Source organism: Photobacterium marinum, from assembly GCF_000331515.1.
In the GTDB taxonomy this organism is placed as follows: domain Bacteria; phylum Pseudomonadota; class Gammaproteobacteria; order Enterobacterales; family Vibrionaceae; genus Photobacterium; species Photobacterium marinum.
The window spans coordinates 115,343-173,013 of record NZ_AMZO01000021.1 but is presented as its reverse complement, the minus strand read 5'-3'; the positions used below and the strand labels follow the sequence as shown (position 1 = coordinate 173,013).

48 protein-coding genes (2 of these 48 running past the window's edge) are annotated in these 57,671 nt (G+C 47.0%); 24 read left to right on the top strand and 24 right to left on the bottom strand.

What is annotated here, in order from left to right:
* Nucleotides 1–363: the 3' end of a DNA helicase IV gene (gene helD, locus C942_RS15060; RefSeq protein ID WP_007467106.1), read on the top strand. It extends 1,734 nt beyond the left edge of the window; the window shows 363 of its 2,097 coding nt (coding positions 1,735–2,097); its start codon lies beyond the left edge, outside the window; the stop codon is at nt 361–363.
* 23 nt (nt 364–386) lie between these two features.
* Here the strand turns inward: helD and C942_RS15055 are convergent, their stop codons facing one another.
* The 3 genes from C942_RS15055 to torT form a co-directional block, all read right to left on the bottom strand.
* The gene (locus C942_RS15055; RefSeq protein ID WP_007467104.1) at nt 387–1,373 is read right to left on the bottom strand and encodes an alcohol dehydrogenase catalytic domain-containing protein; all 987 of its coding nucleotides are present in this window, start codon (nt 1,371–1,373) and stop codon (nt 387–389) included.
* A 162-nt stretch (nt 1,374–1,535) separates the two neighbouring features.
* Nucleotides 1,536–1,994, bottom strand: coding sequence for a methylglyoxal synthase (locus C942_RS15050; RefSeq protein ID WP_007467102.1), 459 nt, complete (start codon nt 1,992–1,994; stop codon nt 1,536–1,538).
* 180 nt (nt 1,995–2,174) lie between these two features.
* On the bottom strand, nt 2,175–3,248 hold the full coding sequence (gene torT / locus C942_RS15045; RefSeq protein ID WP_036800365.1) for a TMAO reductase system periplasmic protein TorT: 1,074 nt from the start codon (nt 3,246–3,248) through the stop codon (nt 2,175–2,177).
* Nucleotides 3,249–3,350: 102 nt separating this feature from the next.
* Between torT and torS the strand changes: the two genes are divergently transcribed.
* Nucleotides 3,351–6,296: a TMAO reductase system sensor histidine kinase/response regulator TorS gene (gene torS / locus C942_RS15040; protein ID WP_007467098.1), complete on the top strand. Its 2,946-nt coding sequence runs from the start codon at nt 3,351–3,353 to the stop codon at nt 6,294–6,296.
* An 88-nt stretch (nt 6,297–6,384) separates the two neighbouring features.
* On the opposite strand, the gene C942_RS15035 is transcribed toward torS, so the two are convergent.
* A complete protein-coding gene (locus C942_RS15035) occupies nt 6,385–6,774 on the bottom strand; it encodes a phasin-related domain-containing protein (protein ID WP_051035829.1) in 390 nt (129 codons plus the stop codon).
* 271 nt (nt 6,775–7,045) lie between these two features.
* Between C942_RS15035 and C942_RS15030 the strand changes: the two genes are divergently transcribed.
* The 3 genes from C942_RS15030 to C942_RS15020 all read left to right on the top strand — a co-directional run bounded on the left by C942_RS15030 (nt 7,046) and on the right by C942_RS15020 (nt 8,924).
* Nucleotides 7,046–7,801 carry a glutathione S-transferase N-terminal domain-containing protein gene (locus C942_RS15030; protein WP_007467096.1) on the top strand — a complete coding sequence of 252 codons (756 nt, stop codon included), beginning with the start codon at nt 7,046–7,048 and terminating at the stop codon, nt 7,799–7,801.
* A 131-nt stretch (nt 7,802–7,932) separates the two neighbouring features.
* On the top strand, nt 7,933–8,355 hold the full coding sequence (locus C942_RS15025; RefSeq protein ID WP_007467092.1) for a MarR family winged helix-turn-helix transcriptional regulator: 423 nt from the start codon (nt 7,933–7,935) through the stop codon (nt 8,353–8,355).
* A 20-nt stretch (nt 8,356–8,375) separates the two neighbouring features.
* Nucleotides 8,376–8,924 carry a hypothetical protein gene (locus C942_RS15020; RefSeq protein WP_157372634.1) on the top strand — a complete coding sequence of 183 codons (549 nt, stop codon included), beginning with the start codon at nt 8,376–8,378 and terminating at the stop codon, nt 8,922–8,924.
* Nucleotides 8,925–9,030: 106 nt separating this feature from the next.
* On the opposite strand, the gene C942_RS15015 is transcribed toward C942_RS15020, so the two are convergent.
* The 5 genes from C942_RS15015 to C942_RS15000 form a co-directional block, all read right to left on the bottom strand.
* On the bottom strand, nt 9,031–10,320 hold the full coding sequence (locus tag C942_RS15015) for a rhodanese-like domain-containing protein (RefSeq protein ID WP_007467088.1): 1,290 nt from the start codon (nt 10,318–10,320) through the stop codon (nt 9,031–9,033).
* 103 nt (nt 10,321–10,423) lie between these two features.
* Nucleotides 10,424–11,920: a DEAD/DEAH box helicase gene (locus tag C942_RS15010; RefSeq protein WP_007467085.1), complete on the bottom strand. Its 1,497-nt coding sequence runs from the start codon at nt 11,918–11,920 to the stop codon at nt 10,424–10,426.
* Between the two features lie 276 nt (nt 11,921–12,196).
* Nucleotides 12,197–13,039 carry a TPR end-of-group domain-containing protein gene (locus tag C942_RS15005; protein ID WP_007467083.1) on the bottom strand — a complete coding sequence of 281 codons (843 nt, stop codon included), beginning with the start codon at nt 13,037–13,039 and terminating at the stop codon, nt 12,197–12,199.
* A 193-nt stretch (nt 13,040–13,232) separates the two neighbouring features.
* Nucleotides 13,233–13,400 carry a hypothetical protein gene (locus C942_RS25120; RefSeq protein ID WP_007467081.1) on the bottom strand — a complete coding sequence of 56 codons (168 nt, stop codon included), beginning with the start codon at nt 13,398–13,400 and terminating at the stop codon, nt 13,233–13,235.
* Nucleotides 13,401–13,537: 137 nt separating this feature from the next.
* Nucleotides 13,538–14,029, bottom strand: coding sequence for an NUDIX hydrolase (locus tag C942_RS15000; protein ID WP_007467079.1), 492 nt, complete (start codon nt 14,027–14,029; stop codon nt 13,538–13,540).
* Between the two features lie 135 nt (nt 14,030–14,164).
* Between C942_RS15000 and C942_RS14995 the strand changes: the two genes are divergently transcribed.
* Entirely contained in the window at nt 14,165–14,620 is a 456-nt protein-coding gene (locus C942_RS14995; protein WP_007467077.1) for an RNA-binding S4 domain-containing protein, read from the top strand.
* A gap of 71 nt (nt 14,621–14,691) precedes the next feature.
* On the opposite strand, the gene C942_RS14990 is transcribed toward C942_RS14995, so the two are convergent.
* Complete coding sequence (locus tag C942_RS14990) at nt 14,692–16,440, bottom strand: sigma 54-interacting transcriptional regulator (protein WP_007467075.1); 1,749 nt, start codon at nt 16,438–16,440, stop codon at nt 14,692–14,694.
* Between the two features lie 406 nt (nt 16,441–16,846).
* Here C942_RS14990 and ygeW point away from each other — a divergent pair, with 406 nt between their 5' ends.
* The 7 genes from ygeW to nifJ all read left to right on the top strand — a co-directional run bounded on the left by ygeW (nt 16,847) and on the right by nifJ (nt 28,762).
* The gene (ygeW, locus tag C942_RS14985) at nt 16,847–18,034 is read left to right on the top strand and encodes a knotted carbamoyltransferase YgeW (RefSeq protein ID WP_007467073.1); all 1,188 of its coding nucleotides are present in this window, start codon (nt 16,847–16,849) and stop codon (nt 18,032–18,034) included.
* Between the two features lie 127 nt (nt 18,035–18,161).
* On the top strand, nt 18,162–19,364 hold the full coding sequence (gene dpaL / locus C942_RS14980) for a diaminopropionate ammonia-lyase (RefSeq protein ID WP_036800360.1): 1,203 nt from the start codon (nt 18,162–18,164) through the stop codon (nt 19,362–19,364).
* Between the two features lie 180 nt (nt 19,365–19,544).
* Entirely contained in the window at nt 19,545–20,762 is a 1,218-nt protein-coding gene (locus tag C942_RS14975; RefSeq protein WP_007467066.1) for a YgeY family selenium metabolism-linked hydrolase, read from the top strand.
* A gap of 200 nt (nt 20,763–20,962) precedes the next feature.
* Complete coding sequence (gene hydA, locus C942_RS14970; RefSeq protein WP_007467064.1) at nt 20,963–22,408, top strand: dihydropyrimidinase; 1,446 nt, start codon at nt 20,963–20,965, stop codon at nt 22,406–22,408.
* Nucleotides 22,409–22,452: 44 nt separating this feature from the next.
* A complete protein-coding gene (locus C942_RS14965) occupies nt 22,453–23,355 on the top strand; it encodes a carbamate kinase (RefSeq protein WP_007467061.1) in 903 nt (300 codons plus the stop codon).
* A gap of 166 nt (nt 23,356–23,521) precedes the next feature.
* A complete protein-coding gene (locus C942_RS14960) occupies nt 23,522–25,153 on the top strand; it encodes an NAD(P)-binding protein (RefSeq protein ID WP_007467057.1) in 1,632 nt (543 codons plus the stop codon).
* A 9-nt stretch (nt 25,154–25,162) separates the two neighbouring features.
* Nucleotides 25,163–28,762, top strand: a complete 3,600-nt coding sequence (gene nifJ, locus C942_RS14955) for a pyruvate:ferredoxin (flavodoxin) oxidoreductase (protein ID WP_007467055.1) — start codon at nt 25,163–25,165, stop codon at nt 28,760–28,762.
* A 204-nt stretch (nt 28,763–28,966) separates the two neighbouring features.
* Here the strand turns inward: nifJ and C942_RS14950 are convergent, their stop codons facing one another.
* Nucleotides 28,967–30,868 carry an FG-GAP repeat protein gene (locus C942_RS14950; protein ID WP_232428182.1) on the bottom strand — a complete coding sequence of 634 codons (1,902 nt, stop codon included), beginning with the start codon at nt 30,866–30,868 and terminating at the stop codon, nt 28,967–28,969.
* 535 nt (nt 30,869–31,403) lie between these two features.
* Here C942_RS14950 and C942_RS14945 point away from each other — a divergent pair.
* Nucleotides 31,404–32,069 carry a DUF3157 family protein gene (locus C942_RS14945; protein ID WP_007467052.1) on the top strand — a complete coding sequence of 222 codons (666 nt, stop codon included), beginning with the start codon at nt 31,404–31,406 and terminating at the stop codon, nt 32,067–32,069.
* Between the two features lie 52 nt (nt 32,070–32,121).
* Here C942_RS14945 and C942_RS14940 read toward each other — a convergent pair whose 3' ends face one another.
* The 4 genes from C942_RS14940 to C942_RS14930 all read right to left on the bottom strand — a co-directional run bounded on the left by C942_RS14940 (nt 32,122) and on the right by C942_RS14930 (nt 33,754).
* Entirely contained in the window at nt 32,122–32,334 is a 213-nt protein-coding gene (locus C942_RS14940; protein ID WP_007467050.1) for a hypothetical protein, read from the bottom strand.
* Nucleotides 32,335–32,551: 217 nt separating this feature from the next.
* On the bottom strand, nt 32,552–32,674 hold the full coding sequence (locus C942_RS25640; protein WP_007467048.1) for a hypothetical protein: 123 nt from the start codon (nt 32,672–32,674) through the stop codon (nt 32,552–32,554).
* 321 nt (nt 32,675–32,995) lie between these two features.
* The gene (locus C942_RS14935) at nt 32,996–33,211 is read right to left on the bottom strand and encodes a helix-turn-helix domain-containing protein (RefSeq protein ID WP_007467046.1); all 216 of its coding nucleotides are present in this window, start codon (nt 33,209–33,211) and stop codon (nt 32,996–32,998) included.
* A 9-nt stretch (nt 33,212–33,220) separates the two neighbouring features.
* Nucleotides 33,221–33,754, bottom strand: a complete 534-nt coding sequence (locus C942_RS14930; RefSeq protein WP_007467044.1) for a DUF2975 domain-containing protein — start codon at nt 33,752–33,754, stop codon at nt 33,221–33,223.
* A gap of 109 nt (nt 33,755–33,863) precedes the next feature.
* Here C942_RS14930 and C942_RS14925 point away from each other — a divergent pair, with 109 nt between their 5' ends.
* The gene (locus C942_RS14925) at nt 33,864–34,391 is read left to right on the top strand and encodes a DUF2799 domain-containing protein (protein ID WP_036800356.1); all 528 of its coding nucleotides are present in this window, start codon (nt 33,864–33,866) and stop codon (nt 34,389–34,391) included.
* A gap of 236 nt (nt 34,392–34,627) precedes the next feature.
* Entirely contained in the window at nt 34,628–35,179 is a 552-nt protein-coding gene (locus C942_RS14920; RefSeq protein WP_007467039.1) for an Ail/Lom family outer membrane beta-barrel protein, read from the top strand.
* A gap of 46 nt (nt 35,180–35,225) precedes the next feature.
* On the opposite strand, the gene C942_RS14915 is transcribed toward C942_RS14920, so the two are convergent.
* The 5 genes from C942_RS14915 to C942_RS14895 all read right to left on the bottom strand — a co-directional run bounded on the left by C942_RS14915 (nt 35,226) and on the right by C942_RS14895 (nt 43,166).
* A complete protein-coding gene (locus tag C942_RS14915; RefSeq protein ID WP_007467037.1) occupies nt 35,226–37,100 on the bottom strand; it encodes an Lnb N-terminal periplasmic domain-containing protein in 1,875 nt (624 codons plus the stop codon).
* A gap of 79 nt (nt 37,101–37,179) precedes the next feature.
* Nucleotides 37,180–37,665: a DUF3015 family protein gene (locus tag C942_RS14910; RefSeq protein ID WP_007467035.1), complete on the bottom strand. Its 486-nt coding sequence runs from the start codon at nt 37,663–37,665 to the stop codon at nt 37,180–37,182.
* Nucleotides 37,666–37,922: 257 nt separating this feature from the next.
* Nucleotides 37,923–39,326 carry a nucleobase:cation symporter-2 family protein gene (locus tag C942_RS14905; RefSeq protein ID WP_007467033.1) on the bottom strand — a complete coding sequence of 468 codons (1,404 nt, stop codon included), beginning with the start codon at nt 39,324–39,326 and terminating at the stop codon, nt 37,923–37,925.
* A gap of 118 nt (nt 39,327–39,444) precedes the next feature.
* Nucleotides 39,445–39,945 carry a (2Fe-2S)-binding protein gene (locus C942_RS14900; RefSeq protein WP_007467031.1) on the bottom strand — a complete coding sequence of 167 codons (501 nt, stop codon included), beginning with the start codon at nt 39,943–39,945 and terminating at the stop codon, nt 39,445–39,447.
* On the bottom strand, nt 39,942–43,166 hold the full coding sequence (locus C942_RS14895) for a molybdopterin cofactor-binding domain-containing protein (protein WP_007467029.1): 3,225 nt from the start codon (nt 43,164–43,166) through the stop codon (nt 39,942–39,944). Before C942_RS14895 ends, C942_RS14900 begins: the two co-directional genes overlap by 4 nt.
* Nucleotides 43,167–43,242: 76 nt before the next feature.
* Here C942_RS14895 and C942_RS25115 point away from each other — a divergent pair, with 76 nt between their 5' ends.
* From C942_RS25115 to C942_RS14885, 3 genes are all read left to right on the top strand, one after another.
* Nucleotides 43,243–43,443, top strand: coding sequence for a hypothetical protein (locus C942_RS25115; RefSeq protein WP_007467026.1), 201 nt, complete (start codon nt 43,243–43,245; stop codon nt 43,441–43,443).
* 252 nt (nt 43,444–43,695) lie between these two features.
* Nucleotides 43,696–44,514: a DUF4037 domain-containing protein gene (locus tag C942_RS14890; RefSeq protein ID WP_007467024.1), complete on the top strand. Its 819-nt coding sequence runs from the start codon at nt 43,696–43,698 to the stop codon at nt 44,512–44,514.
* Nucleotides 44,515–45,146: 632 nt separating this feature from the next.
* Nucleotides 45,147–45,596: a hypothetical protein gene (locus C942_RS14885; protein ID WP_007467022.1), complete on the top strand. Its 450-nt coding sequence runs from the start codon at nt 45,147–45,149 to the stop codon at nt 45,594–45,596.
* Between the two features lie 205 nt (nt 45,597–45,801).
* Here the strand turns inward: C942_RS14885 and C942_RS14880 are convergent, their stop codons facing one another.
* From C942_RS14880 to yqeC, 4 genes are all read right to left on the bottom strand, one after another.
* On the bottom strand, nt 45,802–46,365 hold the full coding sequence (locus tag C942_RS14880) for a rhodanese-like domain-containing protein (protein WP_007467021.1): 564 nt from the start codon (nt 46,363–46,365) through the stop codon (nt 45,802–45,804).
* A 66-nt stretch (nt 46,366–46,431) separates the two neighbouring features.
* Nucleotides 46,432–46,878, bottom strand: coding sequence for a MauE/DoxX family redox-associated membrane protein (locus tag C942_RS14875; protein WP_007467019.1), 447 nt, complete (start codon nt 46,876–46,878; stop codon nt 46,432–46,434).
* Nucleotides 46,879–47,018: 140 nt separating this feature from the next.
* Nucleotides 47,019–48,617: a selenium-dependent molybdenum cofactor biosynthesis protein YqeB gene (gene yqeB / locus C942_RS14870; protein WP_007467017.1), complete on the bottom strand. Its 1,599-nt coding sequence runs from the start codon at nt 48,615–48,617 to the stop codon at nt 47,019–47,021.
* 30 nt (nt 48,618–48,647) lie between these two features.
* Entirely contained in the window at nt 48,648–49,475 is an 828-nt protein-coding gene (yqeC, locus tag C942_RS14865; RefSeq protein ID WP_007467015.1) for a selenium cofactor biosynthesis protein YqeC, read from the bottom strand.
* Nucleotides 49,476–49,569: 94 nt separating this feature from the next.
* On the opposite strand from yqeC, the gene mocA reads away from it, so the two are divergent.
* From mocA to C942_RS14840, 5 genes are all read left to right on the top strand, one after another.
* A complete protein-coding gene (gene mocA, locus C942_RS14860) occupies nt 49,570–50,151 on the top strand; it encodes a molybdenum cofactor cytidylyltransferase (RefSeq protein ID WP_007467014.1) in 582 nt (193 codons plus the stop codon).
* Between the two features lie 526 nt (nt 50,152–50,677).
* A complete protein-coding gene (ygfK, locus tag C942_RS14855) occupies nt 50,678–53,797 on the top strand; it encodes a putative selenate reductase subunit YgfK (RefSeq protein WP_007467012.1) in 3,120 nt (1,039 codons plus the stop codon).
* 14 nt (nt 53,798–53,811) lie between these two features.
* Nucleotides 53,812–55,140, top strand: a complete 1,329-nt coding sequence (gene ssnA, locus C942_RS14850) for a putative aminohydrolase SsnA (RefSeq protein WP_007467010.1) — start codon at nt 53,812–53,814, stop codon at nt 55,138–55,140.
* Nucleotides 55,141–55,158: 18 nt separating this feature from the next.
* Nucleotides 55,159–57,360 carry a xanthine dehydrogenase family protein molybdopterin-binding subunit gene (locus C942_RS14845; RefSeq protein ID WP_007467008.1) on the top strand — a complete coding sequence of 734 codons (2,202 nt, stop codon included), beginning with the start codon at nt 55,159–55,161 and terminating at the stop codon, nt 57,358–57,360.
* Nucleotides 57,360–57,671, top strand: partial view of a (2Fe-2S)-binding protein gene (locus C942_RS14840; protein WP_007467006.1) — the 5' portion only. It continues 159 nt past the right edge of the window; 312 of the gene's 471 nt are visible here — the first part of the coding sequence; it begins with the start codon at nt 57,360–57,362; the stop codon falls past the right edge of the window. Before C942_RS14845 ends, C942_RS14840 begins: the two co-directional genes overlap by 1 nt.

The window sequence follows — 57,671 nt, the reverse complement described above, 5'->3', positions numbered from 1 at the left end:
AACAACCAGTCTCCGGAAAAGCTGAAAGCCTGGCAGAAGCAATGGCCTCAGTTTGATTTGAAATTTATGACCTGTCATGCCAGCAAAGGTCGTGAAGCAGATTACGTGTTCATTCTGGATGTTAATCGGGGAGTATTCCCGGCTCCGGATCGTGAGACCGGGCTGGCAGCATGTCTTCAGGCAAGAAATGAGGCTTTCGCCGATGCAGAAGAGCGCCGCCTTTTCTATGTCGCGCTGACACGAGCAAGAAAGCATGTGTGGGTGTGTGCTGAACCGGAAAAAACCTCACCTTTCGTCAATGAGTTGATTGATGAAAAATATTCGGTATTTAATAAAATCAAGCGGGTAAAAGCCGCGAAATAACGATATCAGAGATAGTTTCGAAACTATAACTGCCCTGTACTGACGACCAGTTTTCCGCTGTGTTTCTGGCGTTGCAATTTCTTTAGCCCTTCGGCCAGTTTGTCGAAGGGCAGTACCTCTTGAATCATAGGATCCAATTTTCCTTCTGCGACTAGGCTGGTTAGCGTATTGCCAATGTCTGCAAGGTGATGGACATCTTCGGGGGCACCATGGGCATAAGTTCCGTGCAAGGCCACTTCATGCATGCTGATAGCTTTAGTAGTTGCCAGTAGCGGCACTTGGTTGAACTGGTCGGCTATCATGACAATTTCGCCGTTATAACGAATCAGTGTGCTCATTATGCTGCCGGACTTTGCCGATACGCAGTCAATGACGGCATGCAGCAGGTGATCTTCGGTCAGATTGATAATCCGCATGGCGACATTATCTTGTGTCGGATCGATGACCGCCTCAGCGCCGTAGTTGAGTAATCGATGACGGTGACGCTGTTCGGCTATGGCATACACATGTGCTCCCGCCATTCTTGCCAGTTGAACGGCAAACCCTCCGACGCCACCTCCGGCTCCGGTTATAGCTATGTGCTGACCCGGTTGAATATCCAGCTTATCGTGAACTGCCAGCCAGGCACTGTATCCGGCACAGGGCAGGGCGGCTGCCTGCTCAAAGCTGACACTGTCCGGAATTCGGCTGAGGAGATTGGCTTTGACTGTTGCATAGTGTGCAAAGCCGCCGGCTTTACGGGGATCGGCAAAACAGAAAACCCGATCGCCGGGGTTGAGGTGAGAGACTTCTTTTCCGACGCTTGAAACCACTCCAGCGATATCCAGCCCGATAATATGCGGGTACTCCCAGGTTGCGTATCCCCAGGATGCCAGCTTGTAATCCATCGGGTTAAGCCCTGCTGCGGCAACATGAATACAGACCTCATCACTGGCAGGCTTTGGTTTTACAGCTCTGGCTAGCTTCAGCTTGTTGAGCCCTTCAGGTTTAGTCAGTTTCCATGCCTTCATAGATCACCGCGGGAATAAGAAATATGACAGTTTTATAAAGATAAACCTAAATTCATTATGTTGAGAGGCTGGTGATGAGAATGACGATGAGAAACGAGGCTGAGCTTAAAAATGAAAAAGCCCTCTGCGCAGAGGGCTTATGAGAATCAAAGGATTGAAATATTAATCAAGGCGCTCATCCAGATAGCCTTGGTAATCCGGGATTTCTATTTCAACTTCTTCACTTAGTTTTGGCGAAGAAATCATGAAGTTAGCACTGGCACGGTTAGTTGCTACAGGAACGTTCCATACTGCAGAAATACGTAGAAGGGCTTTTACATCCGGGTCGTGTGGTACTGCATTCAGAGGATCCCAGAAGAAGATCATCATATCGATTTTGCCTTCGGCGATGAGTGCACCAAGTTGCTGGTCACCACCCATAGGGCCGCTTAACATGCAGTTGACGGTAAGACCTGTCTCTTTAGCGATAATATGACCGGTTGTGCCGGTGGCATACAGCGTGTGGTTGGCCAGCTTGTCTTTATGCTCGCCTACCCAGCGCAGAAGGTCTGATTTGCAATTGTCATGTGCTACCAGCGCAATGTGCTTGCTGGCTTGCATGGTACGGGTTGTTACGTCCATCCAGGGCTCCAGTCAGTATATGACTAACGAAAAAAATGGCACACATTAATAGCAAAGCCGGTTTGATATGTACAACGCAAGGCTTTGAAATCAAAGGTGGCTAACATTAATGAGTAGTTAGTTATATTCTGATGGTGAATTACTTCACATTTATGTCAATAGACACAGATTAAGTAACTATCAGCGCTGCACTTCATGATTATAGACACTGAATGCCGGTCTGAATTCAGCCGGTGACAGTGAATCGGCAATGACAGATGCAGGTAAATGCTTTGGAGTCAGCCATTCAATCTTGGGTGAAATATCACGCTCCATCGGTTTTTTCTCCAGAAAACGTACCGCCTGATCAAGCGAGAGCATTGCCTGCTGAGCCATTTTATCAGTTGGAGCAAACAGGATACGTCCTCGGCGCAATCCTCGGTAAACGCCATGACTGAGGTAGGTTGAGACAACTTTGATCTCTTTCAGCTTGTGGTTGGCACGTAGTTCACTAATCGCTACTTCGGCCGCCACGGCACCACCGACGATGTAATTTAAGTGCTGTCTGTCGGCAAACAATTGCTGGATCAGGTTACGCTGAAGCTCTTTACTGTTGTCTGCCCAAAGTGTCGTGATGATATTAATATCGCTGTTTTTGGTTGCGTCAAGGAAGCCCTGGGTTACAGGCTTGGTTCCGCCGCGTTGTGACGGGCCAGGCAGCCATGCAATATCAACTTTGCCGCTGCCTTTTGGGTGGCGTTTCGCCAAAAATTCACCGGCAGCCCGACCCATGTCATACCAGTCAACGCCAACTCTGGCATAAACACTTTCACGGATATCTTTATCTTTCATATCGATATCATTAATGGTCGCGAATACCGGAATGTTGCCGGTCAGCTGGGAAAGAATCCCGTTGTAGGCGACACTGTCAACAGTACCGAGAATAATCGCATCAGCTCCCCATTGCTGACAGTCCTGGATTTGGGTCTGCTGTTTATCCAGATTTGGGTAACCACCGGCTTCCAGCACTTTCAGGTTGATACCCAGCTGCTTGGCGTGCTCGACCATTCCATAATTGATCGAAATCCAGTATGAATCTTTCAGGTGTGGGTAGACGGCACAGATTTTCCATGCTTTGGCAGCCTTTTTCAGCGGCTGGTATTTGATCACCTTAGATTGCCGCTCATTAGAAAATGGCGGTTTATGGGTGATAATTTCAGCTGCAAACGCTGGCTGAAAAGAGAAAAAGAGTAAGAAAAAGGAAAAAATCCGCATTTTATTCATGATTATTAGCATCTGGACCGTCTTCACTGGCAAAATAGTAATGTTTTATTTTGTGTGGTTAAACCTTAATTTTTCCTGTTGTGGTTCTCCTGTATGACATTCACTCCAATCGGGATTGGTAAAAAATTGCTGATCGCTTTCTCAATGATGGCTGCTTTGATGATTATTGCAGCGGTTATTGGTGTCGCTGGCTTTTCTTTGGTCGCCAAAACAGAGCGGACGGTGATTAATTCGGCAGTGCCGGCATTGGCTGAAGCACGTGAACTTTCTGACTTAAGTACCCGAATTATTTTCACCGCTCAGGTACTGGCGAAGTCAAATGACAAGCAGGAGAGGGAAAGGCAGGGAAAAGCTCTGACTATTCACATCGAAGGGCTGAAAGCGAGCCTGCGAGAGCTGGAGCAATATTCGTTTGATCCCAAGCTGATGACCAAGCTGGAGGATGACGTAAAAAGCATCGTCGATAACCTTGCAATGCTGGGATTGTTGGTTGGCCGTAAAATCGACCTGCAAAGTCAGGTGAATATGCTGACTGATGAGCTTTCTTATGCCACGTTGCAGATTGACTCCCTTTCCCAGTCACAGGTTTCTAATGCTAATACCATCGCGATTGCTAACGTATCCCGTATTTATGATTTGGTTGATGACGGAAACACTTCCGCGGTATTTAAGGCGCTCGACAGTCTTGTGGAAGTGGATATGGACCTGACTGAGCGTCTGTTCGAACTTCGCTTTCTGTCTCTTCAGGTGCTGAATATGCTGGATGATTCCAACCAGATCGACAGTATCAAGGCGCTTTCCAGATTAAGAACCCGTTATACCCATGCGGTATCGGTGATGCATCACCGAGTCAAATCAGTTGAGGATCCGAGTCGTTCAGAACAGTTGTTGGATCTGACAAAAACTCTTAAACGCGGTGGAGTATTGTTTGGCACTCAGGAACAACTGCTCTACGCCAAGAAAGATGTTGAGCGAATGGAGCAGCAGAACCTGGTGTTGTTTCAGCAACTTAACCAGACCGTGAGTGACATCATCACCGCGGCAAATGAAGGTACTCAACAGGCGGTAACTAAAGTTGATGAAACTCTGACTGTAGCCCGTAACAGTCTGATTGGCATTTCGGCTATGGGGATGCTGGTACTGGTTCTGATCATGTGGCGCTACGTTTATGCCCGCGTGATCAGCCGGATCAATGAATACAGTAAAGCACTGATGTCGCTGGCAAGGGGCGATTTGGAAATTCGCCTGACTATCAAAGGTGATGATGAACTGGCACAAATGGGACGGGCTATCATGGTTGCCCGTGATACTGCTTATGAACGTCATCGTCTGGCTCAGGTTGAGTCGAAGATCCGTTTTGAACTTCAACAGCATAAGACCAGCCTGGAGCGTCTGGTTGCTCAGCGAACCAGTGAACTGAAAAAAGCCAATGCCAAGCTGAATGAAGAAGTGAAAAACCACGCAGAAGCACGGGCTGAGGCAGAGAAAGCCAACCGCGCGAAATCAGCTTTCCTGGCAACTATGAGCCATGAAATTCGTACCCCGATGAATGGGGTGCTGGGTACAGCTTCACTGCTTGCTGATACCGGACTAAATAAGGTTCAGGCTCGGTACCTGGATGTAATTAACCGCAGCGGTGAGTCGTTGCTGGACATTCTTAATGACATTCTCGATTACTCGAAAATTGAAGCCGGACACCTTGATATCCGTCCGAGAGACTTCTCTTTGTCTGAGCTGGTAAAAGATGTTTATGACATGCTTGAAAATCGGGCATTGGCGAAACATATCAAGCTCGTTTGTGACATTGAACCTGGCTTGAATGACATCTGGGTAGGTGATGCAACACGGATCCGTCAGGTGCTGGTTAACCTGGTAAGTAATGCGATTAAATTTACTGAAGAAGGTGAAGTGACGATTATCGTTCGTCCGGATCCGATGGTTAAAGGTGATCTGCTGTTTGAAGTTGAAGATACCGGTTCTGGGATCGCACAAGATGAGCAGCAGACGATGTTTGATGCTTTCAAACAGTCGTTTGAAGGCCGTCAGGCAATTGGTGGAACCGGCCTTGGGCTTGCGATTAGTAAGCGCATTATTGAAGCGATGGACGGGGAAATCGGTGTCCACTCAACGCTTGATGTCGGCAGTTGTTTTTGGTTCACCCTGAGTCTGGCTCCTGGCAAGCTTTCTCATGTTGTGGAAAGTGCTGCGGAAAAAGTGGCACCGGCGCATATTCTGCTGGTGGAAGATAATCCGGTAAACAGTATGGTGGCGGAAGGTTTCCTGAAACGACTGGGCCATAGTGTGGTGATTGCTGAAGATGGTGAACAGGCAGAACAGGCTTACAGTAAACAGGTATTTGATTTGGCATTGCTGGATATTAACCTGCCAGATACGGATGGAGTGACTCTGCTTCATCGTCTACGTCATATTGAAAGTTCGAACCTGAAAGAGGGCCGATTTGAGCCTACACCAATGGTGGCATTCTCCGCGCATGTATTTAGCGAGGAAGTTGAAAGTTATCTGGCCGAGGGGTTTGCTGGATTCCTGCCGAAGCCTTTGGTTGAGAAACAGTTGGTTGAAACGATTGGCAGCATACTGGCTGGAGAAAAACGCGTTGTGGTTGATGGTACGGTTGTCAGTGACGAGACACAAAACAATATTAATCAAGAAGAGTTGGAGAGGGTTGAGATGACAGAACAAACAGAGTGTCCGGTTTTAGATGAAACCGTGCTGGGTAGCGATTTGCAGGTATTAGGTGAAGCTCAGGTCACTAAACTGATTGGCCTGTTTATTGATTCTTCATCTCAAACTTTGGATAAATTGATGGAAGCAGTTCGCGCTGGTCAACTGAGTGAAGTATCTAAGCAAGCACATACACTTAAAGGTGCAGCGGGAACCATGGGACTGACTCGTTTGCATAAAGTATGTCTGGATTTTGAAAAATCAGCGAAAGAAGGTTCAATTGATCATCTTAATGCCGAAGATTTAACAATCGCTTTTGAACAGTCTAAAGAGGCATTGGAATCGGCGTTTAGTTAATTCTGCTGCAGCAATAATATGTACAAAAAATAATAAGGCCGCGACTGCGGCCTTATTATTTGAAAAGATGAAGGGTTTTCAGTTCTGCTTATTCAGCTTTTTCTTCTTTCTCTTCAGGTTTTGCTTGTTCTTGCTTTTTAGCAACAAGCATTTCAATGTTTTGTGTTAGCTGATCAATTTTGTCATCGATATTGTCTAGTCGCTCGTTATCCAGACCAACAAACTTTTGGATTGTCATCTGAACGCGTTCTTCTATAGCAACAGAAGCGTGGCTTTGTTCAGTGTGTAGACGCTCTTTTGTGTTTGACTCAATAGCGCGGCCTTTTTCGACTAACTCATCGAACAGGGTTTTGCTTTTTTCTGATAACTGGTTAACTTCTTCTGTGCTTTTTGCGTAGGCACCAAGACCTGCTAACCAGATGTTATGCAACTTTTTATCTTTCAGAATATTGTCAGCTGATAGTTTAATAATGCCCATAACTACATTCCTTTCGCTTTGTAGACTTAATTGTTAGGTCGTCTTACTTTAGATTGTCTTACTTGCTTTGTTATATACATCATATGAATCAGGATTAGAGTCTTCTCACTAAAAACACCCTTTATGGTGATTTTTTTTAATTTCTTTTCAACGATCACTAATCGTAAGGTATGAAAATAGCTTTTATCCAATTTTCAACACAGGACTCATTAATGTTATTGAGATTTATTTACTCTTAACTTTGGATCTTGTCAGAGAACAGGTTAAAAGGATGAACTATTGGATTGATATTGCATCATCAACGCTGGCTTCCAGTTGCAGGTTATGGAATGGAACTGTGGCGAGCAAAGTTGAAAAGCAGCCAGAGCAAATGATGATTTTGTTTGATCAGGAAGGTGATCCGGAGTGCCGGCTCGTTCGGGAAGTGCTGACGGAACTGAATTTAAATGTGATCATTGCTCCTTGTCCTTCTGGCGGAAAAAATACTGAAAAGTTTCATACCGCATTCAGTAAAAACAGGCTGCCAATACTTATTGATTCTGAGAACCAATGTGCGTTGGAAGGCGCTGAAGATATTTCTGGTTATCTTTTCAAACAATATAAAGGGGTAGACCTTCCCTCAAGGTTTGTTTGTAAACTTCAGCAATACCTGACTTCAAACCTGGCAACAGGAGTACGTTTGGGTTCTGGCATTAAAGCGCGGGCATCGAAACAGCCAGCGCTTCCTTTAATTCTATACAGCTTTGAATCTAGCCCTTTTTCCCGTCTCGTCCGGGAGTGCTTGTGTGAACTTGAGTTGACTTATATTTTGATTAACTTGGGCAAACAACAATTTTCGGATATGGGACCGGCCAACTTCCGCTGGACGGTTTTGCCTTATAAGCCAATGCCTGATACCAAGCGGGATGACTTTTTCAAATTACACGGAAAAGTCCAGGTGCCATATTTAATGGACCCCAATACAGGTATTGATTTGTTTGAATCGAAAGATATTTTGCGTTATCTGAATCAGACCTATGCAATTTAATCAAACGATTGAATGGAGCTAGGTGAGGCTTTGTTTCACCTTTGTATTACACACATGGTTGACAATATCAACCATGTGCCTGAGAATATCGTACTTAATAAAATTATGGTTAAGCGGGTTTGGTGGCGTGAATGGTTGATATGACTTCAAGATATTTGTTTGATTTGATGCAGCGTTATCGTGCAAAGATGAAAACCGCGGTTGGGGCCAAGGCGTTAAACCTTAATGCTATGCATATTCAGTGTATTCGCTACATTAATGAAGTGGGAAATTGCACTGCGAATTTAATTGTACAGGGTTTGGATCGAGACAAGTCGCAGATATCTCTGGTTATTAGAGATATGGCTAAAAGAGGCTGGATAGAATTGCTCCCCAATCCTGAAGATAAGCGCAGTAAACTGATTAAGCTGACAGATGAAGGGACTGAATTGCTGGAAAAAGTGATTCAGGAAGAAGCTGTGGTTGCACAAAAGATGAAAGAAGGCTTGAGTCATGAAGACATTGAGACGTTCGACCGAATCGTTTTGACCATGCAAAAAAATCTTATGAAATAGCCATGACGATGAGAACCAGGATGATACGCCGCCCACTTCTTAGCGATGGAAGAGTGCCGTTAATAAGTGCTGATGATGGCTGTTCACAGTTTGCTGTCGGCGATTTGGTCTATTTCACGGATTGTCATGCAAATCAGCCGGACTGGATTAAGCAGTTGTTTGTTTGCAAAGGGTTTGTAAGGCAAATTTATCGCAGGCAGGATACAGGAGAGGTTGTTTATGACATCCACTTTCCTTTTGCCCGTTGCTGTAAATTAATTCCTGAAGCTGAGCTGGCAACAGACAATCAACCTCAGTTTGCGCCTTGTCCATGGGGTAAGATTGAGGGAATGATTATTGATGGCATCATGTTGCGGATAGAAAATGGTTTAGCAGTGAAATCAATGCTGGATGAGATTGTGCGTTGCCTTTCCCGGGAGGTGACTGAATATCTGAATTCGCGCAGAAGACTTCATATGATTCTTCGAACTGATAATACTAATTTGAAAATCAGTTTTGACCAGTCTGCAGAATTTCGTTTGTTTGGTAAGCGAATATCTTATGACGAGGCGATTACATCTTTCCGTTGACCCTTAATTATTCGCTATAACTCGGTTAGCTGAACTGAATGCTGCTATGTAAAATGTGGCCATATAAAAGAGCCATCATTTTTGATGGCTCTTGTTGTATCTGCGGTTATTTCGATGGCTTAATTTCGCCAGTCGAGGTTGGGTTGGTAGGGTCGCCGCTCCACTCAAACCAGCCGCCGTCGAAGACGCTGATGTTTTCCCAGCCCATTACATAAGCATAGAAAAACACCTCAGATGCACGCCATCCGGTGCCGCAATAGAAAGAAGCCTGATGGGATTTTTCAATTCCCCACTCTTTCCAGAAGGCTTCAATAGAGTCTGCACTAAGCATGGTGTCATCCGGGTTACGGAAGTCTTCCAGGTGATAGGCATCCGAGCCTGCATGGCCCCACTTGGAACCGGTAATACGGCCTTTGGGTTTGATGTACTTATAGCCGCTAGTTTTGCCGATGTACTCATCCCATGTGCGAATGCTGACCAGAGATTTGTGTTTAGGATCGGCCAGGATGTTTTTGGCCTCCGGTACATCAATGATCAGGTCCGGGCGTGATGGGATAGGGCGGCCAAATTCAACATTTGCTGATGCTGAGTTCAGCATCGGTTCGGTGATATAGCCGGCGTTAACCCACGACTTCCAGCCGCCGTTTAGCAGGCGTACATCTTCAACTCCTGCATACATCATAATGTTGGCTGCACGAGCTGCTGCTGTATTATCCCGGCCATAAAAAATAACGGTGGTATCGTAGCTGATACCCAGGTTTTTGATGACTTCGGCCAGCTTTTTGTCATCAACCCGGTTCCACCATGGCTCAGATTCAATATCGTTAGTATTGAGGTACAAAGCTCCAGGAATGTGGGCAGCCAGGTACTTAGTCGGTGGTCCCCAGGCAACTTCGACAACTTTAAAGCCTTTTTCAGGGGCGTAGAGGGTGTTTTCGCCGTTAATAACCTGCTCTAACCATTCCGGTGAAACCAGCTTCTGGAATTTAGGTAGGCGTTCAATTTCACCTTTGTAATCACTAATCTTTTGCGTAATTACCGCAACGTTGTCCATACCAATGGAGTGAAGCTGTTCATTGAGTACCTTAGCTTTTTCCGGCCCGCAGTAAAGGAAGGTTTTTTTATCAAACTTAACACCTTTGTGCTGCAGCAAATGTTCCAGATGTGGCGGACGTAAGGTGCTTAACCAGTCAGAATCGAAGTTGATAGCCCCCGGATAGTGACCACCAATGGTTGCTGAACCTTCGGGCCAGCCGTTGTAGTGGTTGCTGGAGCGACAGTCGATCACTTGAATATCAGACGCAGGAAGAGTAGCCAGGTCATCAAACGTTGTAGCCATCAGCGGTGTACTGAGCAGGCCGATAAAAGGAAGTAATAGGCGTTTTCCTGAAACCATATTTAATAATCCAAGAATCAAATAAGGCAGGCATTATATATGCCTGCCTTTGGGTAGGTTTTGTTTATGATCACAGAGCTAAAGCATTTTCTGTGATGATATTTTACCGCTGTTTAGCAGTGCCGGAAGGCTTGCCGTTACGGGCTTTGTTACCCTGAGGCTTTTGGCTTTGAGGTTTTTTCCCTTGAGGCTTACCGGATGCTCGACCTTTTGGTTTGCCTGCTGGCTTACCGGTTGGTTTAGCATCAGATTTGTAGCTCGGCTTTCCTGCAGGTTTGTTGTTACCTGATGAGCGTCGGGATTTTGCCTTTTGATTGCCTGCCTGATTGCTCTTTTGTTTGTTACCTTGTGGTTTATTACCGTTACTTCCATCAGGCTGGTTATTCACTTTCTCAGCTTTAGGTTTCTTGGGCTTTTTAGGCTTCTTCGCTTTCAGCGGACGCAGAGGCAATGGCTCTGGCAGCTTATTGGTCGGAACAAAACCAAACACGTCTTCGCGTGGCAGAATTTGTTGCGTCAGGCGTTCGATATCGGTCAGCTCTTTGAACTCATCGGCACAAACCAGGGAAATTGCCTGGCCCTCGGCACCGGCGCGACCGGTACGGCCAATACGGTGAACATAATCTTCAGCAACATTTGGCAGGTCAAAGTTTACAACCTGAGGCAGTTGATCGATATCGATACCGCGGGCTGCGATATCTGTTGCAACCAAAATTCGAACTTCACCGCTTTTGAAATTAGCCAGTGCTTTGGTTCTGGCACCCTGACTCTTGTTACCGTGAATGGCTGCTGCTGTGATATCACGCGCTTCCAAATAGGCCGTCAGGCGGTTTGCGCCATGTTTAGTGCGAGTAAAGACCAGCGCCTGTTTCCATTTGTTGTCTTGGATCAGTTTGGTCAGCACAGCCGGCTTTTTCTTCTTGTCGACAGGGTGAATCCACTGTTTAACAGTTTTGGCGGTAGTGTTGCGTGGCGTAACTGAGATCTCAACCGGATCGTTAACCAGACCTTTAGCCAGCTCACGGATTTCATCTGAGAAGGTGGCTGAGAACAGCAGGTTCTGGCGTTGCTTTGGCAGGAGTGCCAGAATCTTCTTGATATCGCGAATGAAACCCATGTCCAGCATGCGGTCTGCTTCGTCCAATACCAGCACTTCAAGCTGGTTAAACTTAACGGCATTCTGGTTGTAAAGATCCAGCAGACGGCCCGGTGTAGCAACCAGTACGTCGGCACCTTTACGCATGCGCATCATTTGCGGGTTGATCTTCACTCCGCCAAATACGACTGCCGAGCTTAGTGGCAGTCTCTTGGAGTAAGTTGCGACATTCTCACCGACCTGTGCGGCCAGTTCGCGGGTTGGTGTCAGGATAAGTGCACGTACCTGATTGGAACGTACAATCGGCCCTTTAGATAAACGCTCAAGGATTGGCAGGGTAAAGCCTGCTGTTTTGCCTGTTCCTGTCTGTGCTGCTGCCATGACATCCTTGCCTTCAAGTACGGCTGGAATGGCTTGGGCCTGAATCGGCGAGGGTTTCTCATAGCCCTGGTTGGCTACAGCTTCTAGGATTGGGGTACATAAGCCCAAAGAGGCAAAACTCATAAGATAGTCTCAGTTAAGATTAAAACAATACCAATTGCGATACGTTCGCATTCACTCTGAAATGTTGCCGGCATTACCAGAGGACCTGAAGTGTTGGATTTGGAATTATCTCTTTATCAGGATATTGGATATACGTGATCTGCCTCACTGAGGCAGGGGGAGGCTAGCTTACAGGAGCGAAGGAGAAAGTGCTAATGCTGTAATACCAAACTGGACAATAATCCTATCGTTTGTGCTGATTACTACCCAGTCTGGTATCACTTGTGGTGAGAGCTTCTAATCAGTAAAGGCAAGCATTGCTTCAAATCGTTCGCTGCCTTGCAAGGATTCAAAATCTTTTTCGTCCCTTGCTAACTCTTTAAATGATCCGCTGCCGATAATGGCCTGCTCAAGGTCAAAAAGGGCTTGCTCTTCTAGGCCGAGACGCGCGTAGGCACAGGCGCGTTGATAAAGCGCGTGTGCATTTTGCGGATCAAGATCTAGCACTCGGTTACAGATGCTGAGTGCCCAGTTAAACTCCTTGATTTCCATTGCGGCATCGGCTTTATAAGTTAGGGCTTCGAGATCTCCCGGACGGATTTTCAGAATATCGTCATAAACCTCAATTTTCTGCTCCGGAGATTGCATGCTTTGGGATCGTAGCCAGAGATTATGGATTTCATTGATGGTTTCAATTTCTTTGTTGTTTTGGGCAATAATCCGGGTTTTGCGTTTCAAATCACGCTCAAGTAACTGAAATTTCTTCTCATATTGGTTGGCGATTTCTTCCAGTTGCTGATCGGCGGCCTGTTTCGTTTTCTCTTTGATTTCTTTCAGTGATTGCCAGCCTATCAGGGCGAACAGGGAAGCCGCACCGGCGATGAGGTAGAAGAAGTAGGTAACGGTGACATTGGCATAGTTCATCGACTTATCGGCAACGGCCAGTTCCCGATCGGTGATCTCGATTGTTAACCGTCTTTCCAGGTCCTGCTGATCCTGACGCAGGGCTTTAAGTTCATCAAGAACATAGCGTTCCATCAGTGGTTTGTCGTAAATGCTTTCTTCAGAATATTTTTCTTGCCCCAGTGCGGGCATCGACAGCAGACAGAAAATAACGACGGATAACAGCCGGTTGAACATATTAAAATCCCTTGTCTTCTCAATATCCCTTTATTATGACGAAATCATAGCTGAGAATCATTAAGGGAGGTAAGCATATAGTTCAGAAGAGGCGGGTTACCCGAACAAAAAAGAGTCAGGTAAACCCGTCAGGTAAGAAGGTGTTGAATGTGTTTGACTTCGCCTGTTATTGCGAACAGCGCAGTGAAGACGCTCAACGCTGGTGACATTCTGAAACGTTAAGACCACCGTTCTTTTGTACCGCGACAAGAAGAGCCTGGCGTTTTGCTTCCTGTTCGGCTTGTGATGGCGTTGGTTTCTCTTTTGTGAACTCGCTACCTTGTCGGTTGGAAAAGACATGGATTTTGTTAAAAGTCATCATGAAGGTGTACCCTCGATATCAATCTCTACGGCAACATCCTGTCGCTTGATGGTTAAAAAAACATCATCCCTGATTGAATTTGTTAGGGATGAGCAACAAGGCGTAGATCGTCCCATTGCATTTTTGGTGGGGGAGCATTAGTCCGCCAGGTACAGGGCTAACGCCTTTCTGGCTGAGTCAAATGCAAACTTATCTGTTTGTATTTCCGAGGTTTTTACCCACTTGACATCAGCTACATCATCATTAGCTTGCATGTTTGGTTTTTGCTTCAGCTCTATAGCAAAGAAGGCATCACAGGTTTTGTACACAACGTCTTTGTAGCGGTACGTATTTGGGCAGGAACCGAAATAGCGGGCATTTTCGGCTTTGAAAGCCAGTTCTTCCTCCAGTTCACGGAACAGTGCCTGCTCCAGCGATTCATCATAATCGACAAAACCGCCTGGAAAATCCCACATACCTTTGCCTGGTTCACGGGCCCTTCCGGCAACCAAAATTTCATCCTGGCAGCGAATGATAGCAAGTACTGCTGATGCCGTGTTTTTGAAGAAAGTGAATGCACACTCACTGCACTGAAAAGATTTTTCTGAGCTGGCAATAAAGGTTTGCTGACCACAGGACGGACAAAACATACAGATAATTCTTGTTGATAGGTTACTGTTTGAATATTGAGGCGGCAGCATATCGCAGACAGCAGGGGATTGCCAGTTATGCCGGGCGGGAGAATAAGGTAAGATAGGGCGAAATTATCCAATATGGTTTGTAAGATGTCGCAGGAAGAAATTGAAGTAGAAGCGATTGGTGTTGAGGTTGCCAGCCAGCCGATTGAACTCTACAAGGTGCTGAAAATTGCCAATGCTGTCAGCGGTGGCGGTGAAGCCAAGTTTGTTATTGCTGAAGGCTATGTTGCAGTGAATGGCGAACTTGAGCAACGTAAGCGCTGCAAGGTATATGATGGCGATGTGATAGAGTTTAACAACGAATATTACGTAGTACTTTGCGATCAACCGGTTGATGAAAGCCCTAAAGTGACTGAACCCAAGCCAGCTAAACCGGAAAAACACGCGAAGAAACCTGCTGGTGGTTCGAAAGCTGCTGCAAAGAGTCAGGCAAAGAAGACTGCGAAGAGTAAGCCAGCTAAAAATAAAAAGCCTAAAGCCGGCGCAGAGAAAAAATCCGGCCCAGCTGATAAAGCGACAGGACGCAGACCTATCAGCTTCTGATTGTGTTTATGCCCGTTTAAATAAAAAGCTGCCAGTTGGCAGCTTTTTTCGTTTTGTTCGTACGACACGAATCAGTGATTGCTTAAACCGTATTTCTTTATCTTGCGATATAGGGTCGCAATACCGATACCCAGCTCTTCTGCGACCAGTTTTCGATTGCTGAGGCGGTTCAGGGCTTCCTCAATGCGGATTTTTTCCATCTCTTCCAGGCTCATGGCGCAGTCATCTGATTTGGCGTTGTCAGCAGGTCTGGCGATCTTTGCCTGCTCAAAGTATGGCGGCAATAGGTCGACATCGATCATGTCACCTTCCGGTACAACGTTAACCAAGTACTCCACCAGGTTGCTGAGCTCACGCACGTTGCCCGGCCAGTGGTAAGCGTTCAGGCGTGCCATCGCTTCAATGGTTATTCCCGGATAACACACGCCGATCTTGCGGGTATGAATCTCAAGGAAGTATCGAATTAGCAGCTCAACATCACCTTCACGTTCTTTAAGTGGTGGCAGGTGGATCGGAATAACATTCAGTCGGTAGTACAAGTCTTCACGGAACTTATTGGTAGCAATCATTTCCGCAAAATCCCGGTTAGTTGCCGAGATGATACGAATATCGACTGGCGTAGCCGTATTGGAGCCAATCGGCATTACTTCACGCTCTTCCAGCACACGTAACAGCTTCGCTTGCAGCGTCATCGACATATCACCGATTTCATCCAGGAACAGGGTACCTTTGTTGGCGGCCTGTATCAGACCGGTTTTACCTTTGTTGGATGCGCCGGTGAAAGCGCCTTTGACGTAACCGAACAGTTCACTTTCAAGCAGCTGGTCTGGAATAGCGGCACAGTTGATGGCAATAAATGGCTGAGAGCTGCGTGCACTTAAATTATGGACAGCATGCGCTATAACTTCTTTACCTGTGCCGCTTTCACCATTAATTAATACACTGGAAGGGCTGCTGGCAATTCTGGTGATCAGCGTTTTCAGCTGGCGCATCTTTTGGCATTCACCGATCACTGTCGAAAATTGTGGCTCAGGTTCATTGATGACCAGAGATTTATTTGGCTGGTGGAATGCCATTAAAAAAAGCTGATGCCCGCGCACATCATGAAATTGGCCGACAACCAGTTCTTGTCGTTCGCCAAGGGAAATAATGTGCTGCTGATGCCCTTTTAGTTCATTATTGTGGAAAGACAGTGGCTGGATATTAATTTCAGCATGTGAAAGTTCTTCAAGGGTAATATTTAGATTATTTAACGCAGGCTGGTTGCCGTATTTAACTCGGCTGTTTTCATCCAGTACTAAAACACCCTGATCCATGTTTTCAATCAGGCTGCTAAATACCTGATCAAGGCCGTCACTTTTATCATTACCTTCCAATACTTTTGACACAACAATTTGTGCGATGTGCTGAACATAATTAGAAAATAACTGTACGTTCTCTTTTATTCGTTCCCGTGATTCTTCGCTGAAGGCAACCAGGCTGATAACCCCGATACAGCGGTCTTCAAGCATGATTGGTACGCCCAGGAAAGCAGTTTCACGGCAGCTTCCTTTATTTGTACACCCTTCACAAATAGGATCAGTTCGTGATTTGACGACTACTTTTTCCTGATGTGTTTCAAGGATATATCGGAAAATCCTTGAGCTGGTGTTGAGTTTTTTGCCAAAGAATTTGCTATACGGCCCTGTTCCTGCGATGCGAACCAGATCAGCATCTACGACTTCAGCATCCAGCTGAAGTACGGCAGAAAGCATCTTGGTAAAGCGCAGAATAGTCGGCTGCAATTGCATGAGTTCTGATTGCGGGGCGTTTTTCAACATAATACAGGTCTGTTTTTGGAAAGACTTAACAAAGTTAATCAACAATACTTAATATCAGCTTGATATATATCAGTATTTCAATTGGTTTCGCGCCACGAAATAGGAATTGTTAGCGAGGTCACATAGCGATATCAATATGATAAATAGCTTTGGGCTCACTATCATTTTGGTCGCTATCACTGATAGTTGATGATAGTGAGAGATATATGTGCTTGAGAGCAATTTAATGCCCTTCTTTATTCCAACCCTTATAAATCAAGGGCTGGAGGGAAAATAAAAAAAATTACCGGTAATTAATCCTGGTTGGCACAGATATTGGATTATGGAAGTCAGTTGTCTGTTGTGACCCTACAGACTTTTTCCAGCCGCCACGACATAACAATTTAATTACTGGGAAGAATAAAAAATGAAAAGCATTAATGAACTAATCAAGGAAATCAATGAACTAAAATCTGATCTTCACAATAAAGATTTCCTTTTGACCTGGGAACAAACTCCTGAAGAGCTAGAACGTGTATTGAAGACTGCGCAAGTACTGAAATCTATGCGCAACGAAAATATTGCTACTAACGTATTCAAGAATGGTTTGGGTATTTCTCTGTTCCGCGATAACTCAACCCGTACTCGTTTCTCTTACGCTTCCGCTATCAACATGCTAGGCCTGGCCCAGCAGGACCTGGATGAAGGCAAATCTCAGATTGCTCACGGTGAAACTGTTCGTGAAACTGCAAACATGATTTCATTCTGTGCTGATGCAATCGGTATCCGTGACGATATGTACCTTGGTGCTGGTAACGCATACATGCGTGAAGTGGGTGAAGCTCTGGATGATGGTGTGAAAGAAGGCGTTCTTCCTCACCGTCCTGCTCTTGTAAACCTTCAGTGTGATATCGACCACCCAACTCAAGCTATGGCTGACCTTGCATGGCTGGAAGAGCACTTCGGTGGTCTGGATAAGCTGAAAGGCAAGAAGATTGCAATGACTTGGGCATACTCTCCAAGCTACGGTAAGCCTCTGTCAGTTCCTCAGGGCATCATCGGCCTGATGACTCGCTTCGGTATGGATGTGACTCTTGCTCACCCAGAAGGCTACGACCTGATCCCTGAAGTAGTTGAAGAAGCTCGTAAGAACGCAGAAGCCTCTGGCGGTAGCTTCTCTCAGGTTGCCACTATGGAAGAAGCATTCCAGGATGCAGACATCGTTTATCCGAAGTCATGGGCTCCTTACCAGGTAATGGGTCGCCGTACTGAACTGCTACGTGCTAACGACCACGATGGCCTGAAAGAGCTTGAAAAAGAATGTCTTGCTCAGAACGCCAACCACAAAGACTGGCACTGCACTGAAGAGATGATGAAGCTGACTAAAGACGGCGAAGCGCTATACATGCACTGTCTGCCAGCCGATATCACAGGCGTTTCTTGTGAAGCCGGTGAAGTTGAAGAGTCAGTATTCGAGAAATACCGCATTCCAACTTACAAAGAAGCAAGCTGGAAGCCATACATCATCGCAGCAATGATCCTGAACCGTAAGTACCAGGAACCAGGTGATGTACTTCAGCAGCTTCTTGATGAAGCAGAAAAGCGCGTCAAATAACTGTTTGACGTCACTATCTCAAGTTCCGTAACAGCTACAACACTTGGGTTAATGCTAGCCCTTTCGCGGGGGTACGAGTCCCGATACCCCCGCACTTTTCACTCTATTGATTCAATGAGGTCTGGTCGTGTCTACATTCTCTCTAAAAATGGAGATCGCCGATAACCGCCATTATAACGGTCAGCAATCTCCTCTATTCACCATTGAAGAAGCGGAAAAAGCCCGCGCGTTCCACACAAAAGTGGAAGGCTATCAACCTACACCTTTACATTCTCTCGACTGCCTGGCCAAAGAAGTTGGTGTCGGCAAGATCCTTGTCAAAGATGAGGCGCACCGCTTCGACCTTTGTGCATTCAAGATGCTGGGTGGCGCTTATGCCATCGCCCGCTTGCTATGCGATGAATTCAAGCTCGATATCAACGATTTTGATTTCGACAAACTGAAAAACGATATCCCTGAAAAAATGACCTTTGCCACGGCGACAGACGGTAACCACGGACGTGGTGTTGCATGGGCTGCAAACAAGTTGGGTCAGAACGCTGTGGTTTACATGCCTAAAGGCGCTGCCGACGAGCGTGTGAACAACATTCGTGCCCTGGGGGCTGAATGTATCGTTACTGATATGAACTACGACGATACTGTTCGCCTTGCCATCAAGACTGCCGAAGAGAACGACTGGAAAGTGGTTCAGGACACAGCATGGGAAGGCTACACCGAAATCCCTACCTGGATCATGCAAGGCTACACCACTATGGCAGCCGAAGCGGTTGACCAGATGAAAGAACAACATATCGACCGTCCGACTCACGTATTCCTGCAAGCAGGGGTAGGGGCAATGGCTGGTGGCGTACTGGGTTACCTATGCGACCAGTTCGGTGCTGACAAACTGCACTCAGTGGTTGTTGAACCGGATCAGGCAGACTGTATCTACCGCTCAGGTATCAGCGAAAAAGGCGACATGGTCAATGTAGACGGCGACCTGGCAACCATTATGGTTGGCCTGGCTTGTGGTGAACCTAACCCAATCGGCTGGCCGGTACTACGCGACTGCTCAACTCAGTTCGTTTCCTGCCAGGACAGCGTAGCCGCTCTGGGTATGCGTGTTCTTGGTAACCCTCTGGGCAATGACCCACGAGTTGTATCCGGAGAGTCCGGTGCTGTTGGTGCTGGTATGTTAGCCGCTGTTCACTACCACCCAGAACGTGAACAGTTAATGGAAAAACTGGGCCTGAACAAGGATTCAGTCATCCTGCTGATCAATACCGAAGGTGATACCGACCCTGTTCACTACCGTGAGGTGGTGTGGCAAGGCAAACATCCGACCCTTTAATACTTTCTTTGCTGTTTAGCCCGGATACGGTATCCGAAATAAACAGCCACATGAAAGCCTAAAAAGAATAGTCAACTATTTGAAACAAAAGCGTTGTGCGCCGGATTAGAAGGTGTACAGCGCCTCTGAAATTAATCATGCCGGATACGATGTCCTCCGTCCGGCCCAAGGAGAATTACAATGACAATGAACATCCCTTTCGACAAAGTTCTTGAAAAAGCCCAAGACTACAAAGCAGACATGACCCGTTTCCTGCGTGACATGATCGCAATCCCAAGTGAAAGCTGCGACGAAGAAAAAGTGGTATTGCGCATTAAGGAAGAAATGGAAAAAGTCGGCTTTGATAAAGTCGAAATCGACCCTATGGGTAACGTACTTGGCTGGATTGGTCACGGTCCGCACCTAATTGCAATGGACGCACACATCGATACCGTTGGTGTGGGTAACATGGACAACTGGAACTTCGACCCATACGAAGGTATGGAAGACGACGAAGTGATCGGTGGTCGTGGTGCGTCTGACCAGGAAGGCGGTATGGCTTCTATGGTTTACGCAGGTAAGATCATCAAAGATCTTGGCCTTGAAGACGAGTACACCCTGCTTGTTACCGGTACTGTTCAGGAAGAAGACTGTGACGGCCTGTGCTGGCAGTACATCATCCAGGAAAGCAACATCCGTCCTGAGTTTGTAGTATCTACAGAACCAACAGACTGCCAGATCTACCGTGGTCAGCGTGGCCGTATGGAAATCCGTGTAGACGTTGACGGTATCAGTTGTCACGGTTCTGCACCAGAGCGTGGTGAAAACGCTATCTTCAAGATGGGCCACATGCTTCAAGACATTGAAAAACTTTCTGGCAATCTGGCTGACGACCCATTCCTGGGTAAAGGTACTCTGACTGTATCTGAAGTTTTCTTCACTTCTCCAAGCCGTTGTGCGGTTGCTGACAGCTGTGCAATCTCTATCGACCGTCGTCTGACCTGGGGTGAAACTTGGGAAGGTGCTCTGGACGAAATCCGCGCGCTTGAATCAGTTAAAAAGTTCGGCGGTAAAGTGTCTATGTACAACTACGACCGTCCTGCATACACCGGCCTTGTTTACCCAACAGAGTGTTACTTCCCTGCGTGGAAGATCGATGAAGATCACGTAGCAACTAAGACACTGGAAGCATCTTACGAACTACTGTTCGACCAGAAACCAACTGTTGATAAGTGGACTTTCTCAACTAACGGTGTGTCCATCATGGGTCGTTACGGCATCCCAGTAATCGGCTTCGGTCCTGGTAAAGAGCCAGAAGCTCACGCGCCAAACGAAAAGACTTGGAAAGATCACCTGGTAACTTGTGCTGCAATGTACGCAGTTATTCCACAAATGTACCTGCAGCAGCTTAAAAAATAAGTGATGTTGAGTAATCAGCATTAATACCGATTTCCGTCCCGAGGGTGTCAATATGCTCTGCCTTTATATTGACCTCATATCCCCCTCGGGATGGATTTTCTGTTTCTGAATTTTCCTTCCTGACGGCCGGGTAGAAACAGACAGCCATAACAGGAAGTTCAAGGCAGAACCGTTTTATGTGTAAGACGAAGGATAGCGTTATGATTGCACACCGTTCTTTCTCTGTGGATTTGGATAAACTGACGTCTGACGTATCAACTACCATTCTGATCCGGCAGGGACTTGTCGTTGACCACCAACAGGCTCAACAAGCCGACATTCTGATCAAAGACGGCAAAATTGCCGATGTTGCTCCCGTTATCTCCGCTTTTCCTGCCGATACACAAGTAATTGATGCCTCTGGCCTGTATGTGATGCCGGGGGGAATTGATGTCCACACCCATTTCAATATCGATGTCGGCATTGCCCGCAGCAGCGATGATTTCTATACCGGAACCCGTGCAGCAGCCTGCGGCGGGACAACATCGGTGGTGGACCATATGGGCTTTGGCCCTAAAGGCTGCAATTTGCACCATCAGCTGGCGGTTTATAAAAAATATGCCAAAGAGAACGCGGTCATTGATTACAGTTTCCATGGCGTGATCCAGCATATTAATGAAGAAATTCTGTCAGAAATGGCCTCAATGGTAGAAGAAGAGGGCATTTCCAGTTTTAAGCTCTACCTGACCTACGGTTACAAACTGGATGATGAATCCGTATTACGGGCACTGATTCAACTGAAAAAAGTCAACGCCCTGACAACGGTTCATCCGGAAAATGATGCGGCGATAGCGATGCGCCGCGAAATGTTGCTGGAGCAGGGCAAAACAGCGCCGAAATACCATGCCGAGAGCCGTCCGCTTGAGTGCGAGGCTGAGGCAATTGCCAGAATGATCAATCTGGCAAAACTGGCTGGCGATGCGCCGCTTTATATCGTTCACCTTTCTAACGGGCTGGGGCTGGATTATGTCCGTCTTGCCCGTCGCAACAATCAGCCGGTATGGGCTGAAACCTGTCCGCAGTACCTGCTGCTTGATGACAGCTGTTATGAGCGGGACGATGCCCTGAAATTTATCCTCAGTCCGCCGCTGCGTCCGCAGGAAGAGCGTGACAAGCTGTGGCAGGGTTTGATTGACGGCAGTATTGATACTGTTGCGACTGATCATTGCTCATTCACTTACTACGACCAGAAGCAGCGCGGCAAAGATAACTTCAGCGCCTGCCCGAATGGTATGCCGGGTGTGGAAAACCGGATGCCAATGTTGTTCTCTGAAGGTGTGATGAGTAAGCGCATCAGCCCGAGCCGTTTTGTGGAGCTGACCAGCTACCTGCCTGCAAAACTGTTTGGGTTATATCCGCAAAAAGGCTGTCTGGCTAAAGGTGCCGATGCCGATCTGGTGCTGTTTGATCCCGAACAGCAAGTGACTACCACACACGATTTACTACACGACAACACCGACTATACCCCGTACGAAGGAATGAACTGTCACGGTTGGCCGATTATGACTTTGAGTCGTGGCCGGGTTGTAGCGTGTAATGGCGAATTTACGGGGAGAGCCGGGAATGGCCGCTTTATTCGCCGCAAGCCGTTCGAGCATCAAAAGTAAGACTCGAAGGTTAATTAACAAAAAGAATAATTCAAGGAGTTCCCATGAAACCCACCGCAGTTGTAGCCCTTGGCGGCAATGCATTATTGCGTCGCGGCGACGCGCCTAGTTTTGAGAATCAGTTGGCGAACGTAAAGATTGCCGCCAAAGCGATTGCTGAAATAGCTAAAGAATACCGTGTTGCCATTGTTCACGGTAATGGCCCACAGGTTGGTCTGCTGGCACTTCAGAATCTGGCTTACGACAAAGTATCACCTTATCCGCTGGACGTACTGGGTGCCGAAAGTGAAGGCATGATTGGCTACATGCTGGCTCAGGAACTGCAGAACCTGATGCCGAAAACAGAAGTGACCAGCTTGCTGACCCGTATTGAAGTTGCTGGTGACGATCCGAGCATGCTTGACCCTACCAAGTTTGTCGGCCCAGTGTACAACGAAGAAGAAGCTGGAATTCTGGCTGAAGCGAACAACTGGACGATGAAGCCGGATGGTGAATATTTCCGCCGCGTGGTTCCATCTCCGAAGCCTGTCAACATCATCGATAAAAAATCGATCCATACCTTGCTGGAAGACGGACAGATTGTGATTTGTTGCGGTGGCGGCGGTATTCCGGTTTGTCGCAGTGAATTCGGCTACCAGGGTGTTGAAGGTGTTATCGATAAAGACCTTGCAGCTACTTTGTTGGCGAAGCAACTGAAAGCCGACAAGTTACTTATCCTGACCGATGCCGATGCAGTGTACCTTGACTGGGGTACAGAGCAGCAGCGTGCCCTACGCGCTACAACTCCGGCTGAGTTGGGTGAGTATTCTTTCCCTGCGGGTTCTATGGGACCAAAAGTTGAAGCCGCTGCTGACTTTGCTCAGTTTGGTGGCCGCGCTTATATCGGTGCCCTTGAAGAAGGATTAGATGTGCTGGCCGAGCGTGCCGGTACTTGTGTTTCAGCTTAACGCTTTAACGCTTGTTGCTCTGTCTTGCTTTTGCGGGGCGGAGCAGCAAACCGTGTGAGCGTTCAGAAAGTCGAGTTGCCCTTGAACTCGAACAGCGAAATGTACCCGACAGAAAAACATCAAGAAGGGTGTATTTCATTAATTTACCGAATAAAGGTAGAGCACTATGAGCAATTGTCCAAAGGATATGACACTGCCGCCTGACCTTACTATTAAGAAAGGCTCCGGGCCGGTTCGTACTAAATTCCCGGTGTATTCCAATTCCCTTCCTCCTTGTAACCACGCCTGCCCGACCGGGAGCAACATCCAGGAGTGGTTGTCTTTAGCTCAGGCAGAGCAATACGAAGAAGCGTTTCAGGCTCTTATCAAAAACAACCCGATGCCCGCTATCCATGGCCGCGTTTGTTATCACCCGTGTGAATCCGCCTGTAACCGTGCCAATGTTGACCAGTCTGTCAGCATTCATGCCGTTGAACGTTTCCTTGGCGACCGTGCACTGGAGCTGAAATGGCCGGTTCGTTTCCACGCTAATCCAACCGGTAAGCGCGTCCTGATCGTCGGAGCTGGCCCAAGTGGCCTGGCGGCGGCTTATCACCTAAAGCGTAAAGGTCACGATGTTGAAATCCGTGATGCCGCGCCAATGGCCGGCGGTATGATGCACTTCGGTATTCCTGCTTACCGTCTGCCTAGGGATATCCTTGAAGGTGAAATCGCCCGAATTGAAAATATGGGTATCAAGATCGTACTTAACCACAAGGTTGAGGATCTGCTGGCAGAGAAGGTTAAAGGCCAGTTTGATGCGGTCTTCCTGGCTATCGGTGCCCATGTTGGTCGTGGTGTTGATATTCCGAATGATGATCCGGGTAAAGTCATTGATGCTGTGTCTTACCTTCGTGCTATCGAAATGGAATCAGCGCCGAAACTGGGTAAGCGCGTTGCTGTTTACGGTGGTGGTAACACCGCAATGGATGCGGCACGTACAGCAAGACGTATGGGAGCAGAAGTGATGGTAATTTACCGTCGGGATCGCGCCCATATGCCAGCCCATGATTTCGAATGTGTTGAAGCGATGGAAGAAGGTGTGACTTTCCACTGGCAGCGTACCATTAACCAGATCGACGGTACCACCTTCACGCTTGAGAAGATGGCGATTGATGATACCGGACGTCCGCGTCCTACCGGCGAATTCGAAACCGTTGAGGCCGATTCGCTGATTCTGGCACTGGGTCAGAATATCGATACCAAACTTACCGAAAGCATTCCGGGTGTTGAGCACAAATGGGACGGCACTATCACGGTCAACGACCAGATGATGACAGGTTACCGCGGATTGTTTGCCGGTGGTGATATGGTTCCTTGTGACCGTACCGTTACCATTGCAGTCGGTCACGGTAAGAAAGCCGCAGCCCACATTGATGCCTTCCTGAATAACCGGACATACAGCAAAGTTGCCAAGCGACCACTTATCCGTTTCGACAAGCTGCATCTCTGGTACAAGACAGATGCCGAACAGAGTGAGCAGCCTGCGATCCCTGTGATTAAACGCGCAACATCATTTGATGAAGTTGTCGGCGGCCTGACAGAAGAAGAAGCCCTGTACGAAGCTCAGCGTTGTTACTCATGTGGTAACTGCTTTGAGTGTAACGGCTGCTTAGGAGCCTGCCCGCAAGGTGCGATTACCTCGTTAGGTAAAGGTAAGGGATACAAAGTGGATTATGACAAGTGTACCGGGTGTGAAGCCTGTTACCTGCAATGCCCTTGTCATGCGATCGAAATGGTCGAGGCCGAAACGGAGTAGGAGCTGATCATGACTGAGAAAAAGACCCCCGTCATGCATACTTGCGACGGTAACGAAGCGGCGGCACACATTGCTTATCGTGTAAGTGAAGTCTGTGCTATTTATCCGATCACCCCATCGTCCACTATGGCTGAATTCGCCGACCAGTGGGCCGCAGAAGACAAGCGTAATATCTGGGGTAACATTCCTCTTATTGCTGAGATGCAAAGTGAGGGCGGGGCTGCAGGTACAGTGCACGGCGCACTGCAGAGCGGTGCTCTGACTACTACCTTCACGGCCTCTCAGGGCCTGATGCTGATGCTGCCGAACATGTATAAAATTGCCGGTGAGCTGACATCTGCGGTATTCCATGTTGCAGCTCGTTCACTCGCGGCACAGGGCCTGTCTATTTTTGGTGACCATCAGGACATCATGGCAGCCAGAGGTACAGGTTTTGCCTTGCTGGCATCGTCATCGGTTCAGGAAGCCCATGACATGGCGCTGGTTTCCCACGCGTCAACACTGGAAGCTCGTATTCCGTTTATTCACTTCTTTGATGGTTTCCGAACTTCCCACGAAGTGAATAAGATCAGCCTGATCGCCGATGAAGATATCCGCGCCATGATTTCCGATGAGCTGGTGCGTGCTCACCGTGATCGTGGTTTGAGCCCGGATACACCATTCATCCGTGGTACGGCTCAGAACCCGGATGTGTACTTCCAGGGACGTGAAACGGTCAACCCGTTCTACGCGAAAACTCCTGAGATTGTTCAGGCCAACATGGACAAACTGGCTGAGCTGACCGGTCGTCGTTATAAGCTGATGGAGTACTTCGGTGCACCGGATGCTGAACGCGTGGCGATTGCCATGGGGTCCGGCGTTGAGACGGTGAAAGAAACAGTTGAACACCTGGTTGGTCAGGGTGAGAAAGTCGGTGTTCTTCAGGTTCGCCTGTACCGTCCACTTTCTGCTGAACATCTGCTTCAGGAACTGCCTCAGACAGTGAAGAAAATTGCAGTTCTGGACCGTACCAAAGAGCCGGGAGCTAATGCTGATCCTTTGTATCAGGATGTGCTGACTGCATTAATGGACAATCAGGATCACTTTGCTCAAATGCCTCGTTTGGTTGCTGGCCGTTACGGTCTGTCGAGCAAAGAGTTTACACCTGCAATGGTTAAGGCGATCTTCGACAACCTTGAGCTGGATTCACCGAAACATCACTTTACTGTCGGTATCATTGATGACGTCAGCCACTCCCATCTGGAAGTGGATGCAAGTTTCGATATTGAATCAACAGATGTAGTTCGTGCCATGTTCTATGGCCTTGGCGCTGACGGTACGGTTGGTGCTAACAAGAACACCATCAAGATCATCGGTGAAGATCCAGAGTATTTTGCTCAGGGTTACTTCGTCTATGACTCGAAGAAATCCGGTTCGCAGACAGTCTCTCACCTGCGCTTCGGCTATCACCCAATCAATAGCCCGTATCTGATCCAGTCGGCGAACTTCATTGCCTGCCATAAGGCAACGTTCGTTCAAAGTACCGATATGCTGGCTAATGCAACAGAAGGTGCGACCTTCCTGCTGAATACTCCTGCTCCGGCAGATAAAGTCTGGGATACTTTCCCGGCTCGTATGCAGCAACAACTAATCGATCGCAAGATGAAGCTGTTCGTTATTGATGCTTATAAAGTGGCCCGTGAAACTGGTATGGGCAGCCGCATCAATACCATCATGCAGACTTGTTTCTTTGCGCTGTCCGGCGTACTGGAAAAAGAGGTGGCTATCGCCAAGATCAAGAAGGCGATTGAGAAGACATACTCTCGTAAGGGGCCTGAAGTTGTTCAGAAAAACTTTGAAGCGGTGGATCATACCCTGGCTCACCTGCATGAAGTTACAGTGCCTGCGGAAGTGACCGCCAGCGAGCAGAACAAGCCGATTGTTCCGGAACAGGCGCCGGAATTTGTTCGCAAGGTAACTGCGCAAATGATGGCTGGACAGGGTGATCTGATCCCTGTTTCTATGCTGCCGATTGACGGTACTTACCCATCTGGTACAACACAGTGGGAAAAACGTAATATCGCCCAGAAGATCCCGGTATGGGAGCAGCAGGACTGTATTCAGTGCGGTAACTGTAGCATTGTATGTCCGCATGCGGCGATCCGCGCCAAGTTTTACGACAAGTCTATGCTGGAAGATGCTCCGGAAGGCTTTAAGTCTGCCGGTATCACCGCCCGAGGCTTCCCGGATACCCGTTATACATTGCAGGTATACGCTGAAGACTGTACCGGTTGTGGCTTGTGTGTTGATGCTTGTCCTATGGTCACTCAGGAAGCGAGCGATAACCAGCCGGAACGCAAGGCAATCAATATGGAGCTGAAAGGCCCATATCTGGAACAAGAGAAGAAGAACCTCGAATTCTTCGACACTATTCCATACAACGATCGCGCAAGGGTCGATTTTTCTACCGTTCGCGGTGCTCAGTTCCTGCAACCGTTGTTTGAGTTCTCCGGTGCCTGCTCTGGCTGTGGTGAAACGCCTTACCTCAAGATGATGTCTCAGTTGTTCGGTGATCGCCTGATGATCGCTAACGCAACCGGCTGTTCATCGATCTACGGTGGTAACCTGCCAACCACACCATGGACGAAAAATGCCGAAGGTCGTGGTCCTGCGTGGGCAAACTCACTGTTTGAAGATAACGCCGAATTTGGTTTTGGTTTCCGTCTGGCTGCGGTGAAACAGCATGAAATGGCTGAACAGCTGGTGGTGGAAAACCGTGAGCATTTGGATCCGCTGCTAGTGGACCAGTTGCTACATGCTGAGCAGATGACAGAAACGGATATCCAGGCGCAAATTAAACGGGTTGATACCCTGAAAGAGCAGCTTAAAGCGATTGGTACAGAGTCCGCTCTTAACCTGATCTCGGTAGCTGACCAGCTGATCCGTCGTTCAATCTGGATCGTCGGTGGTGATGGTTGGGCTTATGATATCGGCTCAAGCGGCCTTGACCATGTACTGGCCAGCGGGGCAGACATCAACGTGCTGGTAATGGATACCGAAGTGTACTCCAACACCGGTGGTCAGATGTCGAAATCAACCCCATTGGGTGCAGTTGCCAAGTTTGCAGCAGCCGGTAAGCAGGCAACCAAGAAAGACGTGGCGATGCAGGCAATTGCCTACAACAACGTTTATGTTGCCCGGATTGCTATGGGTGCCGATCCACAGCAGGCATTGCTGGCAATGCGTGAGGCTGAAGCCTACCGTGGTCCTTCTATTATCATTGCTTACAGCCACTGTATTGCTCATGGTATTAATATGGAAGACGGTTTACATCAGCAGGAATTGGCAGTGAAATCAGGCCACTGGCCTCTGTTCCGCTACAATCCTGCGTTGCGTAATGCCGGTGAGAATCCGTTCTCACTTGATACGCTGCGTCCAACGGTTCCTTTGGAGGATTACCGTTATAATGAAACCCGTTATCAGATCCTGCGTCGCAGTAACCCTGAAGCAGCTGCGGAAATCACCGCACATGCTCAGAAAGTGGCTAAGCGTAAGTGGGAGTTGTACGAGGAGATGGCAACACGTAAGCAGGGTTCTGTTGCCCCGCACGTGGAGCTGGACAGTCATTAAGTGACTAACTCCTTAATTTTAAAGGGTTATGTAGCCATTTGATTACTGACTAAGGCCTGGCAGTTTTGTCAGGCCTTTTAGTTAATAGGGGGATAGCAAAGATGGATGTTTCGGCGTACGGCCGCTATAAAAAAGAACCCCACTTGAAAAAGTGGGGTTCGTCAGCAATCTAAAGCCCCAAAAGAGGGTTTTCAGATAGAAATATTAATAGATATACACTGCACCAGAACCGTCTGCTGAACCGGTATCGCTAGTGATTTCCGAGCCATCGGTGATGATCCCTTTCGCGCCATTGTCTTCACCTATTGCTGACGTAGCCAGGGTACTGCCATCTGAACTTAATGCCACACGCCAGCCAAAGTTATCACTGGCTCCGGTATTCGAAGCTTTGATATAGGCGTTTTGTGTCCACCGACCAGAGTCATTCTTGAACAGATATACAGCTCCGGAAATATTTTTCGGATTGTAAACGAGGGTTTCCAAACCATCGATGATGACCCCTGATTCTTCGATACCTTCAGCTACTGCCGCCACAGCAAGGGTGCTGCTATCTGCGCTAAATGCTACATCATAGCCAAAACTGCTACCTCGAGCGCTATTTGAGGCCTTGATATAAGCACTCTGCGCCCAACTGCCAGAGGCGTTGCTAAACAGATACACCGCACCGGAGTCAGTTTGTGAACCAGAATCGGTGACTTCTGAGCCATCGGTGATGATTCCGTACGCTCCGTTATCTTCATATTTAGCCCCAACCGCCAGGGTGCGGCCATCTGCGCTTAGTGCCAAACCAACACCAAATCCATCAGTGCTTCCGGTATTTGATGCTTTGACATAGGCGCTCTGTGCCCAGTTGCCCAAGGTCTTGCTAAACAGATACACAGCGCCGGAGTGAGTTTGTGTACCAGAATCGGTGACTTCCGATCCATCGGTGATGACTCCTTTTGCCCCGTTACTCTCATATGGAGTAGACACCGCCATATTGGTGCCATCTGCGCTTAATGCAATACGATAGCCAAAGTTGTCATTGGCTCCGGTATTCGAGGCTTTGACATAGGCGCTCTGTGACCAGCGGCCGGAATTATTGTTAAACAGATAGACCGCGCCAGAGGCAAATGCTGAGCCGTTATCCGTGGTTTCTGTGCCATTGGTGATGATTCCTTTCGCCCCGTTACTTTCACCACTTGCGCCAATTGCCAGGGTACTGCCGTCAGCGCTTATTGCTACGCTTGAACCAAATTCATCACTGGCTCCGGCATTTGAGCCCTTGATGTAGGCAGTCTGCGCCCAGTAGCCAGAGATGTTATTGAACAGATATACTGCGCCGGAGTCAGTTTCTGTACTAGAATCGCTGGATTCCGAACCATTGGTGATAACTCCTTTCGCTCCGTTATCTTCACCTGAAGCTCCCACGGCCAAGATGCTGCCGTCAGCGCTTAATGCCACACTTAAACCAAATTTATCATTGGCTCCGGCATTTGATGCCTTGATATAGGCGATCTGCGTCCAGCGTCCGGCTACCTTACTGAACAGATACACTGCGCCGGAGTCAGTTTCTGTACCTGAATCGGTAGTTTCCGAACCATTGGTGATGATACCTTTCACCCCGTTATCTTCACCGGGAGCACCCACAGCTAAGATGCTGCCGTCAGCGCTTAATGCCAGACTATAACCAAAGTCATCATTGGCTTCGGTATTCGAGGCTTTAAAGTAACCAATCATCCGAGTAACGGCATCTGTGGTCAGTGATACTTCATTCGAGGCTTTGGTGGAATTACCAGAGGAGGCTAGAATAAAGTAATCGGTAGACAGTGCTTTAACCAAGCTGTCAACTGTGATGGTCGCGGTCAGTGCATCGGTGACCGAAGTTAATACCTTACAGTTATTGGTTTTTGTCGTATCTTTTTCACACACACTGTAGGTCACTCCGCTGTTATTCGATGCGGATGTCCAGTTCAGGGTCATCTGTTTTGCTTCAGTAGTACCTGCACTGATAACATCGAGATTAAAAGAGTGAGGAAAGGTGTTGTTGGTTGAACCTGCACCACTGTCACCAGAACATCCTGTCAGCAGGCCAGTTAACATCAAGGCTAAGGGGGAATATTTCATCAATTTCATATCATCTAATAATTTTGTGATTTGCGTGCAAAAAAACGCTGCATTATTCACACTTTTTAAGCCTCAGTCAAAATAATTCCAATCTTCTCTGTTGTTTCATATAGGTAGTGCGAACAGTTTGTTTCGCGTTGCTCTGAGCTGTGAATAAAAGCTCTTGCGGTATTTATGAGCAAGACAACTTTCGTCTTTTTTCTTAGCAGATCCATCTGGTAGAACAAAGAGCTGGATTGTTGTTGGTTCATCAACTTTTGAATTTGAAAGAACGATTTTTTAACTGGTTGTTATGTCAAATCAGCCAGAAACGAGTGTGATCGTTTATCGGTCAGAGGTAAAAAGTCCCTTTGGTGTTAATGTGATATTGAGTAGTACTCAGTTAGATCGAATTTTGAAATGTGTTACGTGTATGAAGGCCGTCAGACCCTTTTTTATGATAGGCTGCGCGAACTGATAATTTTATGATTTGTCAGCTAAGTTTATTGATAGGTTAAAAGCAAATACTTATCCCGATTGGTATAAGGACATAATAATGAGAAAACTAAACCGGATTTGTTCGGTACTGCCAAAGCTATTGATTGGCCTTACTATGACTGCAATGGCAAGCAGCGCAATGGCGGCACCTAAAGTTGCGACGCTTGAAGACGGACGTCAAGTCATTCTGCATGATGATTTTACCTGGCAGTATGTCGTGCCGGTTGAACAAAGACAGCACCCAGAATCAAAGCCGGTTGAATCTTCGGCAACAAGTACTCCTGTGAAAGCGGCTCCGGTTGTTGCAGCGCCTGTGAGTGCCCCGATAGCTGCGGTCCCGGTGGTTGTTCCTGTTAAAACAGTTGTACAAGGGGTAAAAGTTGTTCCAGGTGCCAACAAGAATGTTCAGCAATTAAGTCGTTCCGGTGTTGATGTTTTGCTACGTCCTGCCACATACCGCAATGGCGAGTTAGTGATCCCGACATCACTGACAAATCAGGGGACTGAATCTGTCGTTCTGGTGGAAATGCAGGTAAGGCTTAGTGATGAGAAAGGTCAGGAACTAGCACAACTGAAAGACAAAATCTGGACGTCTGTGAAGCGTATGCCTGAAACTTATTTCCGTCCTAAAACTCAACGTGAGGGGAAAGAGCTGAAGGTGTCAGTGCCGAAAGCGGAGAGTTATATTATCGAAGCTGAAATTATCGAGGTTGAGCACTGGTAGTAGATCACATTGGCCATAAGTAGCAGAAGATAAGGGCTTTAGGTAGCCCTTATCAAAAGCGTTTGTATTTTATTAATTCAAGTTCTATGTCTGCGTTATTAACGCTCAGTAGCAAATCCAGGCTCTTTGGGTATTCGCTTTCCGTGCTTTTCATATAGGCTGCAAGCAGCTTAAGGTCATCAGGGTGAGGAGTATAGTTAAGCTTAGGGAAAGTTGAATAGATAGTTCCGATTGCATCTCTTAAAGTCTCAGTATTATTGTCCATTTTTGCTTCCGTTATATCTTGTCTTACTCAGGTATAGTCGTGTTTTGTGTTAAGGCAAGACGGATTGTAGAGAACTTTTGTTTCAAAAATGTTCTGACTATGTCAGAAAAAAGCAAACTGTGAGCTTGAATTGGTAGGTTTAGCAGTAGCCACCTTCTCATTTTGAGATCAGCTGGACGAGAAGGTGGATTCTATATAGATAGGTTGGAATGAAAGCTTAAGCTATTCTTTTTAGTGCTTTTTTAAGTTTCTTCAGTTTACCTTGCTGCTTGGCAACTTTGGCTTTACGGGTTTTGATTTCAGCTTTAAGAGATTTTGCTTTTTTAGTAATTTTTGACATCGTTTAACTCCCTGGTTTTTATTTACAGACAAATTGGCGTCATGGCCAATTTTGACTTACACAACTTGGAGAGTGCGAAGCTGTGGGCTACAGAAGCTCTCTCTGAATGACTACATACAGCTCTTCAATGTAAGGCTGAGCTGAAGTCAATCTTGAAAGTATAGACAGGGAAAAGACGGTTAAAGGATGAATCTTTAGCAAGAGATATGGATGTTTTATCGCCAAGCCCCCACGGTGTATGGCTCTAATTATATGTGAAGCCATATCCTGCAGGGGCTATTGAAACTATAGCGTCAACAAAGTTGATGAGTTCAGCTTTCCTTACTCATTTTCGTCGTTAACATATTCCAGGATGTCTCCTGGCTGGCAATTCAGGTGCTTACAAATAGCATCGAGTGTAGCGAGTCGCACAGCTTTAGCGCGTCCATTTTTCAGGACTGACAGATTTTGCTCCGTGATTCCTATCTTGGCAGCAAGCTCGTTTGAGCGCATTTTTCGCTTTGCCAGCATCACATCCAAGTTAATGATAATTGGCACAAAGTCACCTTAGATTGTTAATTCATGCTCTTCTTTCATGTCCTTCGCGAGAGCCATGACATGCGAGATGGCACGCACCATGAGCCCAATGATGAAAATTGTCAACCCAGTGTCTGAAAAATAGAGGCCGGTGTTCAACTCTTCTTCACCGATGGATAAAACTGCACCAAGTAGCAGGTCAGATATTGCGCCGACAAAAGGCGAAGCAATCATTAGGTTAGCTGTTTTTTTAAGACAATTGACATTGTTAAGAGTGAAGACTCTTCCATCACGATACAGTCTGAAAAGGCGAATAAGTTGCCATATCATCGCGGCATAAATAAGGCTCGGTAGGATAGCAAAAGGAAAGCCCATCAGCATTTTAGCTGGGGTAAGCGGTAAGCTTACCGGATAGGAAAAAGACACATCAACAATATCTCCAGATTCGACCAGGGTACCGTAGACCCACATGAAGGAATCTAGAGCTAGCGTTGTAATTAGTACGGCCCATAGTAATACCAGCAATCGCTTACTGAGCTTCTCAATGGCTTGTTGGTGGTGCATGTGATTTTCTCCGAATAATTTATGCCAGATAGATTGACATGCATTATTGTAGTTGGCAATAATAATTTATCGTTTTTCGATAAGAAGTTATTTTTAGCTATGAGGTTATATGTATAAGCGCGCCCTGTGTATGGTTGTTCTGGCTCAATTGGCTGGTTGTTCAAGTATGTCAGTTGAAGAATGTAAAGTTGCGGACTGGTATGCGGTTGGCCTTCAGGATGGGCGAAATGGTGCGCCGTCATCACGGGTAAACGATTATGCGGAAGACTGTCTGGAAGCTAATGTCACCGTTGATCAGGCCGCGTGGTTCAATGGTTATGATCTGGGTCTGACCTATTATTGTATGCCCGATAACGGTTATCGTATCGGCCGTTCTGGTGGTGGCTATAATGGCGTTTGCGACAGCCCTTTTTTCCTTGAGCAATACAATAAGGGCAGGGCGGAATATCGAGTTGAGCAACGTATCCGTGAGATTGACCGGGAGTTAAATTCAATAGCAGCCCAATTAAAGCAACTTGATAAGAATTCGAGAAATAACAGTGATGAAGCCAAGCGTCTGCGTCGCTCAGAGAAGACGCTTCGTGCTGAACGTCGTTCGTTAATAACGCCGACAATACAGTACAACTTTACCTTTTAACTACCTTTCAAAGGTGAAAAATGCTCGTGTCACTTCTGACACTTAATTTGTAGGTGATTGTTCTATTTGTTTCATTTGCTTTGGTTGTTTTACAACCAAAGCACTCTTTGGCTTTGCTTTTACATTGACAGAGAGAAAGCTCATCATTAATTTCGTGCCTCTCGTATTGAACGGTGTTCATGTGGGTTCCTTGTAAACGGAATGCTCACAAAGTACCTTTTAGAGGCAAAATAAAAATGAAAAAAGCACAACACATCATCCTTGCTGCTATTGCAGCAGTTACTTTTTCAACATCTGCAATTGCTGGCGATCATACGTTGGTTGCTAGTTTTGCTAAAACAAAACTGGATTCAGCACCTGATGATTTGAACGGTTTTAACCTGAAATATCGCTATGAAGGTGGCTCGCGTTTGGGTTTCATCGCTTCAGGAACGTTTACAGGTAGTAGTCACGACAGTTCTTATGCGGATATGAAGAATGGTAAGCTGGTAACAATAGCTACTACCACTTACGGTTATGGCTCTTTCTCTCTTGGCCCGGTTTACCGTCTGAATCCGGTACTGAGTGTTTACAGTACTGTTGGCTATGCAGGGTATTTTATTTCTGTTGAAGACAAAATAAATAATAAGACATACATACCACGTGATGAAGACATGTTCTCAGCCGGCCTTGGTGTTCAGGCTAACGTGACAAATCACTTGGTTGTCGATGCTGGATACGAATACGCGCCATTTGGCAGTGATGAGAATGCGGGCACATTTACCCTTGGTTTGGGTTACCGCTTCTAAAAATCAGACATAAAAAAACCGGGCAATGCCCGGTTTTTTTACAGAATTAAAAGTAGCGAGCATAACTGAGGCTGATTTCGCTGGCTTCATTGTATTGCAGGCTCAGGCGAATATCCTGGTCTTGGGCGTTGCCGAAGCGGTTTTCCCACTTGTATATCAGACCCTTGCTTTCACCTTTATCCAAGCCTAGCACAGGGGTGATTTTTAAATGTGTTTTCCAGTTCGTGTTTGCGGTGTAGAGCGCACCTAGCCCAAGTCCTACAGTGGAATCATGATAGTTAGATATGTCATACATAACTTCAGGGATGGCATATAATGCGACTTTGTCCTGAATCTTGATTGCCTTTCCAAGACCGCCATACCACCGTGTTCGCTCGCAATCACGACAACTAAGGTCTTTTTGTTCGAGAGTTAATCGAGTGCTCCATGCAAAGCGGCTATCATCGAACAGGTCTACCTGTAAAATATTAAGCGTTGTAACATTAAACAGGTCGAATTTACTCAGCCATACATCCTTGTCATCAAATTTAATCTCTGCATCAAAGAATGTGGTATTGGAGTCTTTGAAGCGTGAGGTTTCCAGCGACAGGTAGTCGTAATAAGCAGCCCGAAGGGAAAGCATACCAAACCAGCCTGTTTCATTATTGTAACCACTGCTTAGACCTAGCTTTTTGGGATTTTGCGCGAGGTGCGGGGGCTGACTTTCTGCTTTTTTCCACTCTAAATCCATTGCTGGCAACTGAAGACGTTCCATCATTAGTTGATGTTTACGAGCTTTAGCGGCTCTTACTTCGTTGTCATCACCATCGGTAATGATCAACTCGTAATAATCAAATAGAAGGTTGAGAACCCTTGCCTTACTTTGATTGTCTAATTGTCGATAGTCTGGGTGCTCCTGACTATTCTGACTTTTTGTCAGCTCCTTTGCCGCCGTTCTTTCTTGCGTTGTCAGTGACAGGTATTTGTCACGAATGCGTGAAAATTTAGATTCTCGCTTTTTAATCTCTTTTATCAGAGGTTGACCATGATGCTCAATTTCAGCCAGTGATTTAAATATATCCAGAGGCATATCCCACGGTTGATTTGATACCAGCAGCGGCCTATCTAAAACAATTCCAATAAAGTTAGCCATTTGAGTGGCACAGTTACCATCAAGGAAGTAGTAGCGGTATTGCTTGTCTTTTAATTCCCACTGATGAGCTTCGAGCAGGCGTAACTCACTTTCCGTTAGATTGAGCTCATATTCCCAAAGTTCCCGTTGTTCGTTTTCTGCGTAGCTGAATTCGTGTCGGTAGTAGTCGCCTTTTGTAAAGCTGGCGTTGTATCCGCCCAGCAAGCCGTAAGCAACGTACTTCACCGGGTTATCTCGAGGGCCTGTATCGGCACCAAAGTTAATACTGCTGTCGAGTAGAGGTGAGTCTGTTGTGAAGAGTTCATCGTTTTTGTTGAACTTCATCAGTAGGTGGCCGAAAAAAGAGGCTGGGTTCCCGAGATAACCGGTTACAAATACCAAACTGATTGATTCCAGCTGATTTTCATTCCGCCATTTCTGAAAGTCAGGACAGAACACAGTTGGTAGTTGAATGCTTTTGCCAAGTTGTTCCTTCAGCCAAAGGCTGCGAGCCGGAAATCGACACTGAGCTGGTACATCAGAGCTACCGGAATTTGATTTTTCAAAAGCAGCAATGGTAGCTAACAGTTCTTTTTGGGGATCTGCTCGGCCATTTATATCAAGGAAGAAGCTCTTCGACTCAATTTGGCTTTCTCCATTTTTGTAATGAAGTATTTTTTTCCATTGTGGGTGTTTATCTAGGTTGCTAGCCAATGCGGCTTGTTGGTTTTGAGACAAATAGCTTTCTGTTGCGATTGCATTGTTACTGAGTATCGCTAATAGCAAAGATGATAAAACTGGTTTTAACATTGGTTTTTCTTAACAGCCTGGACATTAAAAAAGCGCAAGAAAATCTTCCTGCGCTTATGTATTCACCCGTTGCTCAGCATTAAACAGCGCTGCACTGACCTGAGAACTGGTTTACGTTTTCAACGACCATGTTGTAGTAGCCTTCCGCTTTCTCGGACTGGCCCATGTTGCTGTAATTTGTGTTGTTAAGAGATTCTGCGAAGTCCTGACGGATGCCATTAACGATTGCTGGACGGGCTGCAGCATCACATTCGAAGATATCTAGCATTGCCATCATGTGCTCACCACTGCCCTGAACAGTATCTTGTTCGATCAGCGGGTAAGTATCATTGATAAATTTAGCGGCAGCCCAGAATGGACCAGCACAGATAGAAGGTGTTGATACGTGAGAGGTGGTTGCGGTTGAACCAAGGTCCCAAACCAGGTTAGTGGTGATAGCCGGTAGACCTTTCCATGTCGGACCAGCGATCCAGTGACCGATACCACAGTCGCGCCAAAGGTTTTCTGTTGCCATTGAAGGCGCAGATGCAGCTGCCAGAAGTGCTGCAAGTACTACTTTTTTCATGATTACCACTGCTATTTGTTTTTTATATGTAATGCCTATTAGGTATAAGCAGTGGGAAGGGTATCTAATTATTAACAAGTATGTCAATTTAAGTTGGAAGAAAAAAACTGCCTCTTACATGTCTTACGTTTGTATGTTTTTGTGATTGATTATGGGTTTTTGTTTCAAAGTGGCGGAGGGGATTAAGGTTGTTGCGTGTATAAAAAACAGAGCCGATTAAGGTGGCTCTGTTTTTGTGTTTAAGTTCTTGATTTAAATTATTTACTGGCTGCAAGCTGCGCTGCACGACGGGCTTTTGCTTCCAGCAAGCGGGATGCTCGTTTGTCCGGTTTGATTAATATGCCTTTTGCAGTCATTTTTCCGTCAGATGTCTGCTTTTTTTTCGATTTTGGCAACAGTTGATTAAGAATGACCGTCGCCAGAGTACCAGTGGTGATACCTGAGTGGAATACCATCTGCAAATCTTCAGGGAAGTGTTGCAGCAGGCGTGGTTCCAGTGTCACGGCAAGACCGGATGCCAGGCCGACACAGACAACCAGCGCATTACGGCGCGAATCGGCGGCATTGAGCAGCATTCGGATCCCGGCGTATGCAATCATTCCGAACATCACAAAGCCGACACCTCCCAGAACCGGTTTGGGAACCGTTACCGCCAATGCTGCAAGTTTAGGGAACAGGCCACCAAGAACCAGCAGAATACCGGTAACTGCGACCACAAAGCGGCTGGCAACACCACTGATCCCGACTATACCAACGTTCTGGCTGAAACTGGCAACCGGCATAGCTGACAGCATAGAGCCGAAAGTACTGCCAAGGCCGTCACCCAGTAAGCCACGTTTAAGATCCTTACCTGAGACATCAACATGGCAGTTGCTGCCCAGAGCCATGAAGTCCCCGGTAGCTTCGGCAACCACCACCAGATAAACCAAAGTCATACTGATAATTGCCGGCATCGAAAATGTCATGCCGTACTTAAACGGTTCAGGTGAGGCCACCCATTGGGCTTCATAGAGTTGAGTCAGGTCGACCATACCGAGTGGAATAGCCAGGATGTAACCTACGGCCAGCCCGATAACGATGGCTGAAGCAGCAATCGCACCTTTACAGAAAACCGATACCCCGATCACGACAGCCAGAGAAGCCGCAGCAAGGAAGATCTTCGGCAGGGAAGCGAAGGATGGGTCGCCTGCAGGGGCATCACCAATCCAGTTCATTGCCACTGGCAGGATTGTCAGACCGATGAGGGTTACCACTACACCGCTTACAAGGTTAGGGAACAATTTACGTATTTGTTCCATATAGAAGCTGGCAATGATCACCATGAAGGATCCGACAAAGGCTGCACCGAGGATTGTCGACATTCCCGATGTTTTACCAATCGTAATTAGGGTACCCAGGAAAGCAAAACTGGATCCCATAACCACTGGAAGGCGAATGCCGACGGGACCGACACCAATACATTGGACAATAGTGGCGATACCGGAAACAAACAGCGAGGCGCTGATCAGGGTGACGACTTCTCCTTCAGGAAGGCCGATGGCACCGCCGACGATCAGAGGAACGGTGACGATACCGCCGATCGAGGCGAGCATGTGTTGTAGGGCGAGGAAAAACGTCACCCCCTGGGGGGGCTTTTCATTGAGGGTATAGAGTAATTGCATAGTTGTGTCCTTACGCTCATGCGCATTTTTTTAGAATTCTGTGTGTTCCCCTGCCGGAACAGGGGAACGGACATTTGCTCACGTTTTTATTTGTTTGCTGCTGATATAGCCATTTGATTTAGCTGGCTATATCCGCTGCGATGTCGTCGATAACGGCATTGATCGCATTAAGGATCGGTTGATAGCCGGTACAGCGGCACAGGTTTCCTTCCAACGCATCCATGATTTGCTCTGAACTCGGGTTTGGTTGTTTCTTCATCAGAGCCCAGGTGCTCATCATCACACCCGGCGTGCAGAATCCACACTGTACGCCGCCTCTTTCAATGAAAGATTGCTGTAACTTCTGAGCAAGCGGATCGTCTTTCAGGCCTTCGATAGTGACAATCTCTGCCAGTTGACATTGTGCTGCCAGGATCATGCAGGAACAGACTGCTGCACCGTCCATGACGACAGTACAGGCTCCGCATTCGCCGACTGCGCAGCCTTCTTTGGTTCCAGTCAGGCCGAGATCGTTGCGTAGCAAGTCGAGAAGTCGGGTGTTGCCGTCAACCTGAAGTTGGTATGCCTTGCCGTTAACGGTCAATGCCACTGGCGTCAGGTTAGTTGCCAATAGACTCATAATGCTTCTCCTTGCTGTTGCTTTTGGATCTCGTTCATCAGATCTCTGAACATGTTGAGATAAACCGGCTGTTTATAAGCAGCAGACCAGCGACCGCCGATCGCACTGTCTATCATCTCTTTCAAAACCTCGATGGCTTGGTTAATGGATTCAACCGTCAGCGTTTGGTTAATAAGTACTTCTTCGGCAGGGGTTAACCGTTGCGGTTTACTGAACAATGCACCATCAACCAGTCGACATTCCCGAACCGAATCGTCGGCATTGAAATCCATTAGGCAGGTCAGGCTGAGGCGGGTAATGTTGAGGGCATTACGTCGTCCGAGCTGGCTGTATTTCTGGACAAAATGCTGATGGGGCAGCTTAGGAATGAATACCCGGGTGAGTAATTCACCTTGCTGTAGTTCAGTGCGGTAACCGCCGGTAATGAACTCTGACAACGACATGCGTCGTGTAGTGTCTACCGAGCGAAGTTCAACATCGGCTCCATAAGCAACCAAAGGTGGAACTGAGTCGGCACACGGAGCAGCATTGACGATGTTACCGCCGATAGTAGCTCGGTTACGGATCTGGTTTGAGCCGATAGTGTGACAGGCGGTAGCAAGCAGCGGGAAAGCGTCCTGAACAGCAGGATGTTCTGTCAGGCGGTTGAAGTTGACACCGCTACCGATAATCACGTGAGAGTCTGTTTCTTCTATGCCGCATAATTCAGCTAATCCGGCGATGTTGATGAGTGTACGGGGAGAATTTTGCAGACGTCCCTGTACCAGCACATCGGTACCGCCTGCGAGGGCCGTTGCTTTACCGTCAGCCAGTTGCGACAGTGCTTCATCCAGTGATGACGGATTAATAACACTGAAGCCGTTGATGCGATGAGTCTGCTTTTTCTCTTCCGAGGCATGAACCAGTTCACTCTGACGAGCTGGTTTTTTCAGGTTGTAGCCAAGGAAAATTTGCTCAAGGGTCAGCGGTAATTGGCGGTGCCGGACACTTGTTGCAAAAGCAACGGCATTGGTAATTGCGGCGGCAGCCAGTTCGGCAGCCGGTTCACCGATACTCTTGGCACCGAACGGGCCTCCGGCGTCATGGTTTTCTACAGCCTCAATATTAAGTGTCGGAATGTCCTTAATAGTTGGCAGCAGGTAGCTGTCGAGGTTTTCGGACTTAACGTTACCGTGTTCAATGTTGAAGTCTTCAAGTACCCCGAGGCCGAATCCCTGAGCGATACCGCCCGCGACCTGGCCTTCAAAACCGACCTTGTTAATTACCTGACCGACATCATGCACAGCAGTGACATCAAGCAGCTCGACTTTACCTGTGCTGGTATCTACTTTCAGGTCAACGATCTGACAGCCGTATACCCAGGTGAAATAAGGCGAGCCAGTGCCTTTCTCTTCATCCCAGTGAATGGCGGGCTGATCGAACCAGCCATACGCGGCGAGGTTAACACCGGCCCATTTGGTTTTATTGGCTGCGTCAGCAAAACTGATTTTGTTTTCGTCATCGTGTTTGCTTTGGATATAACCGTCAGCCCAGTGGGTTTCGTCGATCTGACTGACGCCGAGATCGGCTTTTATCACATCGAAAATCCGGGCTTTGATCTTCTCAGCGCCGTCTTTCACCGCATTACCGCCGGTGACGGTCGCGCGTGACGCAACAGTCGGGCCGCCATCCGCAATTAAGGACGTCGGTGGCTCTACAAAGTTGACGTCAGCAAGTTTTAGTCCGAGTACTTCGGCGGCAATGGTCGACATGGTTGTTTGCAGACCCTGACCGTTTTCGCATACCCCGGTGGAGACATTGACACTGCCGTCCGCATTCACTGTCACCAGTGCGCTTGAAGTATCAACACCTTCTGCCCCCATTGAACAGCCCCGGTAGCTCAGCGCCAGGCCGATACCGTATTTCACCGGATCGCGGCTGGCATTAAGGCGACGGTAATGCTCCTGTTTTGCAAGGAACTCTGACTGCTGCGCTGCTTTGTCCAACACTTCAATAGCGGAAACCGTATGGTTGTCAAAGCATTGGCCGGTAATACTCTTACCGCCTTGCTTAAGGGCGTTGATTTCTCTGATCTTAACCGGATCCAGGTTGCAAGCTTCGGCTATTTCGTCCATCAGGGATTCATTGGCAAAAATGATCTGAGGAGAACCGAATCCCCGCATTGCCCCGGACATACTGTTATTGGTATAGACGCCTTTAATATCGACCCGAACATGTTCAATATCGTAAGGGCCGGCAGCCTGAACGACGGAGCGCCAGGTGACGAAAGGTGTACAAGCAGCGTAGCCACCGGCATCGGCAAGAATGTCAATCTTGATACCCTGAATGCGGCCGTCCCGGCTGAAACCTACCTTATAGTTCATGTGGTAGGGGTGCCGCTTGGTGCTTTCGATAATGGATTGTTCGCGAGTGTAGGTGATTTTGACCGGGCGCCCGGTCAGCGATGCCATCAGTGCGGTTCGACAGGCTAGGTGGTCGACACCGTCATCTTTACCCCCGAATGAACCGCCCATAACGGCGCGGCGAACATCAACTTGTGATTGGTTTAGTCCCATGAATCCGGCAACAAATCCCCGAACCCGGTGCGGGTTCTGGATCGAGCCTGTGATAATAAGGTCACGGGAAGTCGGATCAAGATAGGCGGTAATCGATTCTGGTTCGATATAACCGTGCTCCTGGAAGCCGACCTGATAAGTTCGCTCCAGCACCATTTCAGCCTGTTCTATGGCCATCGCTGCATCCCCTTTATGGGTATGGTGTTCAGCGACGATATTGGAACCGGATTCCGGGTGGATTAGCCGGGCGTCGGGCTCCAGTGCCTCATGGACAGTATTGATTGGTGCGAAAAGTTCATATTCGACCTTAATTTTGTCGGCGGCAAGGCAGGCTGCCTCGTAGGTCTCAGCGGCGACAACTGCAACCACATCGCCGCTATAGCGAACAAAATCGCGGCAGATAGGATGGTAGTCGCGAATGATAACACCGGCGGTAGGGTCACCGGGAATATCATCAAAAGTAGCAATCCGTACTACGCCCTCAATGGCGTCAGCTTCAGATGTGTCAATGCTTAATATCTTCCCGGCGGGTATATCTGTATAGCGACACACACCATACAGCATTCCGGGCATTTTAATATCATCTCCATATATTGCCTGACCTGTAACCTTGGCCAGGCCGTCTGTGCGTGGTAGGCCTTTACCTACCTGGTTGTAACGCGTCATGTATTGCTCCCTCTTACATTGGCTGGTGTATTAGCCAATGACAAACAACTTATTGGTTTGAATTGCTGCATCGAGGATGATTAAACACTGGCGTGTCGGTGACGTGTCCGACAGGTTGTCTTGTCAGGACAACCAAACCTTTAAGGTGCCAGTGGCAACTTCGACAGGGAGCATCAGGCAGGATTCAGACCAGAATGAAGTGAAAACAGCTACTTATGTTGTTAAACGTGATCTTGATGAGATATTGACTGTCGAATCAACACAAAGAGCAGCATGAAAGTCGATCTTCTTTAGAATCAAGACCATAAAATTGTGACATGCGTAGGTAATGAAAAGTTTTATTCGTTCAAATTGAAACTGATCCTGAGAGAACAAGTATCAAAATGATATTCACTGTTTAATTATTGATAGCGCGAGCATATTTATGCTTACCGTGGGCTCGTTAATGATGTCAGGCGCACATATTGTGTAATTCAGTCCGGTTACTCTTTGTCAGTTTTTAAACTGCTAAGCACAACAGGAGTAACAAGTGGGCAATTTTTACTTTGATGAAATGGTGAAGAGCTTTTCAAAGTTGGAGCAAGTGGACGCGATTTTACTTGCCGGCTCCAGAGCCGTTCAGGCCGATGATGAGCTATCAGATTACGATGTTTATATTTACACAAGTAATGACATTCCTGTAGAGGTGAGAAAAGAGATTACTGACCAATACTGCTCATATATGGAAATTAACAATCAATATTGGGAAACAGAAGATGATGGAGTATTGAAAGACGGAACAGAAATAGAATTAATATACCGAAATATTGACTGGCTGGATAAAGAATTAAATAGAGTGGTAAATGTTTATCAGGCAAGTACCGGATACAGCACTTGTTTTTGGTATAACCTTCTGAACTCAAAAGTACTCTATGAACGGGATGGAAAGGCTGGAATACTCATTGATAAATACTCAGTAAGTTATCCTGGTGAATTGAAAAGAAATATAATTTCAAAAAACTATCCATTGCTTAACTCAAGTATGCCTGCGTATCGCAATCAGATTAAAAAGGCACTGGCGAGAAATGATATTATTAGCGTTAATCATCGTATTGCAGAATTTATTGCTAGTTACTTTGATATTGTTTTTGCCATAAATGAAATGCCGCATCCCGGAGAGAAAAAGCTTATCAATATTGCTCTTCATAATTGTAATAAGTTACCGGAATTGTTCGAACATAATTTAACTGCGTTATTATTACAAATCAGCTCTGCGAATGCTGCTGACAATAAACAAATTCTTAGCTTGATAGATGAGATCGTTGAGCGACTGACTCAATTGCTGGTGCAGGAGGGTCTTGCTGGGTGAGGCTCTACTTGATGAGGGTGTTCGTTAATGGGGGGGACTTGATAATGTCTGAGCTTCAGCCATGCTCGTAAGTACTATACCTGTTTTTATACTGAACCTGTGATGTTTGAGGCTGGCATATTGTCCGGCCTTGTCGCTGCAGTTGCATATAAAAGGTGTGAAATTGCGAAATAGTACTTTTTTGTTCAGGTGATCATAAATAATTACAACTCATCCTGAAAAATAATTGAAAATATAAAGTCGAAATTTCTCAATACATTATTTTAATCAACCACTGTTTTTCTCAGCGCTAAGACTTTTTTGTGCGCATTATCGATATTTCACATTTGACTAAAAATGAAAACTGGTCATTATGTGTTCTCCTATGTGATTAATGATGCCTGAATTGTCAGGCGTTGAACCAGCAAACTGTCTTGTTAATTTAAAAAAGAGAAAGGGTGTTGCTATAAGAAAGATAAATGTCTGAAAGATAGGAATAACAGTATTGAGTATGTCAGGATAAATATTGTTATATCAATCTAACTCACTGAAATAAAAATAAAGGTACTAAACATCAGCAATCTAAGGGTGATTCTCTGGTGTGGTTTAGTGCGCCATGAATATCACGATTAAGAAATAACAGGAACTTAGAAATGAAAAGAGCATTAGCGATTGGTTTCGCCTTTGCTTCCTCTATGGCTGCTGCAAGTGATATACGAATGACGGTCCCAATTGCCAGCCAGCATTATTTTTGTCCCAGTAATAATTGTATTAATCTCAATGAAGTAAATCTTGGCCTCGGTGCCGAAGTGGATGGTTACGGTATTATTTCGTTTGAGAACAGTTATCGCCGTCAGAGTGTCGCGGTGTACAAAGCATTTGAGTATGATGCTACATCATATATGGGCTTTGGGGTGCGTCTCGGCGGTTCAACGGGTTATGAAGAAGAGACTGATATGCCAGTTGTGCCACTTGCGCAGCCTTATCTGAAACTGGCTCCGTTTGATTTCTGGACGTTTAATTTGGGCATGGTGCCAGTCGGGCTGGTGGATACTAAACATTATAATTTGGTGGTGACCCTAGACTCACAGATATCATTTTAATTACTGGTTAAAATTACCTGTTACTGCGTTAGAATTTTTGAAATTATGCCCACTAGTTACTGCAAACTCTGCCTTGTTCCAGGAAATTTTTCCTGCGTAATTATTAGAAGGAGTGCTTGTATGCATTATCAATAAAAAAGGTGAGAACGTGTCTCACCTTTTTTCTTTTCATCTTGCTGATTTTTGAGGTTAATAAATAAACCGCTTATTCACCAGCAGTGTCAAAGCCTGCGCCTTTCCATGCATAGATGCCGCCTGGGTAGCGGTAAACATTGTTGTAACCCAGTTTAATAGCCCATGCTGCAGCATTGTGGCTTCGACCGCACTTAACAAATCCACAGTAGAACACCAGTGTTTTGTCTTTGTCTGCACCCAGTAACTGTGTAAAGGTTTTAAGCGATTTTCCGTCAGTTTGCGCTGTGTTCCATTCATGCATGTCTGCAATCGGGAACTCGAATTGAAGAGCTGAAGGAATGTGCTCCTTTTTGTAGCTGTCCTTGTAAGGCATTGCATCAACAACCAACACCTCTTTACCGCTGTCCAGAAGGTTCTTCACGCCCTGAGTGTCAATCAGCTGGTAACCACCAGCAAGGGTATCGTTATGAAGTTTAATCGCAACTTGTTCAGTTTGAACTTCAGTCTTGAATTTGCCATCGAAAAGACCGGCATTTGCCGTCAGGGGAACAATCATCAGACCCGCAGTGATAATGAATGCATTAAGCAGAAAGCTTCGTCGCGGACGATGAATACGTAGTTTGCTGAAAGGCATGATTTACTCCTAATGTGTGAGTTTTCCGCAAAGGGCGGCAAAAAAAGAAAACGGATAATAGCAAAATTACGCTGTATGCATTGCGGTGCACTTCATAAAACGCAAGTTGAATGCATACAGACCGCCAGCAACAGCTGTGATCAGTGCCTGAATAATGAACTGTGGTTCAAGCTGACTGTAGACTTGTGATTCAACGGAGCCTGGCAGGTAGCAGCCGCAGTCGAAGTGCAATCCCTGATAAAGCGCAAGACCAGAAAGAGCAACGTAGATGCCAAGACAAAATACAACCGGGGCGATTGATGTTAGAGAGCTGATAGCCAGTAAAGCGCAGACGGTTAAGGCAAGGGGAAGGGCAAAAGAAAGGACATCAACATACACCATGGGGGCAAGTCCGGTATCCCTGAGCAACAGAGCTATATGCTCCGGCATATAAAAGCCTTTAAGGGCAATAGCAGCGGCTGACATTAATACCACGCTGGTAACGAAACGATGGAAATAGCTATGTGTTTTCATAACGATACTCACTCCATGATGGCTGTTCCGGTTTACCAGTCGATAGCTTTCTGACCAAAGGTGCGGAATCAGCCATGTCGTTGATGTCCTAATAGCCGCGATAGTATCACGGCAAATAGCCTAAATTATTGATTTAAATCCTAATTCAAAGTAGTTTGCTCCAGGTGAAGCATTGCTTCGAGAACACTGCCGCCGATTGCTCGGGCTTTGTCTGATACAGTTGTGAAGTCAGCTTCAATACCACGAGGGTCGATATCACCAATCTTGAAGCCATCGGTGACTGTCAGCCCTTCATTGAGCAAGCCGCGAACCATACCGCCCAAAGGTGCAATAACCGGTGTATCGCCGACATGGGCAATAACATCCCCTTCTTCTACGATATCGCCGAGTTTGACATGGTTATGCATAATGCCTTCACATGGGGCGCGCAGTACACGCTGGTGGGTGTACCCGGCGATATTGCCTGGTATTCCTGTGTTTGGCTGAGTTGCGCCGTTATAGATAACCCGGCCCATGTAGTGGCCTCTGTTGGTTTCGATTACCGCATCGCAGTCAATACCGGCTGTAAAGCCAGGGCCTAATGCAATGGTGATTGGTGCCATGTCGCGTCGGGTTCCCAGGTTACGTTTGGCAAGGATGGCATCAATCAGGAAGGTTGGTTTGAGTTTGTCGATTGAGGCACACTCTTCGTCAACCAGAACCGGAATTTGTTTGTTATCCAGAATACGGAATACATCTTCTGTGGTGATGGCCTTCTGCGCCTTAACACCTTCAACTTCGACCGATTCACCATACAGACACTGGGCGAAAGCAACAGTGCAGCGGATAACGGTAGGTTGTGATATATCGGTCATTACCACTTTGAAACCGGCATTATGCAGGCGGATCGCAACACCGGTAGCGATATCACCGGCACCGCGGATCATCACCAGTTTGTTGCGGTTAAGGCGGGTATCGTCTTTCATTTGACCACCGGCGGCCTGGTTCTTCACTTTTAGGATCTCGCCCATGATGCTGATGGCAATTTCTTCCGGGGTTTCAGCGCCTATGTTGAAGCCGACCGGTGAGTGGATTGCCTGAATATGGGCTTCACTGACGTTACAACTGCGCAGGTGGTTAAACAGAGTTTGTACCTTACGGCGGCTGGCCATCAGGCCGGTATATTTAGTGTCGCAGTCGACGACTTTGGTAATTGCATCCTGATCCTGGTGGTTGGTGGCAATCACCACGTAGCTGTCTTTGTTTATATCCAGCTGATCGATGGCATCTTCCATCGTCTGCCCCTGAACACGTTTGGTTCCTGCCGGGAAATTCTCTTCTGCCAGGCTGTCAGCGTAGGCATCCGCGACAGTGATATCAAAACCCAGTACGTGAGCTGCGTGGGCAACCGCACGGTTAACGTGACCTGCTCCGATCAGGATTAAGTTCGGACGCAGGCCATAGACATCAATAAATACGCTCATCGCGCCACCGCAATCCATCCCCATGGCTTCGGGTCCAGTACGGGTCATGCGGCCTTTAACTACGCGTGGTTTACGTTCCTGTAGGGCTTCCAGTGATTGTTCGATGACGTAGCGTTCTATCATGCCGCCGCCGACAGTACCTATGATGGCGCCGTCGCTCTTGACGATCATCTGGCCTGAGTGGCGAGGTGCGGATCCGCGGGTTTCGATAATATTAGCCAGTGCGAATGGAGTGTTTTGTTCTTCTAGTTGTGCTGCCTTAGCAAAGATGTTCATGAATCGTGACCTCAATGTCTCTAGATAAAGCTAATTGCCGATCGGCAACTTCTGCTTTACCAGTCTTTCTTTAATCGGTGCTTGACTGTTCATCGTCGCCAGCCAGATGGCATCAAGATTGTTGGCCTGCTCAAGAACTTGTTGTGCCAGTTTTACCAGCGAGGTGTAGTCATGAGTCAGGTCGATTTTGTTTATTAGCCATATTTTTCGGGCTTTATCAGGTGCGTTTTTAAACAGCCCCTGAGGGTGAACAATCAAATTTCCTAATATTCGCCGATCAATCAGTTCACCGGCGGAACACTGGGTCAGGGCAGAAAATAAATGCCAGCGGTGTATCTTTTCGGGAATAGCCCGGGTATTAATGATTTCTGCTCCGGTGACACCGATAACCATATCCGAAGAAATAGGAATGCAAGGCTCATGCCTGTCAGGAGCTTTAATTGGCAAGCATTTTGCTCCATCGGCTTCAATAATAAAAACTGTGAAATATGAACCATTTTTTAATTGTTCAATGTCATCACATGTGATGCCGGACACTTTATTTTCTTCACTTTTGTTGTTGGTGGGAATTAGGTGTTGATAACAAAAAGTGACGCTTTGGTCCGATAAGTCTTTTGTCAGTTGTGATATGCTTTCTAGGTTTGAATTATCGATTTTAATGAAATTATCAGCCTGGTTTTTCTTCGGTGAATACATTTTTGTAGTGGTGGTAACACATACACGATGACCTCTTTTTTTGAATTCTTTAGCCAGCCAAAATGCTGTTGATGTTTTACCTCCACCACCAACTAGAGATATAACCAACGGTGAATTATATGAATATTCAAATATGTCTGAATATAATTGGCGAGAATTCATGTCAGGCCTCATAAGCTGGTTGTGACAAGAGTAGTTATAAGAAAGGAAGAGTAAATCTTCCCTAAAGGCTGATAGGCAATAAGAGAAAATTGCTATGGAAAGACCAACACAATTAGATTGCGTTATGCCCGCAGCCGGTTTGTCATCTCGTATGGGAAACTGGAAGATGATGTTACCTTATCAACAACATACGATCCTTGATGAAAGTATCGAAAACGCGCTTCAGTTCTGTAGTCGGGTAATTCTGGTTGTTGGTTATCGAGGGAAAGAGTTACTTGAACGATACCGAGAAAAACAGAACGTTAAAGTGGTAGTGAATACTGACTACAAGCAAGGAATGTTCAGTTCTATTCAGCAGGGTGTAAGGCATGTTGAAAGCGAACATTTTTTTATTTGCCACGGCGATATGCCCTGCGTTTATTCGAAAATCTATCAGAAGGTTTGGCTGGCAAGAGGCTTGTTTACTGTATTTCCTGGCACGAAAGATAAACCGGGCCATCCAGTTTTACTTCCTGCTTTTATAAAGGAGGATATACGCCAGGCAAATATAGAAGAAAAAATGAAACGTTTAATTTACCGCCATAATGTGGTCCACATTGGTTTAGAAATATCTGAAATCCACCTTGATGTGGATACGCCTGAAGCTTATAAGAAACTGTGTTGTGGCTCACAGTGAATCTATCAAATTGAGAGTTGATAGTTATTTATCTATCAATCTGATATTTGATGAGGGCGATAAATTGCTTTTGTGGTATTGAGAATAAATATAATTATTCGAAAAAAAATGGAGGTAATTTTTTGCTGGCGTTTATTTGAAAATATTTTAAACCCTTTTGTCTTTTTATTATTTTTTCTCACTATCATATTTTCTTGTATCAAAGTGATAGCAATTTATTAAATTGATAGAAAATACGTTCTAATTAATAATCATACTCATTTGAAAAGTATTATTACTTTGATTTAATTAATTAGCAAGTCTTGTTTGTGTTCACATAATTAAGTCTAGTTTCGACATCGGTCACGAAATTAATCATGAAATCTCTTGTTATTTAACCTGTTTTTAAAGTTTGGCGCAGTAGTTGCTCAATGAGGTTTATATCTGGCTGAACTATTTTGGCCTATGACACTTAGCCCTACGCATTGCACAACGAATGTGCTGGCTGTGACAGAAGAAGAAAAAAACAGCATCAAGGAGATTTATCATGGGAGACATTATGCGTCCCGTTCCGTTTGGCGAACTTCTGAATCGCGTTTTCAGCGAATATAAGGAGAGCCAGTCGATTTTTGGGATTCCGGCGAAGCAGTTCTATCGCAAAGCTGCAAAGACTGAAGACCTGTCTGTATGGGGAGAATATTGTGAAACAGCGGTTGGCCCTGCTGCCGGTCCGCACACTCAGTTGGCTCAGAACATCATCACATCCTGGCTGACCGGTGGTCGCTTCATGGAGCTGAAAACAGTTCAGAAACTGGATCAGCTTGAACTTGCTAAGCCATGTATCGACGCAGAAGATGAATGTTTCAACACTGAATGGTCAACCGAATTCACCCTGCTAAAAGCCTATGATGAATACCTGAAGGCGTGGATTGCTCTGCACTTACTGGAAGAAGTGTTCGCACCTCGTGGTGAAGGTGAGCCTAAGTCATTCATCTTTAACATGAGTGTTGGTTATGACCTTTCCGGTATTCAGACTGCACCGATGCAGAAATATATCGATGACATGGTTGATTCCAGCCAGCACGAAAGCTTCCATGCTTATATTAAAGAGCTTAAAGCTTTCATCGCCGACCCTGAATTCATTAAAGAGTATGGTCTGGAAGATCGCATCGATCGCCTGAATGCGCTGCCAGAAACTATTCCTACCCAGCTTACCCGCGGCGTAACCCTTTCAACCATGCACGGTTGTCCCCCTCATGAAATCGAAGCAATCTGCCGTTACATGATTGATGATAAGGGTATCAACACCTTCGTTAAACTGAATCCGACGCTGCTAGGCTTCGAACGTGTACGTGGCATTCTGGACAATGCCGGGTTTGATTATGTTGCATTGAGTGAAGAGTCATTTAGCCATGACCTTCAGATTGAAGATGCCAAAGCTATGCTTCACCGCCTGGTTGACCTTGGTAAAGAGAAAGGTATCGGCTTCGGCGTTAAGCTGACCAACACCCTGGGTACTCTGAACCGTAAAGGCCGCCTACCAGACAAAGAAATGTACATGTCGGGCCGCGCCTTGTTCCCGCTGTCTATTAATGTTGCGCTGGAACTGTCCCGCGAATTTAACGGTACACTGCCAATTTCTTACTCTGGTGGTGCCAGCAAGTTCAACATCAAAGAGATCTTCGAAACCGGTATCCGCCCAATCACAATGGCAACAGACATGCTTAAGCCTGGTGGTTATCTGCGTCTTGCTGACTGTGCAATGGAGCTTGAAACCAGCAACGAATGGGGCATGCAGCAAATTGACCTGGTTAAATTGGAAGCGTTGGCTGCGAAATCTCTGGTTGCTGAATACACCCAGAAAGAATGGCGTGGCCCTGAAGATATCAGCGTGAAGAAAGCTGTGCCGCTGACAGACTGCTACATCGCGCCATGTGTCACAGCATGTCCAATCAGCCAGGATATTCCTGAGTACATCCGCCTGATGGGTGAGCACAAGTACACTGAAGCGCTGGAAGTCATTTATTCCCGTAACGCACTGCCTGCTATCACCGGCCACATTTGTGATCATCAGTGTCAGTACAACTGTACCCGCCGTGACTACGAAGGTGCGCTGAACATTCGTGAAATGAAGAAGATCGCCCTGGCGAAAGGCTGGGAAGGTTATAAAGCTAAGTGGCATGAACCTGATCTGGATACTGCGAAGCACCCTGTTGCTGTTATCGGTGCAGGTCCTGCTGGTTTGTCTGCGGCTTACTTCATGGCTCGTGCAGGTCATCCGGTTACTATCTTCGAAAAAGAGAAGAATGCCGGTGGTGTGGTTAAGAACATCATTCCTCAGTTCCGTATTCCAGCTGAAACTATCCAGCATGATATCGACTTTGTAACTGCTCATGGTGTTCATATCGAATACGGCAGCAACCCTGACATCACAGTTGATGCGCTGAAAGAAAGCGGCTTCAAGTACATCTGTCTGGGTATCGGTGCCGATAAAGGCAACCCGATTTCACTGTCCGGTGATAACACCAATGTGTACAAGTCACTGGAATTCCTGCGTGCCTTCAATGACGGCGAAGAGCTGAAACTGGGTAAACACGTTGCTGTAGTAGGTGCCGGTAACACGGCAATGGATAGCGCCCGTGCCGCTCTGAAAGTAGACGGTGTTGAGAAGGTGACCATCCTTTACCGCCGTACTATTGCTGAAATGCCTGCTTATAAAGAAGAGTATGACGAAGCTGTGGAAGATGGCGTTCAGTTCATGTTCCTGACCAATCCAGAGCAGTTCGATGTCGATGGCAAGCTGACTGCCCGTGTGATGGAACTGGGTGAGCCTGATGAGAAAGGCCGTCGTCGTCCAGTTGCTACCGACAAAACCATTGAACTTCAGGTTGATGCTCTTGTTACTGCAGTCGGTGAACAGTCTAACCGTGACGTTCTTGGCCGTATGGGTATCCCGATGGGTGAAGACGGCTGGCCTGCAGTTGACGCAGAAACTTGTGAAACCGGTGTAGAGAATGTCTTCCTGATGGGGGATGCCCATACTGGTCCATCTTCAATCGTATCTGCAATTTCTGGCGGTCGTAAGGCTGCAACTACCATCCTGGCTCGTGAAGCAAAGCAGGATGAAGTGATGGAAGTGGTTTCTGATGTTACAGCAGAAGGTGTTTACTCTCGCAAAGGTGATATTCAGGTCCAACTGATTGAAGCCAGCAAGCTTGAAGAAGCAGACCGCGAAGCCTTCATCGAACAGGAAGCACAGCGTTGTCTTGAATGTTCATACATCTGTAGCAAGTGTGTCGATGTTTGTCCGAACCGCGCCAATATCTCACTGCCAATTCCTGGCTTTAAAGATAAGTTCCAGACACTGCACATTGACGCTTACTGTAACGAATGTGGTAACTGTGCCCAGTTCTGTCCATACGACAGCAAGCCTTACAAAGATAAGTTCACTATCTTCAACCTGCGTGACGACTTCAATAACAGCACTAATGCGGGCTTCTACATTGAAGGCGAGCAGGTACTGGTAAGGACTCAGGGTGAAACCTATACCTTCAGCATTAACGAACAAAGCGAACTGGATATGCCTGAATCTCTGGCCGATGAAGCAACTATCATCAGCTATGTTCACGCGAACCATCGCTATCTTCTTGGCAGAGTAGATGTCTAGGTGAGGAATCAGGAATGATATTACTGAGAAATGCAACAGCAGTGCAGTTCGAACCTGCACTGATCAAAGAGGGCGTCGACATCGTGATCGATGGCGGCGAGATCAAAGAAGTTGGCACTGACTTAGTGGTTAAGTACCCGGACGCTACCGTCAAGGATATGAAAGGCAAGCTGGTTATGCCGGGGATTGTCTGCTCCCATAACCACTTCTACTCAGGTCTGGCTCGCGGCATCATGGCTGACATCAAGCCAAGCCCTGACTTCATTTCGATTCTTAAGAATCTGTGGTGGCGAATGGACCGCGCCCTGGATGAAGAAGCGCTGTACTACAGCGGCCTGATTTGCTCTCTGGAAGCGATTAAGAACGGCTGCACATCGGTGATAGATCACCATGCTTCGCCAAACTACATCGCAGGCTCGCTGAATACATTGCGTAAAGGCTTCCTGAAAGCCGGTCTGCGCGGTATGACTTGCTTCGAAACCACGGATCGTAACGGTGGCCTGAAAGAAATGTCTGCCGGTGTTGAGGAAAACATCGCGTTTGCCCAACTGATTGATCGTGCGAAAGAAGAAGGTAAAGAACCTTACCTGGTTGAAGCGCACATCGGTGCCCACGCGCCATTTACTGTGACAGATGAAGGTCTGTCCATGATGGCAGAAGCGGTGCAGGCGACTGGTCGAGGTATTCATGTCCACGTGGCAGAAGACCGTTACGACGTAACGCACAGCCATCACCACTACGCGCAGGACATTGTAGAACGTCTTGACAGCTTTGGTCTGATTAACGAGAAGACCCTGCTGGCACACGGCCTGTACCTGTCTGACCGTGACATCGACATCCTGAATGCCAAAGGCGGCTTCCTGGTTCACAACGCCCGTTCAAACATGAACAACAACGTTGGTTATAACCACAAGCTGACCCGCTTCAACAATGTCGCTCTGGGAACCGACGGTATCGGTGCCGATATGTTTGAAGAGCTGAAGTTTGCCTTCTTCAAGCACCGCGATGCCGGTGGTCCGCTATGGCCTGACAGCTTCTTGCGTCATCTTTGGAACGGTAACGAAATTCTGGCCCGTAACTTCGGTGCCAAGTTCGGCCGACTGGATGCCGGTAACAAGGCTGATCTGACCATCCTTGATTACACCAGCCCGACTCCGTTCGTGGCAGATAACCTGCCGGGACACATTGCGTTTGGTATTAACGCGGGCAACGTCAACAGCGTAATGGTTGAAGGACGTTTTGTGTATGAGGATCGTGCCTTCCCATTTGATGTCGCTCCTATCTATGCCGAAGCAAGCAAGGTGGCTCAGCGTCTTTGGAAGACAATGGATCAATTAGATTAGACAATGTGAGATCCCGTTATGGATACGGTTAATACTCGATTCAAGTGGCAAGAAGCCACAGGTGAAGCTAAGTATATTGCCGACCGCCATTACGAGGGACTGTTAGAAGGGCGGTTCTACCGCTCTTCTTGCCCCAGAGGCGTAATTAAATCGGTTGAAATCCCGGAACTGCCAGAAGGCTATCATATCTTCGGTGCCAAGGATGTTCCGGGTCAGAACGTGCTGCCTATCGTCGAAATCGACTGGCCTGCATTTGCAGATAATGAAGTGCGTTTTGTCGGTCAGGTGATCTTTCTTGTGGTAGGTTCGGATCCTGATGTTCTCGAACAACTGCTCGGTCAGATTCACGTTGACTATGAGCCACTCACTCCCGCTTACACCATTGCCGAGTCAAAAGCCTTGGTTGATGGTGCCATTCATGCTGACGATAATATTCTCGATCACCATTCTCTGGAAAAAGGCGATATCGAAGCCGGTTTTGCGAAAGCAGTGACCATCATTGAAGATACCTGCTCTACGGGTTATCAGGAGCATATCTACCTGGAAACACAGGGATGCGTCGGTTATCCGAAAGATGGCAAGATCGTAATTGAAGGCTCGATGCAGTGTCCTTGGTATGTCCACCACTGTATGGCGGTGGTGCTTGGTCATGACCATGTTCGTGCTATACAGTGTCCGACCGGTGGTGGTTTCGGCGGTAAGGAAGACTACCCGGATGTACTGGCAGGACCGCTGGCTGTCGCTGTAGAGCGACTGCAAAAGCCGATTCGTATCGTGCTTGAGCGTAGCGAAGACATCATGTTCACGTCAAAGCGTCACCCGGTTGAGTTCCACTATAAAACCGGTATTGATGCCGACGGCAACATTGTGGCGATGGACGTGAAGTTTGATGTTAACTCCGGCGCTTATCTCAGCTTGTCCGGTATTGTGCTGCAACGCTCGATTACCACTGCAACCAATGTCTACGATATTCCGAATGTCCGTGTAGAAGGCCACGCCTGGACGACTAACACTGTTCCTACCGGTGCGTTCAGGGGCTTTGGTTCTCCGCAAAACTGTTACTGCATGGAAAACCATATGACGCATGTCGCCAAGCAGCTTGGCGAGGAGCCTGCGGCCTTTAAAATGCGTCATTTCCTGAAATCTGATTCGAAATCACTGACCGGTGCTGATATTTTCGGCGATCTGGTATTGGATCAGATGATGGAAAAAATCCTGTCCATGTCAGACTACAACACCAAGACGGCACTTTATGCTTTCCAGCCAGGTTCTGATGAGCACTGTGCAGGCAGCGGTAAACGTCGCGGTATTGGCTTCTCTGCCTTCCAGCACGGCTGTGGTTTTGCTGGGGATTTGGAAGATACTCTGGTGAAAGCGCGAGTTGGCCTTAACAAACTGGCTGACGGTACTGTTCAGATCCTTGCGTCCAACACTGATATCGGCCAGGGTCTGACTCTGACATTCCGTAAAATTGTTGCCGATACTCTGAACAGACCGCTGGATACTATTCAGCTTGCTGTGCCGGATACCGGAGTGGTACCGGATTCAGGTCCGACCGTAGCATCTCGATCAATTCTGATCGTTGGTTATCTGCTGGAAAAAGCAGCCCAGAAACTGCAATTGAACTGGAAAGAAGGCGAACCTCAGGAGCTCGAAGAGGTGTACCGCAAGCCAGACTATCACGTCTGGGATCAGACTACCTACCAGGGCAACGCCTATCAGGCGACCAGCTACGGCATGAATGTGGTTGAAGTAGAGGTGGATATGGCCACCGGTGAAACTGAGATCCTCGGTGCCTGGGGTGTGTTTGATATCGGCAGGGCGATTGATCCTGTGGTGTTCAGAGGCCAGATCGACGGAGGTATGGTTCAGGCGTTGGGTTACGGCAGCTGTGAAAAAATGGAAATGACCCGGGATGGTGTCTTTGCCCAGAAGACCATGGCTGATTATGTGATACCAACATCGCTCGATGTACCGACTATTGACAGTGATTATGTCGACAACCCGTATCCGTTTGGTCCTAACGGGGCAAAAGGTGGCGGTGAGCTGACTCACAACGGTGGTGCCGCTGCGTTTGCTGCCGCGGTTGAAGCGGCGATTGGTAAAACAATGTCATCCATTCCGGTAACGCCGGAACGTATCTGCCAGAAGCTGTACGGTGAAGAGCCGGAACAGACAGTAAGAAAAGTAAAAGCACCAAGGGCCGGAGGTAATGCCTGATGAAGATCGAATTCTTTTTGAATAACGAACTGGTTGAGGTAGATGCCGACCCGATGCAGTCACTTCTGAATACTTTGCGTGGTGATCTCAATAAAACTGCGACAAAGGAAGGTTGTGGCGAAGGTGAGTGTGGTGCTTGTTCTGTACTGTTCAATGGCAAGCTGGTTAACTCTTGCATGATGCCGATTGCTCAGGCTGAAGGTGCGCAGGTAATGACACTTGAAGGCCTGCGCCAGACGGAAAAAGGCCAGTGCGTCATTGACGCTCTGCTTGAAGCCAAAGGGGTGCAGTGCGGATTCTGTACTCCGGGT

Coding starts and splice junctions, on each gene's coding strand:
- C942_RS14930 (WP_007467044.1), bottom strand. CDS start 33,754: ATGCACCACCAACAAGCCATTGAGAAGCTCAGTAAGCGATTGCTGGTA.
- C942_RS15030 (WP_007467096.1), top strand. CDS start 7,046: ATGAACTATTGGATTGATATTGCATCATCAACGCTGGCTTCCAGTTGC.
- C942_RS14945 (WP_007467052.1), top strand. CDS start 31,404: ATGAGAAAACTAAACCGGATTTGTTCGGTACTGCCAAAGCTATTGATT.
- C942_RS15025 (WP_007467092.1), top strand. CDS start 7,933: ATGGTTGATATGACTTCAAGATATTTGTTTGATTTGATGCAGCGTTAT.
- C942_RS15055 (WP_007467104.1), bottom strand. CDS start 1,373: ATGAAGGCATGGAAACTGACTAAACCTGAAGGGCTCAACAAGCTGAAG.
- ygeW (WP_007467073.1), top strand. CDS start 16,847: ATGAAAAGCATTAATGAACTAATCAAGGAAATCAATGAACTAAAATCT.
- ssnA (WP_007467010.1), top strand. CDS start 53,812: ATGATATTACTGAGAAATGCAACAGCAGTGCAGTTCGAACCTGCACTG.
- C942_RS14910 (WP_007467035.1), bottom strand. CDS start 37,665: ATGAAAAAAGTAGTACTTGCAGCACTTCTGGCAGCTGCATCTGCGCCT.
- C942_RS14895 (WP_007467029.1), bottom strand. CDS start 43,166: ATGACGCGTTACAACCAGGTAGGTAAAGGCCTACCACGCACAGACGGC.
- yqeB (WP_007467017.1), bottom strand. CDS start 48,617: ATGAACATCTTTGCTAAGGCAGCACAACTAGAAGAACAAAACACTCCA.
- C942_RS25120 (WP_007467081.1), bottom strand. CDS start 13,400: ATGATGACTTTTAACAAAATCCATGTCTTTTCCAACCGACAAGGTAGC.
- C942_RS14990 (WP_007467075.1), bottom strand. CDS start 16,440: ATGTTGAAAAACGCCCCGCAATCAGAACTCATGCAATTGCAGCCGACT.
- mocA (WP_007467014.1), top strand. CDS start 49,570: ATGGAAAGACCAACACAATTAGATTGCGTTATGCCCGCAGCCGGTTTG.
- C942_RS15020 (WP_157372634.1), top strand. CDS start 8,376: ATGATACGCCGCCCACTTCTTAGCGATGGAAGAGTGCCGTTAATAAGT.
- C942_RS14920 (WP_007467039.1), top strand. CDS start 34,628: ATGAAAAAAGCACAACACATCATCCTTGCTGCTATTGCAGCAGTTACT.
- C942_RS25640 (WP_007467048.1), bottom strand. CDS start 32,674: ATGTCAAAAATTACTAAAAAAGCAAAATCTCTTAAAGCTGAAATCAAA.
- C942_RS14960 (WP_007467057.1), top strand. CDS start 23,522: ATGAGCAATTGTCCAAAGGATATGACACTGCCGCCTGACCTTACTATT.
- C942_RS25115 (WP_007467026.1), top strand. CDS start 43,243: ATGATTAAACACTGGCGTGTCGGTGACGTGTCCGACAGGTTGTCTTGT.
- ygfK (WP_007467012.1), top strand. CDS start 50,678: ATGGGAGACATTATGCGTCCCGTTCCGTTTGGCGAACTTCTGAATCGC.
- C942_RS14885 (WP_007467022.1), top strand. CDS start 45,147: ATGAAAAGAGCATTAGCGATTGGTTTCGCCTTTGCTTCCTCTATGGCT.
- C942_RS15000 (WP_007467079.1), bottom strand. CDS start 14,029: ATGTTTTGTCCGTCCTGTGGTCAGCAAACCTTTATTGCCAGCTCAGAA.
- C942_RS15015 (WP_007467088.1), bottom strand. CDS start 10,320: ATGGTTTCAGGAAAACGCCTATTACTTCCTTTTATCGGCCTGCTCAGT.
- C942_RS14965 (WP_007467061.1), top strand. CDS start 22,453: ATGAAACCCACCGCAGTTGTAGCCCTTGGCGGCAATGCATTATTGCGT.
- C942_RS14845 (WP_007467008.1), top strand. CDS start 55,159: ATGGATACGGTTAATACTCGATTCAAGTGGCAAGAAGCCACAGGTGAA.
- C942_RS14995 (WP_007467077.1), top strand. CDS start 14,165: ATGTCGCAGGAAGAAATTGAAGTAGAAGCGATTGGTGTTGAGGTTGCC.
- C942_RS14900 (WP_007467031.1), bottom strand. CDS start 39,945: ATGAGTCTATTGGCAACTAACCTGACGCCAGTGGCATTGACCGTTAAC.
- C942_RS15050 (WP_007467102.1), bottom strand. CDS start 1,994: ATGGACGTAACAACCCGTACCATGCAAGCCAGCAAGCACATTGCGCTG.
- hydA (WP_007467064.1), top strand. CDS start 20,963: ATGATTGCACACCGTTCTTTCTCTGTGGATTTGGATAAACTGACGTCT.
- C942_RS14950 (WP_232428182.1), bottom strand. CDS start 30,868: ATGAAATATTCCCCCTTAGCCTTGATGTTAACTGGCCTGCTGACAGGA.
- C942_RS14880 (WP_007467021.1), bottom strand. CDS start 46,365: ATGCCTTTCAGCAAACTACGTATTCATCGTCCGCGACGAAGCTTTCTG.
- C942_RS15010 (WP_007467085.1), bottom strand. CDS start 11,920: ATGAGTTTTGCCTCTTTGGGCTTATGTACCCCAATCCTAGAAGCTGTA.
- C942_RS14915 (WP_007467037.1), bottom strand. CDS start 37,100: ATGTTAAAACCAGTTTTATCATCTTTGCTATTAGCGATACTCAGTAAC.
- C942_RS14975 (WP_007467066.1), top strand. CDS start 19,545: ATGACAATGAACATCCCTTTCGACAAAGTTCTTGAAAAAGCCCAAGAC.
- C942_RS14925 (WP_036800356.1), top strand. CDS start 33,864: ATGTATAAGCGCGCCCTGTGTATGGTTGTTCTGGCTCAATTGGCTGGT.
- C942_RS15005 (WP_007467083.1), bottom strand. CDS start 13,039: ATGTTCAACCGGCTGTTATCCGTCGTTATTTTCTGTCTGCTGTCGATG.
- C942_RS14940 (WP_007467050.1), bottom strand. CDS start 32,334: ATGGACAATAATACTGAGACTTTAAGAGATGCAATCGGAACTATCTAT.
- C942_RS15035 (WP_051035829.1), bottom strand. CDS start 6,774: ATGGGCATTATTAAACTATCAGCTGACAATATTCTGAAAGATAAAAAG.
- C942_RS14875 (WP_007467019.1), bottom strand. CDS start 46,878: ATGAAAACACATAGCTATTTCCATCGTTTCGTTACCAGCGTGGTATTA.
- nifJ (WP_007467055.1), top strand. CDS start 25,163: ATGACTGAGAAAAAGACCCCCGTCATGCATACTTGCGACGGTAACGAA.
- C942_RS14905 (WP_007467033.1), bottom strand. CDS start 39,326: ATGCAATTACTCTATACCCTCAATGAAAAGCCCCCCCAGGGGGTGACG.
- torS (WP_007467098.1), top strand. CDS start 3,351: ATGACATTCACTCCAATCGGGATTGGTAAAAAATTGCTGATCGCTTTC.
- yqeC (WP_007467015.1), bottom strand. CDS start 49,475: ATGAATTCTCGCCAATTATATTCAGACATATTTGAATATTCATATAAT.
- torT (WP_036800365.1), bottom strand. CDS start 3,248: ATGCGGATTTTTTCCTTTTTCTTACTCTTTTTCTCTTTTCAGCCAGCG.